The organism is Rathayibacter sp. Leaf296 (assembly GCF_001423045.1).
Lineage (GTDB): Bacteria > Actinomycetota > Actinomycetes > Actinomycetales > Microbacteriaceae > Rathayibacter > Rathayibacter caricis.
Window position 1 is genome coordinate 185,668 of the sequence record NZ_LMNR01000003.1, and the last position, 55,265, is coordinate 240,932.

Here is a 55,265-nt window from a genome sequence, read left to right on the forward strand (position 1 = left end):
CTGGCGGCCCTCGCGCCGGCCGACGGGCGGCTGACGGCCCTGTGGATCGCGTTCGCCGGGGGCTATCTGGGAGCCCGCGCGCTGACGCTCGGACTGCGGGTCCGCGGCGAGGCGTGGCTCCGCTGACCCCTCGAACAGAGTTTCGAACAGGCTGTGGACAACCCTGTGGAGAACTCGGGTTGTGGAGGGGCGGATCTCGACACGCCCGCTGTGCGGGCCACTCGATCAGCAGGACGAAGCCTGCCCGCGCCTGCCGGGCGGTCGAGCAGTCCTCCTCCTCGCTGGTCGAGTAGCCGCGCAGCGGCGTACCGAGACCCACCGACTCCAGAAGCGCCGGATCTCGATCTGCGCGATCAGCGCGGCGCCGCGCTCGTGTTCCCGCGGTGGAACACCGCGTGGAAGCACACCGGAGCCGCCTCCTCGCCCGCGAGCAGCGCCAGCGCCGCCCGCCCCGCCGCGCGCCCCTTGTCGACCGCCGGCTGCACCATCGTCGTCAAGTCGTAGCCCGCCGCGAGCCCCGGTACCTGCACGCCGTCGAAGCCGACCACCGACACGTCCTCGGGCACCCGCAGCCCGAGCTGCTCGGCCGCCAGGATCACGCCCGCGGCCAGTAGATCGCTCTGGGCGAGGACCGCGGTCGGCGGCTCCGGCACGTCGAGCAGCGCCCGCCCGGCCGCGACGCCCTCCTCGACCGTGCTCGCCGTCACCGCGACGGCGTCCAACTCGCCGAACACGTCGCGCGCCCCGTGCAGCCGCTCCACGGCCGTGATGCTCGAGCTCGTGCGCCAGTCCGCGGGCACGGGCCCCCGGCGGCGGTCCTTCGAGAACGGGAGGGCCACCACCGCCACCCGCGAGTGCCCGAGGCCCCGCAGATGCTCGGCCAGCGTCCTGGTCGCCTCGCGGTTGTCGAGGGTGACGATCGCCGATCCGAACTCGGACACGCCCTCGACCACCACGACCGGCACCCGCCGCCTCTGCAGCAGAGCGACCGACTCGTCCACGGTCGGGCTGCAGCCGATCAGGATCATCGCGTCGACCGGCGCCGTCGACATCAGCCCGGAGCCGTCCCCCGTCTCCGTCAGCAGCAGGATCCCCGCGTCGGCGCCGCCCAGCACGTCGGCGATGCCGTCGAGCATCGCGATCCTGATCGGGTCGCGGAAGGCGTGCAGCACCCGCTCGTCGACCACCACGCCGACGATCCCGGAGCGGCCGCGCCGGAGCGACTGCGCGCGCGGGTCGGGGCCGGCGTAGTCCAGTTCGGCGGCGGCCTTCAGCACTCGCTCGCGCGTCGAGGCCGAGACGGGTCCCGATCCGCTGAAGACGAGCGAGGCGGTGGAGGCCGAGACTCCGGCGAGCCGTGCCACGCGGGCCAGGGTCGGTCGCCCGGGGCGCTGCTCGGCGCGGGACTTCTGCGACTCCACGATCCTCCTCGACAAGGCCGGCCGGTGCGGTGCTTCTTGACCGCCCCGGAGGTTCTGGATAGCTTAGTCCGGCCCGCCTCGAATCGATTCGACCGGGTCGATCCCGCCCCGCGGGCCCGGCGACGCCGCTGCGAGCGCCCGGGCGCGCCCGCCCCAGGAAACCCGGTCATGACCAGTACCTCCGCCCTCTCGCGCCGCGAACTCGTCGCGTGGCGCAACGCCGTCTTCACGATCTTCGTGCTGAGCGGCCTCTCGATCGCCACGTGGGTGTCGCGCACTCCGGCCATCCGCGACGAGCTGCAGCTCTCGACCTCCGGGGTCGGCCTGCTGATCCTCGCCATGTCGATCGGCGCCATCGTCGGCCTGATGCTCTCGACCGCGATCATGTCGACGCTCGGGGCCCGTCGTGGCATGGTCGCGGGGCTCTCCGTCTGCGCGTCCGGCGTCGCGATCCTCGGCGTCGCCGCCGACACGCTCGGCGCGCTCCCGGTCGCCTTCGCGGGCATGGCGCTGCTCGGCTTCGGCAACGGCGCGGTCGACGTGATGATGAACGTCGAGGGAGCCGCCAACGAGAAGGCCTTCGGCAAGACGCTGCTCCCCCTCTTCCACGCCTTCTTCAGCCTCGGCACCGTCGCGGGCGCGCTCGTGGGCGCCGCCGCCTCCGCCCTCTCGATCCCCGTGGCGGCGCACCTCGTGGGCGTCGCGGTCGTGGTCGTGGCCACCGTCACCGTGGCGATCCGGTTCGTGCCCGTGCGCGCCGATCTCGACACCCAGGGCGTCGCGACCGCGAAGCCCCCGATCCGGGAGCGGGTCGCCGCCTCGCTCGGCGTCTGGCGCGACCTGCGGCTGGTGGTCATCGGCCTGATCATGCTCGGCATGGCGTTCGCCGAGGGGTCCGCCAACGACTGGATGACCCTCGCGATGGTCGACGGCCACGGAGCCGAGAAGACCACCGCCGCGATCGTGTTCGGCGTCTTCGTCGCGGCGATGACCGTCGGCCGCGTCCTCGGCGGCCCCGTGCTCGACCGCTTCGGCCGCGTCCCCGTGCTGCGCGGATCCGCTCTGCTGGCCGTCGTCGGCATCCTGCTCTTCATCCTCGCCCCGGTCGACGCGCTGGTGATCGCCGGTGCCGTCGCCTGGGGGCTGGGCTGCTCGCTCGGCTTCCCCGTGGGCATGTCGGCGGCGGCGGAGGGACCCCACTCGGCCGCGCGGGTCAGCGCCGTCGCCACGCTGGGCTACGTCGCGTTCCTCGTCGGACCGCCGACGATCGGCTTCCTCGGCGAGCACGTCGGCATCCTCGACGCGCTGTTCCTCGTGCTGGCACTGGTGGTCGTGGCGGGTCTCGCCTCGCCCGCCGCGCGTCCCGCCCGCGCCCGGGTCGACGCATGACGGCCCCCAGCAGCGAGCCCTGCCGGGTGGCGCTGGTGACCGGCGCGAACCACGGCATCGGAGCCGCGATCGCCGAGCGCCTCGCGGCCGACGGCCTCGCCGTGCTGGTCGCGTTCCTCGCCGAGGACCTGCCCGAGTACGAGCCCGAACGGCAGAGGCGCGCCCACGCGAGCGACGGCGAGCAGGTGGCCGAGCGGATCCGCGCCGCGGGCGGGCGCGCGCTGGCCGTCTCGGCCGACCTCCGCGACGCCTCCTCGCCCGCCCTGCTCTTCGACGCCGCGGAGCAGGCGCTCGGCCCGGTCGACGTGCTCGTCCACAACGCGACCGGCTCGGTGATCGACACCTTCCGCGCCCGCGAGAGCGACTGGATGGGCCGACCGCAGCGTCGCGTCGACGCCGCGAGCATCGACGCCGTCCTCTCGGTCGACGCCCGCGCCGGCGCACTGCTGATCGCCGAGCTCGCCGCCCGCCTCGAGGCCCGCGGCGGCCACGGCGGACGCATCGTCACGCTCACCTCGGGAGGCGAGCGCGGCTTCCCGGGCGAGGTCTCCTACGGCGCCGCGAAGGCCGCGCTGGTGAACTACACGATCTCGGCGTCCCTCGAGCTCAGTCCGCTCGGCATCACGGCCAACGCCGTGCACCCGCCCGTCACCGACACGGGCTGGGTCACCGACGACGTCCGCGAGGCGGTCGCCGCGAACGACTCCTTCTTCGACGTCGCCGAGCCGGAGGAGGTGGGCGACCTGGTCTCGTACCTCGTCTCCCCCGCGGGTCGGCGCGTGACCGGGAACGTCGTCCGCCTGGCCTGACGACTCCCACGCCCTAAGATCGCCACCACGGCGGAGGGGGTCGCGCATGACGGAGTTCCGAGCGCGCGACGGCGCCCTGCTGCACGCCGACGAGCACGGCACGGCCGGCAGCCGGCCCCTCGTCGTCCTCCCCGGCGGGCCGGCCCGCCACCCCGACTACCTCGGCACGTTCGAGCCGATCGCCGGGTGCCGGCAGATCCTCGTGCTCCATCCGCGCGGAGTGGGCGGCTCGGCGGCGGCGCCCGTCCGGTCCTTCGCCGAGCAGGCCGACGACGTGGAGGACCTGCGCCGGCACCTCGGAGTGGAGTCCGTCGACGTCCTCGCGCACGCCACCGGCTGCCGCACCGCGCTCGTGCACGCCGCGCAGCACCCCGAGCGCGTCGCGCGGCTCCTCCTGATCTCGCCCGCGACCGGGTGGCTCGACGTCGGGCGGGACGACCGCCACGAGATCGCCGCGCGACGGATCGGGGAGAGCTGGCTCAGCGACGCCCTCGAAGCGGCGATCCTGATGCCCCAGGAGACCGACGCGCGGCGGCGGATCGAGTTCTACCGCCGCGCGGCTCCTCTGGGCTGGTCGACGTGGGACGAGCGGGCGCAGGCGCACGAGCGGGCGGCGACCTGGTTCCCGGACGCCGTCGCGGGGTTCTTCACCTCCGTCGACGCGACGGCGCTGCGGCAGGCGCTGACCCTCCTCCGCTGCCCCGTGATGATCGTCGGCGGCGAGGACGACGCCCTCGTCGGAGTCGAGCCGCTCGCCGAGCTCGGCGCCCTCTTCCCCTCGTGCAGCCTCGCGGTGATCGAGGGATCCGGCCACTACCCCTGGATCGAGGCGCCCGCCGAGTTCGCGCTCGCCCTCCGCGCCTTCGTCTCGGAGGCGCCCTCCGCTCCCCCCACGGGTCGGCGGAGACCGAGCAGCCGCGCCTGACCGCGTCTATCCTCGACGGGTGCGTCTCGTCATCGCGCGCTGCTCCGTCGACTACTCCGGCCGTCTCAGCGCCCACCTCCCCCTCGCCACCCGCCTGCTGCTGGTCAAGGCCGACGGCAGCGTCCTCGTGCACTCCGACGGCGGCTCCTACAAGCCGCTGAACTGGATGAGCCCGCCCTGCACGCTGATCACGGGCGAGCCCGACGAGACGGCGCGGGAATCGGGGGTCGTCGAGCAGTGGACGGTCGCGCACAAGAAGACGGGCGACGCCCTCGTCGTCTCGATCCACGAGGTGCTGCACGACTCCGCGCACGAGCTCGGCGTGGATCCGGGCCTTGTGAAGGACGGGGTGGAGGCGCACCTGCAGCGCCTCCTGGCCGAGCAGATCGACCTTCTCGGCGACGGCCACACTCTCGTGCGCCGCGAATACATGACGGCGATCGGTCCGGTCGACATCCTCGCGCGGGATTCCCACGGGGCCGCAGTGGCGGTCGAGATCAAGCGCCGCGGAGAGATCGACGGAGTCGAGCAGCTGACCCGATATCTCGAACTGATGAATCGCGATCCGCATCTCGCCCCGGTCACAGGGGTGTTCGCCGCGCAGGAGATCAAGCCGCAGGCGCGGACGCTCGCGCAGGACCGCGGGATCCGCTGCGTCGTCCTCGACTACGAGACGATGCGCGGCGTGGACGATTCGCACACCCGCCTGTTCTAGCCCGCCGCTCCGAACGGGAGCGCTCGAATACCGAGTGACGCTCCGGGGCACGGGAAAGGCCCCCGCGGAATCCCGCGAGGGCCTTTTCCGAGCGGATGCGGCGCTCTACTTGTTGGCCGCCGCGTAGGCCGCCTGGACCTCGGCCGGGATGCGGCCGCGGTCGGACACCTGGTGCCCGTTGGCGTTCGCCCACTCGCGGATCGCCTTCAGCTGCTTGGGGTCGCTCTTGGACGCCGAGGCGACCGAGGCGGCCGCGGCCGGACGTGAGCCGACGCGGCGGGCGCTCGAGACGAACTTCTCGAGAGCGGAGTGCAGCGCCTCGATGTTGTCGGGCCCGAGATCGATCTCGTAATTGGCGCCGTCGATGCTGAAGCGGACGGTTCCGCCCTCTCCGGAATCGATGGGCGTTCCGTCGATGTCGTCGACGAGAGTGATCTTCTGAGCCACTTTTCCTCCTGTAGTACTGATGACGCGTGAAGTACTGCGTATGCTTTCCGCGCCGCGTACCGACCGCACTGTAGAACCTATGTCGGTGGAAGACATTACCCCCTTTCTTCTCAGAAGAAGAGCATTCGGCAGTGCGTGGCGCTTCTCGAGTGGTGGATAGGCGATTCCTCTCTGCAGGGATCACCGCGGATAAAGGGATGACAGCGCTGTGCGCATCACCCGTCGGGGCATTCCCTGCGAATTCCCTCAGTGATGCCGATCGATCCCGATTCGAGAGCCGGAGCGATCCCGGATAGCGTGAAGACATGGCACGGAGAGTCGGACCCCCCGCGCGCCCGGCGAAGCCCGGCCCCTACCGCAACACCCCGGCGCGCGAGGCCCTCGAGGCCCTGATCGCCGCTCCGTCCACGGAGGCCGTGGAGCGGCTCCTGACCGCGTGCCTCGACGGCTCGCTCGTCGTCGACGTCACGGGATCGCAGCCCGGAGGCGTGCCGCACGTGCGCACGGTCGCCACGACGACCGGCGACCAGGTCCTGCCGCTGTTCACCTCCACCGACGAGGTGCGCACGGCGATCCCGCGCCAGCAGCACCCCCGCGTGCAGATGCTCGTGCTGCCCGGACGCGAGGCCTTCGCGCTGATCCGCACCGCCGACTTCGTCGCCGTGCAGCTCGACCCCGGGTCGCTCGCCCAGGTCGTCACCCGTTCGTTCATCGAGAACGCCCTCGAGGCCGTCGAGCGCCCGTAGAGTGTTCTCCCCCGACGGGGCAGCGTCGGCGTCCACGAGTCACCCCAGGTCAGGAGCCCCGCCATGTCCGACACGACACTCGCCCCGAGCGGCCTCGACGAACGCGCCGGCACGTGGACCTGCATCCTCTTCGACCTCGACGGCACCATCACCGACTCGGCTCCGGGCATCACCGGCACGCTCGTGGACACCTTCGTCGAGCTGGGCCGCCCCGTCCCCACTCCCGTCGAGCTGCTGGCCTACGTCGGTCCGCCGCTGCTCGACGCCTTCCGCGCGCTGGGCGGCATGAGCGTCGAGGAGGCGCAGGCCGCCCTCGAGGTCTACCGCCGCCGCTACAACGCCGGCGGGCTCTTCGACTCGTCGCTCTACCCGGGCGTGCCCGAGGTCCTCGCCCGCATCGCCGAGGCGGGGGTGCCGCTGTCGCTCGCGACCTCGAAGCCCGAGTCGGCCGCCCGACGGATCCTCGAGCACTACGGCCTCGCGCAGTACTTCACCGTGATCTGCGGCGCCTCCGAGGACGAGGTGCGCAGCGCCAAGGCCGACGTCGTCGAGGAGGCGCTGCGCCGGCTCCGCGAGCTCGACGTCGACCTCTCGACGCCGGTCATGGTCGGCGACCGCGAGCACGACGTGCACGGAGCCGCGGCCCACGGCATCCCGACGATCATGGTCGAGTGGGGCTACGGTTCGCCCGCCGAGGCGGCCGGGACCGTGGCCGTGGTGTCCGGGGCCGAGGAGCTCGCGACCCTCCTGCTCCCCTGAGCCCCGTACGATGAAGGCATGACTGGTCTGGGCGTCATCCTCTCGTTCGCGCTGTTCCTCGGCGGGATCCTCCTCCTGGGGAACGCCTTCCTGTTCCCCGCGCTGGGCGGATTCATCTTCTTCGGCGGCATCCTCGCGATCTCGCTGTCGCTCGGCGTCGCGTTCCACATCCTGCCGAAATCGCAGTAGCCGACCGGCGCTGAGCCGGCGCCGCGTCAGCCCAGGGTGCTCGCGTCGAGGTTGATGACCCGGCCGATGTAGACGGCCTCGCCCGCGCCTGCGACGTCGGTGTTCATCCGGAGCAGCTGCTGCACGGGGATCCCGAACCGCTGCGCGATGTCGAAGAACGTGTCGCCCTCGACGACCGTGTAGCTCACGATCTCGCCGGCGCCGTCCGTGGTCGGCGTGCCCGTGGCTCCGGGAGCCGAGCCGAAGTCGGTCGCGTAGGCGGTCTCGGGGATCACGGGCACCGGATTCGGCGTGATCGTCACGGTGACCTCGGGCTGCGGCACGAAGACGGTCGCGGTCGCCTGCGGCAGCGCGGCGGTGACGGTGGGGTCGGGCGTCGGAGTCGCCTCCGCGAAGACGGTGACCGTGACGGTGGGAGTGGGGCTCGGAGCCGCGCACCCCGTGAGCGCGAGCAGCGCACCCGCCGCCAGTGCTGCTCCGACTCGTCCTGCGCGCACGTCCCCGCCCCTCGTCGAGCCCCCGCCCCGGGCACTCCAGACCACCCTAGGAGACAGGCGGGCGGTGCGGTCGCGACGCGTCGGGATCAGGCGTGCGGCTCCGGCAGCACGCGCAGGCCGCCGCCGCCGTTCGCCGAGTCCATCAGCACCTCGACCCAGGCCGGGTTGATGGTGGGCTGGCGACTGCCCGCGAAGTGGAACTGCAGGGCGATGTTCGGGTTCATCCAGAAGGAGTGGCGGCCGCGCGCCCCCTCGGGCATGGAGTCGAGGGTGAGCGGGAAGCGCTCGTCGCGGCGGAACTTCGCGTAGACGACGATCTGGAGGTGGGCCAGGGTCCGGTCCTCGATCTCGATGACGGCCGGTGGTGTGCCGTAGAGGAATTGACCCATGGCCTCAGCCTATCTCTAGACAGACTTTCTACTAGAGAATCTAGCTAATTCTCGGAATGCGGCTCATCCGCCTCGACCTCGGCGTCGATCTCGTCGACGGCCGAGCTCATCCGACGGAGGAAGTTCACGACGACCTCGGCCTCGCGCGCATCGAGGTCCTCGGCGATCTCGAGCATCCGCCGGTGCATGTGCTCCAGCGTCTCGCGCACCTCGCGGTCGCTGTCGACGGTCGCCTCGACGACGATGCCGCGGCGGTCGGTCGGATGGGGCTTCCGCACGAGGTGCCCGCTGCGGACGAGGCGGTCGATGAGCACCGTCGTGGAGGCGGAGGAGATGGAGAGGTGGCCGGCCAGATCCTTGGCGCTCACGATCTCGCCGCTGCGCTGGCGCCGCAGGAGGTACTGGATGGCGATCAGGTCGGTCTCGCCCATCGCCATCTTCTCGCGGGTGCGGCGGCGCATCGCGACCTCCGAGACGCGGTACGTGCGCATCGCGCTCAGCACCTCGACGGCACGCCTGGTGGAGGACTCGTCCGGGTACCAGTACCCGGCGCCGCTCCTGACCGTCGTCTCGCTCATCCGGCCATCCTAGACGCGCGTGTTACGAGAGGGTCTAGCGTTCGCCGCAGAGCTCCTCCGCGCCGCCGCCTACGCTGGACCGGTGACCGCCACCCTCGTCGCCAAGGGCCTCTCCGGAGGCTATGCGCACCGCACCCTGTTCGACGGACTCGACCTGACGGTCGCCCCCGGGGACGTGGTCGGCGTCGTCGGGGCGAACGGCGCCGGCAAGTCCACGCTCCTGCGCATCCTCGCCGGCGAGACCGCTCCGCTGGACGGCACCGTCGTGCTCGCGCCCGGCGACGCGTTCGTCGGCTGGCTGCCGCAGGAGCACGAGCGGCGCGAGGGCGAGACGGTCTCGGCCTACCTCGCCCGGCGCACCGGCTGCGCGGAGGCCTCGGCCGAGCTGGACGCGGCCGCCTCCGCCCTCGCCGAGCCCGACCCGGACGGCAGCATCGCCGACCGCTACGCCCTCGCGCTCGACCGCTGGCTCGCGAGCGGGGCCGCCGACCTGGACGAGCGCACCCCCGTCGTCCTCGCCGATCTGGGACTAGCGCTCGCGCAGGGCGTGTCGGGCGGAGTCGCCGCCGACTCCCTCATGACGTCGCTGTCGGGCGGACAGGCGGCTCGCGTCGGCCTCGCCGCACTGCTGCTGTCTCGCTTCGACGTCGTGCTGCTCGACGAGCCGACCAACGACCTCGACCTCGACGGCCTCGAACGGCTCGAGGCGTTCGTCCGGGGACTGCGCGGAGGCGTCGTCCTCGTCAGCCACGACCGCGAGTTCCTGCGCCGCAGCGTCACCCGCGTGCTCGAGCTCGACCTCGCCCAGGGCACCACGACGGTCTACGGAGGCGGGTACGAGGCCTACCTGGAGGAGCGCGAGACCGCGCGCCGCCAGCGCCGCGAGAAGTACGAGGACTTCGAGGAGAAGAAGTCCGACCTCGTCTCGCGCGCCCGCGTCCAGCGCGAGTGGTCGAGCCAGGGCGTCCGCAACGCCATGAAGAAGGCGCCCGACAACGACAAGATCCGGCGCAAGGCGTCGGCGGAGTCGAGCGAGAAGCAGGCGCAGAAGGTGCGCCAGATGGAGAGCCGGATCGCGCGCCTCGAGGAGGTCGAGGAGCCGCGCAAGGAGTGGCAGCTGGCGTTCACGATCGGCACCGCCCCGCGCTCGAGCTCGGTCGTCTCGACGCTCAACGGCGCCGTCGCGCGCCGCGGCACGTTCACCCTGGGTCCGGTGTCGCTCCAGGTCGACGCCGGCGACCGCATCGGCATCACCGGTCCCAACGGCGCCGGGAAGTCGACGCTGCTGTCGCTGCTGCTCGGACGCGTGGAGCCGGAGGAGGGCTCGGCGTCGCTCGGCGCCAGCGTCGCGATCGGCGAGATCGACCAGGCCAGGGCGATGCTCGCCTCCGATGTGCCGCTCGCCGACGCGTTCGAGGCGCTGGTGCCGGAGTGGCCCACCGCCGAGGTGCGCACGCTGCTCGCGAAGTTCGGGCTGAAGGCCGACCACGTGGGGCGCCCGGTCGGCGAGCTGTCGCCGGGCGAGCGCACCCGCGCGGCGCTGGCGCTGCTCCAGGCCCGCGGCACGAACCTGCTGGTGCTCGACGAGCCGACCAACCACCTCGACCTGCCGGCGATCGAGCAGCTCGAGCAGGCGCTCGAGGCGTACGAGGGGACGCTGCTGCTGGTGACTCACGACCGGCGGATGCTCGAGACGGTGCAGCTGAATCGGCAGTGGCGGGTCGAGGGGGGTGTGGTCACGGAGGCGTGACTGCGGGCGGGGGTGGATCTCGATACGCCGGCTGCGCCGGCTACTCGATCAGCAGGAATGCGCCCCCTCTGCTGGTCGAGTAGCCCCGCAGGGGCGTATCGAGACCCACCCCCCTCTGCTGGTCGAGTAGCCCCGCAGGGGCGTATCGAGACCCACGGGATCCAGGCTCACAGCGACGCCGCCCGCGCCTCCAGCAGCGCGCGCGTGCGCTCGTTGCCGGCCAGGGCGGCGGCCGTCGCGAACTCGGAGCGCGCCTCCTCCCTCCGGTCGAGCCGCGCGAGCAGCTCGCCCCGCACGCTCGGCAGCAGGTGCGACCCGCGCAGCGCCCCCTCCGACGCCAGCCGGTCGACGACCAGCAGGGCCGACGCCGGTCCGGTCGCCATCGACACGGCCACCGCGCGGTTGAGCTCGACGACCGGGCTCGGGGCGATCCGGCCCAGCACCTCGTAGAGCAGCACGATCCGCTCCCAGTCGGTGGCGGCGACGCTCGGAGCGACCGCGTGGCACTCGGCGATCGCCGCCTGCAGCGCGTAGGAGCCGCGCCCGCGGCCCAGCCGATCCGAGCGGAGCAGCGCCTCGCGGCCCCGGGTGATCTGCGCGCGGTCCCAGCGCGTGCGGTCCTGGTCCTCGAGCAGCACCGGAGTGCCGTCGGCGGCCGTCCGCGCGGCGAAGCGCGACGCCTGCAGCTCCATCAGGGCGAGCAGCCCGAGCACCTCCGGCTCGCGCGGCAGGAGGGAGGCGAGGACGCGGCCCAGCCGCAGCGCCTCCTGCGCCACCTCCGCGCGCACCCAGCGGTCGCCCGACGTCGCCGCGTACCCCTCGGTGAAGATCAGGTAGACCACCCCGAGCACCGCGGCGAGGCGCTCCTTCCACTCCGCCGGCTCCGGCGTCTCGAACGGCACGCCCGCGGCCGTGAGCGATTTCTTCGCCCGCACGATGCGCTGCTGCACCGTCGCGACCGGCACGAGGAACAGCCGCGCGATCTCCTCCGTGCCCAGGCCCCCGACCAGGCGAAGGGTGAGCGCGATGCTCGCCTCCCGCGACAGCATCGGGTGGCAGGCGACGAAGACGAGGCGGAGGACGTCGTCGGCGATCGGCTGCCACTCGTCCTCCGCCCCCTCCTCGAGATCCCTCGCCAGAGTGCGGTAGCGGTCGTCGAGCCTCTCGCGGCGCCGCCAGCCGTCGATCGCCCGGCGCTTCGCGACCGCGGTCAGCCAGGCGCCCGGGTTCCGCGGGACGCCCGACTCCGGCCATTGCTTCAGCGCCTCGACGAGCGCCTCCTGGGCGAGGTCCTCGGCCGCCCCGACGTCACCGGTCGTCCGCACGAGCGTCGCGACGATCCGGGCGCTCTCGATGCGCCAGACCGCGTCGACGGCCGCCCGGGTCGCGTCCATCGTCAGCGGGCCTGACCGAGCTCGTCGCGCCAGCCCTCCTCCTTCTGGATGTACTCGTTGTCGGCGAAGTCCGCGAAGTCGCTCTCGTCGGTCACCCGGCGCACCTCGAGCTTGTTGCCGGGGACGAGCGGGCAGCGCAGCGCCCACTCCTTCGCCTCCTCCTTCGACGAGACCTGGATCATCCAGAAGCCGTTGAACAGCTCGTGGGTCTCGCCGTAGGGGCCGTCGGTCACGGCGGGCGGCTCGGACGAGAAGTCGACGACGAAACCGGTCGTGTCGACGTCGTCGGCGAGGCCGTCGCCCGCGAGCAGGACGCCCGCGGTGATCAGTGCCTCGTTGTACTGGCCCATCCGGGTGATGATCTCGTCGAACGGGATCGACTCGTAGGCCTTCTTGGCCTCGTCGGTCGCGCGCATGATGAGCATGTACTTCACGGTTCTCTCCTTCGTCCGGGACGCCGGTGCGTCCTCCTACTGTGGCGTCGAACGGCGAGGACGGATATCGACATCTCCGCGAGGAATTCCCGTCAGGGGATCGCCGGGGTGCTCCGCAGGTGCTCGTAGACGACCGAGGTGCGGACGTCGGCGACCTCGCGCCGCTGGGTGAGGCGGTCGATGACGAAGGCGTAGAGCGCATCGTTGTCGGGCACGGCGACGTGGATGACGAAGTCGTCGGTGCCGGCGGTGACGAACAGGCCGATGGTCTCGGGCAGCGCCGAGACCCAATCGCGGAACGCCTCGATGGCGACGCGCGACGGCGGGCGGATGCGCACGGCGATGAGCGCCTGCACGGGGCGGCCGATCGCGGCGAGGTCGACGTCGAGCAGGGCGCCGCGGATGACCCCGCGGGCCCGGAGCGCCCTGGTGCGGTCGAGCGCCGTGGTCGGCGAGACCCCGACGGCCGCCGCGACCTCGCGGTTCGACTTCCGTGCATCCGACTGAAGTTCGCGGAGGATCGCCGCATCGAGTCCGTCCATGGAGGCGATTGTAGGGGTCTGGCCGTACGTCGTACGGATCTGGAGCGCTCGGGCAGTTCTTCGTCCTAGCATCGAGCCCGCACACCGCTCAGGAGGAGACCCATGCCACTCGGATTCGCACCCGACGAGATCGACACCGCTGCATCCACCCGCTCGGCCCGGCTCAAGTGGGTGATCGTGGTGGACGCCGCCCTGCCCGCCGGGCGTGCGGTGAACGCGGCGGTCTGTGCGGCGGCGGCCACGTCAGCCGGGGTGACCGGGCTGCTCGGTCCGGAGGCCGTGGACGCCGACGGCTCCGTGCATGTGGGACTGCCGTGGGCGGGGTGCTCGATCCTGGTGGCCGACCGCGAGGCTCTGGCGGTGATCCGCTCGAAGGCGACCGCGCACGCCGAGGTGTTCGTGGCGGACGTGCCGGTCGCGGCGCAGGAGACGCGGGTGTACGACGAGTTCCTGGCGGCGGTCGCGCAGGCGGGGGCCGACGCGGTGGAGTACCTGGCGGTGAGCCTGGTCGGGCCGCGGAACCGCGTCGACAAGATCGTGGGGCGGCTGGCGCTGATGCCGTGAGGCTCTGGAGGACGGGGATCTCGATACGCCCGCTGCGCGGGCTACTCGATCAGCAAGGAGCCCCTGCTGGTCGAGTAGCCCCGCAGGGGCGTATCGAGACCCGCCCCCCTCAGCACGCGAGCAGAGGGCACCTCCCCCCCTGCTGGTCGAGTAGCCCCGCAGGGGCGTATCGAGACCCGCCCCCCTTCAGACGCCGAGCAGACGGCCCTCCGCGCGCACCCACTCGACGCGGTGGGACGCGTCGAGCAGCACCAGGTCGCCGCGGTGGCCCGGCTGCAGCAGGCCGAGGTCGGTGCGGCCGAGCACGCGGGCCGGAGTCGCGGTGAGCGCGCCGACCGCGGTGGGCTCGGGGAGGCCGACCGCGTCGAGGGCGAAGCGCAGCGCGCGGTCCTGGGTCAGGGTCGAGCCCGCCAGCGTGTCTGTCCCGCTCAGCACCGCCCGGCCGGCCTGCACCGAGACGTCCAGTCCGCCCAGCCGGTAGACCCCGTCGGCCGAGCCGGCGGCGGCCATCGCATCGGTGACGAGGGCGATGCGGTCCGGAGCCGCCGCGAAGGCCAGCCGCGCCACGTCCGGATGCACGTGCTCGCCGTCGAGGATCAGCTCCAGCACGACCCGCGGGTCGGCGAGCGCGGCCGGAACCGGCCCGGGAGCGCGGTGGTGGATGCCGGGCATCGCGTTGAACGCGTGGGTGATCAGCCGGACCCCGCGGTCCAGAGCGGCCCGCGCGAGCGCCGCATCCGCCTCCGTGTGCCCGAGGGCGACGACGACGCCTGCCGCCGCGAACCGCGAGATCGCGTCGAGGGCGCCGGGCAGCTCCGGCGCCACGGTGACCTGAACGAGGGTGCCGCGGGCCGACTCGAGGAGGCGCTCGACCACCTCCGGAGTCGGCAGCGCCAGCGCGCCGAGCGCGTGGGCGCCCCGCCGGCCGGGAGCGAGGAACGGGCCCTCGAGGTGCGAGCCGAGGACGAGAGGGTCGGCCGCCGCGAGGTCCGCGATCACGGCGAGCGAGCGCTCCAGCTCCTCGAGCGGAGCGGCGACGAGGCTGAGCACCGAGCGGGTCGTGCCGTGCGCGCGGTGCGCGGCGAGCATCCGGGCGATCGCGTCGGCTCCGTCGTCGACCGCCGCTCCTCCTCCGCCGTGCACGTGGAGGTCGACGAAGCCGGGGACGAGCGTCGCCCCGCCGGCGTCGACGACCTCGGCCGACGCGAGCCCCCGCCAGGAGTCGCCCGTGCCGGTCGCGGTGATCGCGCCGTCGGCGGCGGCCACCCAGCCGTCCTCGACGACCCCCCGCGCGTCGACGAGACGGGCGCGGTGGACGACGAGGGCGGTGGACACGGTCGGGAGCCTAACGGCGGGCCCCCGCGAGCAGCAGGTCGTGGCCGAGGCCGGCGACAGCCGCCCGATCGAGCAGCACGGTGACGCGCGGGTGCTCGCGCACGAACGACGCGGGCATCCGCTCGTCGATCGGGCCCTGCAGGGCGGCCGCGACGGCCTCGGCCTTGCCCGCGCCGGTCGCGACGAGCAGCAGCTCGCGGGCCGAGAGGATCGTCGCGACGCCCTGGCTGATCGCGTGCGTGGGCACGGCGTCGAGGTCGCCGCCGAAGAAGCGGCGGTTGTCGAGCCGGGTGCGCTCCGCCAGCGCCACGACGCGGGTGCGCGAGTCGCGCGCGGATCCCGGCTCGTTGAAGCCGATGTGCCCGTTGCTCCCGATGCCCAGGATCTGCACGGCGGCGCCCCCGACCGCGGCGAGCGCCTCCTCGTGCGCGCGGGCCGCCGCGTGCGGGTCGGCCGCCGCTCCGTCGGGCACGTGCAAGCGCGCGGGGTCCAGGCCGAGCGGAGCGACGACCTCGCGCTCGAGCACCGACCGGTAGCTCTCGGGGTGGCCGGCGGGCACGCCGACGTACTCGTCGAGGGCGAAGGCCGAGGCTCGGGAGAGGTCGAGGCGCAGGCGGGCGAGCGCACGGTAGAGCGGCTGGGGCGTGGATCCGGTCGCGACGCCGAGCACCGCGGACGGGTCCGCCGCGATCACCGAGGCGACGAGGCCGGCGGCGAGCTCGCCGACCTCCTCCGGGTCTGCTCCGACGACGATGTTCATGCGGTCTCCTTGCTGGCGAGTCGAGCGTGGAAGTCGGGGAGCACCACGTCCTCCGGCGAGAGGCCGAGGTGCTCGGTGAGTGCGACGGCGAGCAGCTGCAGCGGCACGATCGCGGGGAGCGGAGTGAGCTCCTCCGGGAGCTCCCGCGCGAGGCGCACGGCGGTGACACCGTGGGGCAGGGGCGCGTCCGTGTCGGTCACGACGAGCAGCCCGGCGACCAGCGGCGCGGCGTACTCGACGAGCGCGAGCGCGCGGGGCAGGAGGGGTCCGTCGAGGGCGAGGACGACCAGCGCGAGGCAGGGGCCGAGGCGCCGGTGCGGACCGTGCAGGAACTCCTCCGTCTCGACGGCCTCGACCGGGATCCGCGCGGTCTCGAGGATCTTCAGTGCCGCCTCCTGCGCCGTGGCGAGGTTCGGGCCGGACCCGGTGATCGACACGGAGACGGAGGGATCGAGCGAGCGGGCCCACGCGCTCACGAGCGCCTCGGAGTCGAGGGCCGCGGCGACCCGCTCGGGGATCCCGGCGAGGTCCTCCGCACCTCCGAGCACCGCGGCGAGGGTCGCGATCGTGGCGGTGAAGCCCTTGGTCTTCGCGCCGACCTCCTCGGGGCCGCAGCGCAGATCGACCACGACGTCGGCGAGGCCCGGGCGCACCGGCTCCCCGGTCACCAGGACCGTGCGGGCTCCCCGGTCGCGGGCGAGGGCGAGGCTGCGGAGGGTCGCGGTGCTGCGCCCGGACTGCGACACGGCGACCACCAGGGTCCGCTCGTCGATCGCGTCGGGCAGGTAGTGCAGCACGTCGGTGGGCAGCGCGACCTCGACCGGGACGCCGAGCAGTCGGGCCGCGCGCCCGCGGACGACTCGGGCGGCGAACGACGAGGTGCCGGAGCCGACGAGCAGCACGCGCTCGGGCGCCAGGGCCTGCAGGGAGTCCAGCACCGCCGGCTCCAGCGGTGCGAGCGCCCGCCGCAGGGCGGCCGGCTGCTCGTGGATGTGCGCGCGGACGGTGCTCACGAGAACCTCATCCGGAGGACGGCGGGGGCGGAGGTGCGTCCCGTCACGAGCAGGCGCAGTCCCTCGATCCGGTCGCGGCCGCCGACGTACTCGACGAGCTCTCCCGGGTCGAAGACCGGCGGGCGGTCGGGGGCGGAGCCGGTGCCCGGGCCGATCTCGAGGGTCTCGGCGCCGACGCGGTAGCGGGCCGTGCCGCCCGAGGGGATGAGGAACGCGCCGTCGGCCGGCTCCTCGACTCCGCTGAGCACGCCTCCGGGCCGCAGCACGATCTCGCCGACCCACGAGGTGTCGGTGCCCGCGAAGTCGAGGGCCAGCTCGACCCCGTCCTCGTCGACGGACACCTCCACGCGCGTCTCGAGCGCGACCGTGGAGGTCGCGCGCGACGGGAAGCTCATCGACCCGAAGAACCGGCCCTCGCTGCCGAGGTCGTAGTCGCCGTCGGGGCGCCGCGCCGACGCGGGCAGCGGCTGGTGGTAGCCGGCCTCGACCCGCGCGGACAGGGCGATCCGCGGCCCCGCGACGATCGACTCCGGTCGGAACGGGCCGAGCCCGAAGAAGTGCGGCGACACCCGGACCGCCTCGACGACCAGGGCGCCGCGCCGGGCGCGCACGAGCACCGCCGAGTTCGCGAGCCCGGAGGCGATGCGGCGGTGCCGCGGCACGTCGCTCCCCCCGAAGACGCTCGCGCTCACGGCACCGGCGCGCACCCGCACCAGGCCCGATTCCGTGAAGACCGCGGTGCCGGAGGAGCGCCACGGCGTCGACGCGGGCAGCGCGCCGGCGAGGTGCGGCCGCGCCAGCGCCTCCGCGAGGTGGATCTCGGGCTCGGTGACGCCCCGGTCGAGGATCGCGCGCACGACCGCCGCGAAGCGCCCGTCGCCGTCGGCCACCGCGAACTCGCGGAACTGCGACAGGAAGCTGCGGCCGTCGAAGCGCTCGGTCTGGTCCTGCCGGCGCGACTGCACCGTCTCGACCTGCAGGTCGTCCTCGAGGAGGTCGAGGGTGACCGCGAGGTTCCGGCGCACGGCGTCGCGGTAGCGCTCCTCCCCCGTCGCCTCGGCGATCGCGAGAAGCGACGGATTCGAGACGTAGGCGGCGTAGTTGGGGCTGCGCTCGGAGTAGAGGCCGTCCGCCTGCAGGTCGATCCCCTCGGCGAGCCACTCGTCGGCACGCTCGCGCAGCCGCGCGTCACCGGTCAGCGCGTGCAGCCGCAGGAGGCCCGCGGTCAGCTCCCAGCGGTGGTTCGGCGTGTGCACGCCGCCCACGAGCAGCGCCTCGACGGTGCGCAGCAGCAGCGCGCGGATCCGCTCGGCGATGCCCTCGAGGAGCGGATCGGGGTGCGCGGCGATCACGTCGAGCACGAGCGCCGCGTCGTTCACCGTGAAGCAGGTGTCCGGGGGCGAGGCGAGGTTCTCGCTGTCGAACAGGCCGTCGGGGCGCTGCATCCGCTCGAGCCGGTCGAGGAGCGGACCCGCGGACGACAGGACGGACGCGTCGCGGTGCCGGGGCGACTCCGGGGCCGCGAACGCCGCGACCAGGGTCTTCACCCCGCGCATCGACGGGCGGTGCGACAGCGTCGCCGGATCGCGCGCCTCGACGCCGGCGACGAGCCCGGCGGTCGCCTCGGCCAGCAGACGCAGGTACTCCATGCTCAGTCCTTCAGGCCGGCGTTGACGTCGGCGCCGATCACGTACTTCTGGAACACGAAGAAGATCAGCACGAGCGGGATCATCGAGATCACCGAGGCGGGCAGCAGCACGGTCCACTCGATGTTCTCGGCGCCGACCAGGCTCCGCAGCGCCACCTGCAGCGTGTACTTCGACGGGTCGTTGAGCACGAGCAGCGGCCAGATGTAGTCGTTCCAGCGCCACTGGAACGAGAAGATCGCGAGAGTCAGCACGATCGGCCGGGCGATCGGCAGCATGATCCGGAAGAAGATCGAGAACTCGTTCGCGCCGTCCATCCGCGCCGCGTCGATCAGCTCGTCGGGCACGGTGAGGAAGAACTGGCGGAACATGAAGATGCCCGTCGCCGTGATCACCGACGGGATGATGATGCCCGGCAGCGAGTTGTAGAGCCCCAGGTCGCGGATCACCGTGAAGGTGGGGTTCAGGATCACCTCGGTCGGCAGCATCGTCGTGGCGAGGATCGCGACGAACAGCAGCGAGAGCCACTTCGCCCGGTACTTCGCGAGGGCGTAGCCGGTCATGGCGCTGAAGAGCACGGTCAGCACGGTCGTCACCACGGCGACGATCAGCGTGTTGCCGAAGTAGCGCGCGAAGTCGACGCGCTCCCAGGCGCGGACGTAGCCGTCGAGCGTCCACTGCTCGGGCAGGAAGGACAGCGGGTAGGTGAAGAGCTCGCCGCCCGGCTTGAAGGACGAGAGCAGCAGCCACAGCACGGGGAAGAGGAAGATCGCGGCGAGCAGCCACAGGATCGACGTGGGGAGGACGCTGCGCGCGAAGCCGCCGGAGCGGCGCCGCTTCCGCACCCCCTTCAGCACGAGCGCGGTGGTCTCGGGAGTCGCCAGGCCGGTGCTCATGAGGCGTCCTTCTTCCGTCGTTCGAAGCCGAGCTGCACGAGGGCGATCGCGAGCAGGAGGACCATCAGCACCATCGAGGCGGCGCTGGCGTAGCCGACCTCGGCCCGCTCGAAGCCGGTCTCGTAGATGTACTGGACGATCAGGCGGTTCTGGGTGCCCGGTCCGCCCTCGTTCAGCGCCTGGATCATCGCGAACTCCTTCATCGAGTTGATGGTGGAGAGCAGGATCACGAGGAAGCTCGTGGGGGCGATGCCCGGCAGGGTGATGTGCACGAAGCGCTGCCACGGGTTGGCCCCGTCGAGCGCGGCGGCCTCGTAGTAGCTGCTCGGCACGTTCTTGATCGCGGCGATGAAGAGCAGCATGTTGAAGGCCGCTCCTCCCCACGCGGAGGCGAAGACGACGACCGCCAGCGAGAGGTCGCCGTTCGAGGACCACGGCACCGCGGAGCCGCCGGCCGCCTCGATGACGAAGTTGATGAATCCAAAGTTCTCGCCGAACATCCAGCGCCAGATCACGCCGGTGACGATCGGAGAGACGAGCCACGGGATGAAGAAGATGATCTTCGCCGGGACGGAGCCGCGGGCGTTCGCGTTGACGAGCAGGCTCGCGAGGCCGAGCGACAGCACGTAGCCCAGCGGCACCGAGAGCAGCGTGTACAGGGTCGTGCGGCCCAGCGACGCCCAGAAGTCGGGATCGGCGAGCAGCTCCTGGTAGTTGCCGATGCCGATGAGATCGGGCGAGCCGACTCCGCGGTAGTCGGTGAAGGAGTAGAAGACCCCCAGCGCCCCGGGCCAGAGGAAGAAGAGCGCGAAGAGCACGACGACGACGGCGGTGAAGAGCACCGGGGCGAGCCGGTAGCTCGCCTGGCTGCGCCGGCGGGTGCGCCGCGGGCGGGGCGGGGTCGCGGCGGCCGACGGCACGGCCGTGGCGACCGCGGGGACCTCGCGGTCGAGGATGGGACTGGTCAACGCTCTCGTCTCCTTCCGGCGGACGATCGGGCGAGCGGGGCCGAAGCCCCGCGCGCCGTCGATCGTCAGTCGCCGATCTGGTCCTCGGTGACCGAGATGATGTTCTCGATCGTGGTGTCGAGGTCCTGCTCGTCGGCGAGATAGCGGACGACCTCGGACTTCAGGGGCTCGTTCACGAGGATCTTGTCGTTGTAGCCGTCCTCGAGCGCGCTCGCGCTCTGCACGGCCGCGATCGGGTCGGACGCCGCGATCTCCTGGTTGTAGACGTCGAACGCCTCGGCGTTCTCGGGGTACGCGACCTCGAGGCCGGTGGTCGCGGGCAGGAAGCCCGAGATCGCCGACAGCTCCGCGTAGTTCTCGGGCTGGTACATCCAGTCGATGAAGTCCTGCGTCTGCTCCTCGACTCCGGTGCCGTCGAAGGCGACGATCCAGTTGGTGCCGAGGTTGGTCGCCTGGACCGGCTGCGCGGGGGTGCGCACCGAGGCCCAGTCGAAGGCGGTGATGTTCTGCGAGAAGTCGGTGATCTGCCAGACGCCCGAGTAGTACGCCACGACCTGGCCGCTCTTGAACAGCGCGCTGGGGTCGTCGCCCGACAGCCAGACCGAGCGCGGCATGAACGAGTCGTCGTTGAGCGACTTGAAGTACTCGAGGCCCGTGCGCGAGGCCTCGTTCATCTCGAACGAGCCGTCCTCCTGGCGCTCGACGCCCTTCGAGCCGAACTCGTAGAGGAAGGAGCGGAGGCGGTGCGCGGACGAGTCCATCACCATGCCGTACTTCGCGCCGGCCTTGGCCTGCACGTCCTTGATGGTCGCGACGTACTGGTCCCAGGTCCAGACCTCGTCGGGGCCGGGCAGCGGGACGCCGGCCTGCTCGAAGAGGCTGGTGTTGAGGTACATGCCGACGGCGGTCAGGTCGCTCGGCAGCGCCTTCACCTTGTCGTCGTCGTTCGCGTCCTGCACGAGCAGCTCGGGCACGATGTCGGTCTTCTCGGCGACGCTCGAGAGGTCGAGCAGCTCGCTGCTCCAGATCGGGTCGAGAGCGGAGGCGCGGGCGAGGGCCGGCAGGTCGCCCGCCTGGGCGCCGTTGCGCAGCTTGGTCACGAGGTCGTCGTAGGGGATGTCGACGATCTCGACCTCGATCCCCGTCTCCTCCTCGTACTTGTCGGCCATGGCCTGGTAGCCGCCGCCCTGGGAGGCGTCGCCCGAGAGGATGAACTGGAGCTTGTCGGGGGTGCTGGAACCGCCGGTTCCGGCACAGCCCACCAGGGCGGTGAGCGTGGCGGCGGCGAGGCCGACTGCGATCGCGGAGCGAGCTTTCACGAAGGTCGCCTTTCGGTGAAGGGGAGGAGAGGGCACGTGCGGAGGGGCGAGCCCAGGTGCGACTCGGTGGGGACTTTCTTATCAGTGCGATAAAGAACGAGTCAACGCGAAAACGTGCGCTGCGCGGTATTGATACGGCCCGGAAACAGGCCGTAACACGCCGGAAACGACCGCGCTGCCTCCTCCGCGCCGGGAGCTTCTGCGGGATTGCCGAGCCGTGCGATGCTGTGGTTATATCTCGCACTGATGGAGAACTCCGAGCCGGAGCTCCGCTGATGCGACGAGAGGAGAGGCGACGATGACGACGCCCCAGCCCCGCATCGCGACCACCCGCGTGGTCACCGAGATCAACCGCACGGCGATCCTCGACGCGCTGCTCGAGCACGGTCCGCTCTCGCGCAAGCAGATCGTGCAGCGCACCGGGCTGAGCTCGGCCACCGTCGAGCGCCTCTCGGCCGCCCTGCTCTCCGAGAACCTCATCGCGGTCGACGGGCTCGAGCGCTCCTCCGGCGGCCGCCCCTCCTACCTCCTGCGCTACGCCGGGTCCTCGCGCGCCGTCGCGGCGATCGAGGTGTCCGAGACGGCGGTCCGCGGCCGGCTCGTCGACTTCGACGGCGCGAGCGTCGCGGAGGAGCGGATCGAGTTCGAGACGGGCCCCGCCTCCTCCGCCGCGACCGTGCGCCTCGAGGGCACCCTCGCGCTGGTCGAGGCGCTCGTGGCGGCCGCGGCGCAGCAGGGCCGCCTCTGCACGGGCATCGGAGTGTCGGTGCCCGGCATCGTGCACGAGGGCCGCGTGATGAACACGGTCGAGCTCGGCTGGCGCGAGATCCCGCTCGGAGCGATCATCGAGACCCGCACGGGCATCCCGACCCTCGTCGAGAACGACGCCAACGCCATCGCCTACGGCGAGTGGTCGCAGGGAGCCGCGGTCGGCACGCAGAGCGCGGCCTCGTACGTGCTGGGCGTCGGAGTCGGCGCCGGAGTCGTGAACGACGGCGCGATCTACCACGGGGCCCGCTCGGGAGCCGGCGAGATCGGCTTCCTCTTCGCCGACTCCTCCGCCCTGCGCCGCTACTTCACCGAGCAGGGCGACCTCGAGACCCGCATCGCCGCGATCGGCGAGCGCAGCGACTCCGGACCCGCCGCCGTGGCGCGGCTGATCGACTCCGCCGCGGCCGGCGACCCGGCCGTCTCGGCGGCCGCCGACGAGCTCTTCGACCTGCTCGCGTTCTCGTGCGGCGCCCTGGCGACGATCCTCGACCCCGAGGTGATCGTGCTCGCCGGGCACCTCACCCGCGCCCCCGAGTTCGCGATCGAGCAGATCTCGAAGCGGCTGGTCGGCCGCATCCCGTTCCCCCCGAGGCTCCTGGCGGGGTCGCTCGGCCCCGACGCCGCCCTCGTCGGCGTGGGCGAGCTGATCGCCCGACACGTGAGAGGTTCCACCTACCTTGCTCGATGAACTCCCCCTGGCCGTCGTCCGCACGGCGACCCCGCTCGCCCTGCGCATCGGGATCGACGTCGGCGGCACCAAGACCCACGTCGCCGCGATCGGCGACGACGGCGCGCGCCTCGACCACGTCCTCCCCTCGTCGAGCTGGCGCACGGGAGCCCTCTTCTCGGACTCCGGCAATCTGGCCCGCCTGGCCGACCTGATCCGCTCGCTCGTGCGCCTCGACGAGCGCACGACCCTCGCCGCGGGGATGCACGGCTGCGACACCCCCGCGCAGGTCGCCCTCGCCGCGCGCACGCTCGAGCGGCTGCTCGCCGTGCCGGTCCGCGTCGTCAACGACGCCGAGCTGCTGGGCCACGCGGCCCGGGTCGGCGAGTGCCTGCAGATGATCGTCGGGACCGGTGCCGTGGTCGTCGGGCGCACCGCGACGGGAGCGACGATCACCGCCGACGGCTACGGCTGGCTGCTCAGCGACTTCGGCAGCGCCCCCGCCCTGCTGCGCGAGAGCGTGCGCGAGGCGCTGGTGCGGGCCGACCGCGACGAGCTCGGCGACGACTCCCTCGTCGGGGCGCTGCAGAACGCCTACGGAGTGCCGGATCTGACCGAGCTCGCCCTCGCCGTGACCGAGCGCGCGGGCCTGACGGAGTGGGGCGGGCACGCTCCGCTCGTCTTCGCGCACGCCGACCGCGGCTCGGCCGTGGCTCTGCACGTGATCACGGAGGCGGCGCGCCGGCTCGCGGGGAACGTCGCGTCGCTCCTGGCCCGAGGCGCTCTCGGCGACTGCGTGGTCGCGGCCGGCGGAGTGATCACCAACCAGCCGCGCCTGCAGCACGAGCTGCGGCTCGCCCTGGCCGAGGTCGCTCCCGGCGTGCGCCTCGAGGTGCTCGACGCGCCTCCCGTCGACGGAGCGCTCGTGCTCGCCGGCGCCGCCCCCGACGAGCGCCACCACCCCGCCCCGTGAGAGGGGCCGGGCTCCTCGAACCCGGCCGCCGCGGAGTCGCCCTGGCCTACGCGTTCAACGGATTCGCGCTCGCGAGCTGGACCGCGCGGCTGCCGGGCATCCGTGCGGCGGTCGACCTCGATGCGGCGGGGCTGGGCGTCCTGCTCACCGCCGGCGCGATCGGCACCCTGCTCACCGTGCCCGTCGCCGGACGCCTCGTGGCCCGCCTCGGCGCGCTGCCCACCTACCGCCTGGCCACGCTCGTCTTCGCCGCCGCGTACCTCCTGCTCGCCGTCGCACTGCTGCTCGGGCAGGTGCCGCTGCTGCTCGTCGGCAACGCGGTGCACGGAGTGGCGTTCGCGCTGACCAACGTGCCGCAGTCGATCCTCGCCGCCGGCAGCGAACGCCGGGTGGGGCGCACGATCCTGCCGCAGTTCCACGCGGGCTACTCGATCGGATCGGCGCTGGGCGCGCTGCTCGGAGGGGCGTCCTCGGCCGCCGGAGTGTCGCCCGCCGCGCAGTTCCTCGCCCTGGCCGTGGCGGCGGTCGTCGTGCGGTGGAGCATCGGCCGCCACGTCGCTCCGCTCGCCGCCTCGCTCGCCCGGGAGCGCCGCTCGGCCCTCGCCGCCCGCGCCGCGGCGCTCGTGCAGAGCGGACCCGTGCCGGTGGTGCCGCGCGGGAGCCGCCGCTTCGGACTCGGCGTGTGGACGCATCCGCAGGTGCTGCTGCTCGGGCTGATCGTGTTCGCGGCAGCGCTGTCGGAGGGGACGGCCACCAACTGGTCGGCGGTCGCCGTGGTCGACGCGTTCGGAGTGACCGAGGCCGACGCGTCCCTCGGCATCACCGTGTTCCTGGTGGCGCAGACCGTGCTGCGGCTGACCGGCGGGCCGCTGATCGACCGGCTCGGACGGGTGCGGGTGCTGACGCTGTCGTGCGCGGCGGCGGTCGCCGGGATCGCGCTGTTCGTGCTCGCTCCGGGGTTCGTTCTGGCGCTGGTGGGGCTCGCGCTCTGGGGAGCCGGGTCGGCTCTGGCGGTGCCGATCGGCATCGCAGCGGCCGCGGCGGATCCGATCGACGGGCCCTCGCGCGTCGCGGCGGTCACGTCGCTGTCGTCGGTCGCGAACATCGCGGGGCCGCCCGCGATCGGTGCTCTGGCGGTGCCGCTGGGCGTGCGCCCGGCGATGCTGGCGGTGTCGGTCGTCGTCGCGGCGGCGGTCGCGGCGGCTCCGCGCGCGCTGCGCCCTCGGCGCTGAGGGTGCACCCGGAGGCGGGGCCGGGGCAACCCCTGGGTCACGCCCGCCGGGCGAGCGCAGACTGGCACCGGCCCCGCCGACCGGTGGGCGCTCTTCGACGGAAGGAACGACCATGGACCTCGGTGGACTCGGCGACAAGGCGAAGGACTTCGCGAACAGCGACAAGGGCGAGAAGCTGACCGATCAGGGCCTCGACAAGGCCGGCGACGCGGCCGGCAAGGCCTCGGGCGGCACGTTCGACGGGCAGATCGACGGCGCCGAGAAGGCGGCCGACCAGCGCATCGGCGACGAGTAGCCGCTCCGACGACTCGGCGCGAACGGGGCCCTGCGCACGGCGCGGGCCCCGTTCCGCGTCGACTGGGCCCCGACGGCGAGCGCGAGTGGGCGCGAATCGGGGCCTGCAGCTCGCGCAGACCCCGGAACGTGCCGTCTAGTGAACGGCGCCCGATCAGCTCGCGCGCAGCGCCCGCAGCAGCGCCAGCACGACGACCGCCGAGCGATCCGCCGCGTCGTCCACGTGCGCCTCGAACTGCCCCGGCGCGCACAGGTCCGAGATCCCGCGCACCGACACGAACGGCACTCCGTGCACGTGCGCCGTCTGCGCGAGCGACACCGACTCCATGTCGGTCGCCAGCGCCGCCGGGAACGCCCCGAGCACCCGCTCGACGTGGTCGCCCGAGACGAACACGTCGCCCGACACGATCAGCCCGCGGCGCACCGGCACCGCGCCGTTCGGCACCTCCGCGACCAGCTCGGCCGTCAGGGCGGGGGCGTGCCCGGAGTAGCGCGCCGGCATGCCGGGCACCTGCCCGAGCGCGTAGCCGAAGGCCCGCGCGTCGGCGTCCGTCTGCACGTACTCGTCGCCGACGACCACGTCGCCGACCCGCACATCCGCCCCGAGACCGCCCGCCGACCCTGCGCTGACGACCAGCGGCGACGGATCCCGGAGGATCGCCGCCGTCAGCCCGCCGGCCGCGTTCACGAGGCCCACGCCGGTGCGCACCAGCAGCACCGATCCGCCGTCGATCTCGAGATCCCACTGCAGGGAGTTGCCGACCGTCCGCGGCTCGGAGGCGCGCTCGGCCTTCGCGAGGAACGGCTCCGCCTCCTCGTCCATCGCCACCAGGACGATCGCGTCGCTCACGCGGTCACCGTCTCCCACTCGTCGCGCTGCGCGAGGAACGTGCGCGCCGCCTCCTGCGCGCCCTCGAGCGAGTGGTTCGCGCCCCAACCGCACTGCGTCTCGTTCGCGGCGGGCACCTCGTCGGCCTCGGTGATGTCGCGGAGGGTGTCCTCGACGAGCGAGAGCACCTCGGGCAGCTCGGGCTCGCCCGCGAGGATCAGGTAGAAGCCGGTCTGGCAGCCCATCGGCGAGAAGTCGACCACGCGGTCGGAGTGGTTCCGCGACTTCTCGGCGAACAGGTGCTCGAGCGAGTGCACGGTCGGCATCTCGAGGTGGGCGCGGTTGGGCTGGGTGAACCGCACGTCGTACTTCACGATGCGGCTGCCGCCCGGCAGGGTCTTGGCGTCGGCGAGCCGCACGTACGGCGCGGCGACGGTGCGGTGGTCGAGGTTGAACGACTCGACGTTCATGCGCGGCTGATCCACGGTGGTCTCCTTCGCTGGGGTCCCTCCATTCTCCTCCGCCCGCACTCGTCGTTCACTGATCGAGCAGCCCGTGCAGAGGGCGAGCCCGCGAACTCCGGGCAGGCCTTGCTGGTCGAGTAGCCCCGCAGGGGCGTATCGAGACCCACTGGTTCCAACAGCCCGGTCGTCCGCCCCCCGTCCCCGGGAGAAGGTGGATCTCGATACGCCCGCTGCGCGGGCTACTCGATCAGCAAGCTCCGGGCCGCAGCCAGGAAGCGACGTCCTCGGAGACCCCGCATTCCCTCACGCCCCCGGCACGAACCGGTAGCCCATCCCCGCCTCCGTCAGCAGGTACCGCGGATGCGACGGGTCGGGCTCGAGCTTCTTGCGCAGCTGCGCCAGGTAGAGACGCAGGTAGCCGGTGTCGGTGACGTGGGTCGGACCCCAGATCTCGTCGAGCAGCGAGCGGCGCGTGACCAGTCTGCCCGCGTTCCGCACCAGGATCTCCAGCACCTGCCACTCCGTCGGCGTGAGCCGCACCGAGGCCCCCGCCCGCGTCGCGCTCTTGGCGACCAGGTCGATCGTCACCTCGCCGATGACCACGAGCGGCTCGCCGTCGGCCGGCTGCACGCGCCGCGAGAGGGCCCGGATGCGCGCGAGCACCTCGTCCATCGAGAACGGCTTCGTGACGTAGTCGTCGGCTCCGGCGTCCAGCGCGTCGACCTTGTCGGCCGCGCCCGTCCGCCCCGACACCACGAGGATCGGCGCGCTCGTCCAGCCGCGCAGCGCGTGGATCACCTCGACGCCGTCGAGCCGCGGCATGCCCAGGTCGAGCATGTAGAGGTCCGGATGCTCGTCCACGGCCCGGTTGACCGCCTCCGTGCCGTCGCCCGCGGTCACGACCTCGTAGCCGCGCGCCGTGAGCGTGATGCGCAGCGCCCGCAGGATCTGCGGGTCGTCGTCGGCGATCAGGATCTTCACTCGTCCCCCTCGGTCGCGGTCGACGCCAGCGGCAGCGTCACCACCATGGTCAGTCCGCCTCCCGGCGTGTCCTCGGTCTCGAGTGTGCCGCCCATGCCCTCGGTGAACCCCTTCGAGAGGGCGAGTCCCAGGCCGAGCCCCGTCAGATTGTCGTCGTCGCCGAGGCGCTGGAACGGCACGAAGATCTGCTCCCGGCGCTCGGGCGCGACGCCCGGTCCGTGGTCGACGATGCGGATCTGCCCGGAGCCGCCGAACGCGCTCGTCGCGATCCGCACCCGGGTTCCGGGAGGCGCATAGCGGGCGGCGTTGGCCAGGAGGTTCACGACGACCCGCTGCAGCAGCCCCGCGTCGGCGAGCATCGCGGGCCCGTCGAGATCGAGGTCGAGGTCGACCTCGCCGGGTCCGAGTCCGAGCTCGTCCAGCGCCGGCAGCACCACGTCGGCCGCGTCCAGCGGAGCGAGCGCCACGGCGAGCGCCCCCGCCTCCAGCCGGGTGACGTCGAGCAGGTCGGTGACGAGCGCGGCCAGCACGGTCAGGCTCTCGTCGGCGGTGGCGAGCAGCTCCTGCCGGTCGCGATCGCTCCACGCGATGTCGGGCGAGCGCAGCCCGCTGACCGCGGCGGTCGCCGCGGCGAGCGGGCGGCGCAGGTCGTGGCTCACCGCTGAGAGCAGGGCGCTGCGCACCCGGTCGGTCTCGGCCAGCGGAGCGAGCTCGCTCGCCGTCTCGGTCAGCGCCGCGTTCTCGAGGACGGAGTCGAGCTGCGCCGCGATCACCTGCAGCAGCCGCCGCTCGCCCGCTTCCAGCTCGCGGCCGTGCAGCTCGAGCACGGCGGCGGGCCCGACCGGCACGGTCACCGGATCCTCCTGCGGCTCTCCGTCGACGGCCACGACGACTCCGTCGCGCACGAGCCGCACGCCGGTGAGCCCGAACGCCTCGCGCGCGCGCTCGAGGATCGCCTGCACGGCCCCCTGCCCACGGATCACCCCGCCCGCGATCGTCGCGAGCAGCTCGGCCTCGGCCCCCGACCGCTCCGCCGCCCGCGAGCGCCGCGCCGCCCGGTCGACCACAGAGCTGACCAGCACCGCGTTCACCACGTAGAGCGCGAGGGCGAGCGCGTGCAGCGGCTCGTCGACCGTGATCGTGTAGAGCGGATCGACGAAGAAGAAATCGAGGGTGAGCCCCGAGAGCACGGCCGCGAACAGCGCCGGCCAGATCCCTCCGATCAGCGCCACGAGCACCACGAGCAGCTGGTACGAGAGCACGTCGCTCGTGATCGACTCGTCGTTCCGGAGCATCGACAGCAGCCAGGTGAGCAGCGGCCCGCCGACGAGGGCGAGGCCCATGCCCGCCAGCCGGCGCCGCAGGGTCAGCGCCCCCGCGCGCCGGGGCAGCAGCGCGCTCCGCCCCGCCGCCGAGTGGCTGACGATGTGGACGTCGATGTTGCCGGACTCGCGGATGACGGTGGCGCCGATGCCCGGGGTCAGGGCCGCGGCGAGCCGGCTGCGGCGGCTGACGCCCAGCACGAGCTGGGTCGCGTTGACCGAGCGGGCGAACTCGACCAGCGCGCGCGGCACGTCCTCGCCGACGACCTGGTGGTAGCTGCCGCCGAGCGACTCGACCAGCGCGCGCTGCGCCTCGAGCAGATCGGGGCGCGGCGACCGCAGCCCGTCGGGCGACACGATGTGCACCGCGAGCAGGTCGCCTCCGGAGGAGCGCGCCGCGATCCGCGCCCCGCGCCGCAGCAGGGTCTCGCCCTCCGGCCCTCCGGTGAGCGTCACGACGACGCGCTCGCGCGCCTCCCACGTGCTGTCGATGCCCTGCTCGACGCGGTAGTCGCGGAGCGCGCTGTCGACCTCGTCGGCCAGCCAGAGCAGGGCGAGCTCGCGCAGCGCGGTGAGATTGCCGAGGCGGAAGTAGTTCGAGAGCGCCGCGTCGATGCGCTCGGGAGGGTAGACGCGGCCGTCCGCGAGGCGGTCGCGCAGGGCCTGCGGGGCGAGGTCGACGACCTCGATCTGGTCGGCGGCGCGCAGCACCGCATCCGGGATCGTCTCGCGCTGCGGCGCCCCGGTGATCGCGTGCACCACGTCGTTGAGCGACTCGATGTGCTGGATGTTGACCGTCGAGAAGACGGTGATGCCGGCGTCGAGCAGCGTCCGCACGTCCGCCCAGCGCTTGTCGTGGCGCGAACCGGGGGCGTTCGTGTGCGCGAGCTCGTCGACCAGGGCGATGTCGGGGCGGCGGGCGAGCACCGCGTCCAGGTCCATCTCCTCGAGCGCGACTCCGCGGTGCTCGACCCGGCGGCGCGGCACGACCTCGAGGCCCTCGAGAACCGCGGCGGTGGCCGAGCGGCCGTGCGTCTCGACCACGGCGACCACGACGTCGCGGCCCTCGTCGGCGAGTCGGCGGCCCTCCTCGAGCATCGTGTAGGTCTTGCCCACTCCGGGCGCCGCACCCAGCAGCACGCGCAGGCGGCCCTTCGTCATGCTCCTGGCCTCACCCTCGGCTCGCAGGACCGGCGCGCGGGAGGCGGGCCGCTCGCGATTCTACGAGCCGGGGGTCGGAGCCGGGCGTGGAGCCGGGCCGTCACAGCCCGGCCAGCGCGAGGTTCAGCTCGAGCACGTCCACGGTCTCCTCGCCGAGGTACCCGAGCCCGCGCGGCTGCACCGAGCTCTCGACGAGCGCGCGGACGTCCTCCACAGCGAGTCCGCGGGCCCGGGCGACGCGGTCCGCCTGCAGCAGGGCGTACTCCGGGCTGATGTCGGGGTCCAGGCCCGAGGCGGAGGCGGTCAGCGCGTCGGCCGGCACCTCGGCCGGGTCGACGCCCTCGACCGCGGCGATCGCGGCGCGCCGCTCCTGGATCGAGGCGACGAGCTCGGCGTTCTCGGGGCCGAGGTTGCTGCCGCTGGAGGCACCCGCGTCGTAGCCGGCCGCGGACGGCCGCGACTGGAACCACTCCGGCAGCGGGGCGCCGTCGGCGTCGGTGAAGGACTGGCCGAGCAGCGACGAGCCGACGACCCGCCCGTCGGCGGACACGAGCGAGCCGTTCGCCTGGGCGGGCAGGGCGAGCTGCCCGACGCCGAGGACGACGAGCGGATAGGCGAGCCCGAGGACCGCGGTCATCGCGATCATCGCGCGCAGGGCGACGGAGTAGGTGCGGAGCGTCATGGTCTCTCTTCTTCCGGGAGCAGTGGTGGGTTCCCGCGGGACGTCATTCCAGGACATGCCCGAAGAGGCATGCACCGGTGGCGTCCCGCGGACGGGTCGGTCAGAACCCGGCGATCGTCCCGACCACGAGGTCGACGAGCTTGATGCCGACGAACGGAGCGACGACTCCGCCGAGCCCGTAGACGAGCAGGTTGCGGCTGAGCACCTTCGACGCCGAGAGCGGCCGGTAGGCCACCCCGCGCAGCGCCAGCGGGATGAGCGCCACGATCACCAGGGCGTTGAACACGATCGCCGAGAGGATCGCTGAGGCCGGCGAGTGCAGCTGCATCACGTTGAGCACCGCGAGCCCCGGGAAGACGCCGGCGAACATCGCCGGGATGATCGCGAAGTACTTCGCGACGTCGTTCGCGATCGAGAACGTGGTCAGCGCCCCGCGGGTGATCAGCAGCTGCTTCCCGATCCGCACGATGTCGATGAGCTTCGTCGGGTCGGAGTCGAGGTCGACCATGTTGCCGGCCTCCTTCGCCGCCGACGTGCCGGTGTTCATCGCCACGCCCACGTCGGCCTGCGCGAGGGCCGGCGCGTCGTTCGTGCCGTCCCCGGTCATCGCGACGAGGTGGCCGCCCTCCTGCTCGCGCCGGATGAGCGCGAGCTTGTCCTCGGGAGTCGCCTCGGCGAGGAAGTCGTCGACCCCCGCCTCCGCCGCGATCGCGCGCGCCGTCAGCGGGTTGTCACCCGTGATCATCACGGTGCGGATGCCCATCTCGCGGAGCTCCGCGAAGCGCTCGGCGAGGCCGTCCTTCACGACGTCCTTCAGGTGCACGACACCCAGCACGCGGGCACAGGAGCCGTCCTTCACCGCGACGACGAGCGGAGTGCCTCCGCTACCCGAGACCGCGTCGACCGTCTGCGCGAGCTGCGCGGCCAGGGGCGCGGCGAGCGGACCCTCCTGCTCGACCCAGGCGCGGACCGCCGAGGCGGCGCCCTTGCGGATCTCCGTGCCGTCGGGCAGGTCGAGTCCGCTCATCCGCGTCTGCGCCGTGAACGGCACGACCACCGCCGGCCCGGGATCCGCGACCGTGCACCCGGAGGCGATCGCCAGGTCCACGATCGACCGCCCCTCGGGAGTCGGGTCGCTGAGCGAGGACGACGCCGCGGCGTCCGCGAGTACGGCCTGCGCCACTCCCGCCACCGGCAGGAACTCGGTGGCGCGCCGGTTGCCGTAGGTGATCGTGCCGGTCTTGTCGAGCAGCAGCGTCGTCACGTCGCCCGCCGCCTCGACCGCGCGGCCCGACATCGCGAGCACGTTGCGCTGCACGAGCCGGTCCATGCCGGCGATGCCGATCGCCGAGAGCAGCGCTCCGATGGTGGTCGGGATGAGGCAGACCAGCAGCGCCACGAGCACCGGCACGCTGACCGGGGCCGCCGCGTACGACGCGATCGGGTTCAGGGTCAGCACGACGACCACGAACACGATCGACAGGCTCGCGAGCAGGATGTCGAGCGCGATCTCGTTCGGCGTCTTCTGCCGCGAGGCGCCCTCGACCAACCCGATCATGCGGTCGACGAAGGTCTCGCCGGGCTTCGAGGTGATGCGCACGACGATGCGGTCCGAGAGCACCCGAGTGCCGCCGGTGACCGCGCTGCGGTCTCCCCCGCTCTCGCGGACGACCGGAGCCGACTCCCCCGTGATCGCGGATTCGTCCAGGGAGGCGATGCCCCAGACGATGTCGCCGTCGCCGGGGACGAGGTCGCCGGCCTCCGCCACGACCACGTCGCCGAGCTGCAGCTCCGCCGACGGCACCTCGCGCAGCTCGGCCGCCGCGGCCGACGGATCCGCCGGGTCGTAGTCGACGACGCGGCGGGCCGGAGTGCTGGTGCGGGTCCTGCGCAGGCTCTCGGCCTGCGCCTTGCCGCGGCCCTCGGCCACCGACTCCGCGAGGTTCGCGAAGACCACGGTCAGCCAGAGCCACAGCGCGATGCCCGCGGTGAACGTGACCGGCACGACCGAGCCGCCCGACGGCTCCGGCCCGCCGAGGAACGGCTCGGCGATCGCCAGCACCGTGAGCAGCACCGCGCCGATCTCGACGAGGAACATCACCGGGTTGTGCCGCATCAAGCGCGGATCGAGCTTCCGGACGGCGCCCGGCAGGGCGGCGACCAGCTGGCGCGGCCCGAAGGCTGCGCGCCCCGAGCGGGGAGCCGGAGTCGGCTCGACAGGGGGTGCGGTGAGAGTGGACGACATGATCAGAGCCCTTCCGCCAGGGGTCCCAGCGCGAGTACGGGGAAGTAGGTGAGGGCGGTGACGACGAGCGTCACTCCCACGAGGAGGCCGACGAACTGCGGCCGCGCCGTGGGCAGCGTGCCCGCGCTCGCGGGCACCGCCTTCTGCGCGGCGAGCGATCCGGCGAGCGCGAGGACGAGGACGATCGGCAGGAACCGGCCGAGCAGCATCGCGACTCCGAGAGCCGTGTTGAGCCACGGAGTGTTCGCGGTGAGCCCCGCGAACGCCGAGCCGTTGTTGTTCGCAGCCGAGGTGAAGGCGTAGAGCACCTCCGACAGACCGTGCAGCCCGGGGTTCCAGATCGACGTGCTCTCGACGTCCTCGCGCACCGCGGGGATCGCGAAGCTCAGCGCGGTGCCGGCCAGCACGAGGGTCGGGGTGACCAGGATGTACAGGCTCGCGAGCGTGATCTCGCGCTGCCCGAGCTTCTTGCCCAGGTACTCCGGGGTGCGCCCGACCAGCAGCCCGCCGACGAACACGGCGAGGATCGCGAGCACGAGCATCCCGTAGAGCCCCGAGCCGACACCGCCCGGCGCGACCTCGCCGAGCATCATGTTCAGCATCGGCATCATGCCGCCGAGCGGAGTCGCGGAGTCGTGCATCGAGTTCACCGCACCGGTCGAGGTGAGCGTGCTGGCGCTGCCGAAGAGCGTCGAGCCGGCGATGCCGAAGCGCGTCTCCTTGCCCTCCATGGCGGCTCCCGCGGCCTGCGCCGCCGATCCTCCGCCGGCCAGCTCGAGCGCGGTGAACGCGCCCAGCGACGCGGTGAAGACGACGGCCATCGCGGCGAGGATCGCGCGGCCCTGCCGCACGTCGCCGACCATCCGCCCGAAGGTGCGCGGCAGGCTGAACGGGATCGCCAGCATGAGCACGATCTGAAGCAGATTCGTCCAGGCCGAGGGGTTCTCGAACGGATGCGCGGAGTTGACGTTGAAGTACCCGCCGCCGTTCGTCCCCAGCATCTTGATCGCCTCCTGCGACGCGACCATGCCGCCCGGGATGCTCTGCGCGCCGCCCGTCAGCGTCTGCACCTCGAGCGGAGCCGCGAGGTTCTGCACCACGCCTCCCGCGACCAGCACGATCGCGGCCACGACCGAGAGCGGCAGCAGCAGGCGCAGCACGCCGCGGGTCAGATCGACCCAGAAGTTGCCGAGCGTGCCGGAGGAGCGCCGCGCGAACCCGCGGATCAGCGCCACCGCGACGGCCAGGCCCACCGCGGCCGAGACGAAGTTCTGCACGGCGAGCCCGCCGAGCTGCACGGCGTAGCCGAGGGTGAGCTCCGGCGAGTACGACTGCCAGTTCGTGTTGGTGACGAACGAGATCGCGGTGTTGAAGGCGAGTCCCTCGGGCACGGCGGGCAGCCCGAGCGAGCCGGGCAGCACGACCTGCAGCCGCTGCATCCCGTAGAGCAGCAGCACGCCGACCAGCGAGAACGCGAGCACGGCGCGCAGGTACGCGCGCCAGCTCTGCTCGGACGAGGAGTCGACTCCGATCACCCGGTAGAGACCGCGCTCGAGGGCGAGGTCGCGGCTCGAGGAGTAGAGGCGCGCCATGCCGTCGCCCAGCGGGCGGTGCACGAGCGCGAGAGCGAGGCCGACGGTGGCGACCTGGAGGACGGCGAGGACCGTGTCCATCAGAACCGCTCCGGCCGGACGAGCGCCACGAGGAGGAACACCACGGCGCCGATCGCGAGGACCGCGGCGAGCGCGTCGAAGACGATCACCGCGACTCCTCCGACTCGCGGGCCGCACGGGGGTCGGCGGCGCGGACCGGCGGCCCGAGCTTCTCCACCCCCCGAGCGGCGAGGCCGATGACGAGGAACAGGGCGAGCACGCCGAGGAGGTAGGCGAGGTCGAGCACGGAGGACTCCATCCGGAGGCGGACGGCGCTCGATCGAGCGCACGGATCCCGATGCAACACCCGCGAGCGGCCCCCGGATCCGCTCCTCACGGTTTCCCTACGGCCCGCCCCGGATTGCTCACGGTTCCCCTACGGCCGACGTCGTGAGAGCGGTCTCCCCTTGCAACAGCGGGGGTCCCGCCACGAAGGTCACGGTTCGGCAACGGTCGTCAGCGCGCTTTACAGCGGCCGGGTCGCGCAATATGTTGTCTCCGTGGACAAAGCCCCTCGGGGCTCCCCGCCCTTCCCGGGCGACGACACGACGGCGTGCATCCATCCGTGCACGCTCTCGCGCCGTCCTTCTCACTCGGACACTGCTTTCAGAGAGGAATGCACTCCATGACGTTCTCGCGTGGACTCACGACGCTGGCCACCGCCGGCCTCATCACCCTCGGCCTCGCCGCCTGCTCGGCCAGCCCCGCCAACTCCGGCGGTGCCGCGAGCGGCGAGGGCGCCGAAGGCGACTGCACCGTCGGCATCTCGATGCCCACCCGCAGCCTCGAGCGCTGGATCAACGACGGCGAGGGACTCCAGTCCCAGCTCGAGGACGAGGGCTGCACCGTCGACCTCCAGTACGCCGACAACAAGACCGACCAGCAGATCTCGCAGATCCAGAACCAGATCGCCGGCGGCTCCAAGATCCTCGTGATCGCGGCCATCGACGGAGAGGCGCTCGCGCCGGTCCTGTCCGAGGCGAAGAAGCAGAACGCGACCGTCATCGCCTACGACCGCTTGATCAACGGCACCGCCGACGTCGACTACTACGCGACGTTCGACAACTACAAGGTCGGCCAGCTCCAGGGCCAGTACATCGAGGAGACCCTCGACCTCGCGAACGCCGCGGGTCCCTTCACCCTCGAGCCCTTCGCCGGCAGCCCCGACGACAACAACGCCAAGTTCTTCTTCTCGGGTGCGTGGGACGTCCTGCAGCCCTACGTCGAGAGCGGCAAGCTCGTCGTCCCCTCCGGCAAGTCGCCCGCCTCGAACGACGACTGGGCCTCGATCGGCATCCAGGGCTGGGCCTCCGACAAGGCGCAGTCCGAGATGGACAACCGCCTCTCCTCCTTCTACACGGGCGACCAGAAGGTCGACGTGGTGCTCTCCCCCAACGACAGCCTCGCGATCGGCATCGAGGCCTCGCTGAAGTCGGCCGGCTACGCGCCGGGCGCCGACTACCCGGTGATCACCGGTCAGGACGCCGACAAGGCGAACGTCAAGGCGATCCTCGCCGACGAGCAGTCCATGACCGTGTGGAAGGACACCCGCACCCTCGGCGACCGCGTCTTCCAGATGGTGCAGTCGATCGTCGCGGGCGAGGAGCCCGAGGTGAACGACACCGAGACATACGACAACGGCGAGAAGGTCGTCCCCTCCTACCTCCTCGAGCCGCAGGTCGTGGTGAAGGACGACGTGCAGTCGACCCTCGTCGACTCCGGCTTCCTGAAGGCCGGTGACGTCGGGCTCTGATCCCGAGGCGGGGGCGGGGAGGAGTGATCCTCCCCGTCCCTGCTCACCCCGTCCTCACCCACCACGACCACGAAGCGAGGCCCCGTTGGCCAGTCCCATCCTCATCATGCGCGACATCGTCAAGGAGTTCGGCGGCGGCGTCCGCGCTCTCGACGGCGTCTCGCTCTCGGTGCAGCCCGGCGAAGTGCACGCGATCTGCGGCGAGAACGGCGCCGGCAAGTCGACGCTGATGAAAGTCCTCTCGGGCGTGTACCCCACCGGCAGCTTCGAGGGCGCGATCGAATTCGAGGGCCGGGCGGCCCAGTACCGCTCGATCAACGACAGCGAGGCCGACGGCATCGTGATCATCCACCAGGAGCTCGCCCTCAGCCCCTACCTCTCCATCGCCGAGAACATCTTCCTCGGCAACGAGAAGTCCAAGCGCGGAGTCATCGACTGGAACGCGACGAACGCCGAGGCCGCGACGCTGCTCGCGCGGGTCGGCCTCGCCGAGAACCCCGCGACCAAGATCCTCGAGCTCGGAGTCGGCAAGCAGCAGCTCGTCGAGATCGCCAAGGCCCTGGCCAAGCGCGTGAAGCTCCTCATCCTCGACGAGCCCACCGCGGCGCTGAACGACGAGGACAGCGATCACCTGCTCGGCCTGATCGACCAGCTGCGCCGCCAGGGCATCACCTGCATCATCATCAGCCACAAGCTGAAGGAGATCCGCGCGATCGCGGACACCGTCACGATCATCCGCGACGGCCGCACGATCGAGAGCTTCGCCATGACGGCGGAGCAGGCGAGCGAGAGCCGCATCATCCGCGCGATGGTCGGCCGCGACCTCAACAGCATGTTCCCGCCGCGCGATCCGCAGATCGGCGACGAGAAGCTGCGCGTCGAGAACTGGACCGTGCACCACCCCGTCGACGTCGACCGCGTGGTCGTCGAGAACGCCTCCTTCACCGTGCGCGCCGGCGAGATCGTCGGATTCGCGGGGCTGATGGGCGCGGGCCGCACCGAGCTCGCGATGAGCATCTTCGGCCGCAGCTACGGCACCGGCATCTCCGGCCGCGTCTTCAAGGACGGGAAGGAGATCCAGACCCGCACCGTCGACGAGGCGATCCGCAACGGCCTCGCCTACGCGACCGAGGACCGCAAGCGCTACGGCCTCAACCTCATCGGCGACATCACCGTCAACGTCTCGGCCGCAGCGCTCTCGCGCCTCGCCCGTCTCGGAGTGATCGACAAGCACCGCGAGTACAAGGTCGCGGATTCGTACCGCTCGAAGATGAACATCAAGGCCCCGAGCGTCTCGGCCGTCACCGGCAAGCTCTCCGGAGGCAACCAGCAGAAGGTCGTCCTCTCGAAGTGGATCTTCTCGGGTCCCGACGTGCTGATCCTCGACGAGCCCACCCGCGGAATCGACGTGGGGGCCAAGTACGAGATCTACGGCATCATCAACGAGCTCGCGGCCCAGGGCAAGGCCGTCGTCGTGATCTCGTCCGAGCTGCCCGAGCTGATCGGGCTCTCCGACCGCATCTACACCATCTCCGAAGGCCGCATCTCGGGCGAGGTCGCCCGCGCCGATGCGACCCAGGAGCACCTCATGCACTTCATGACCGCAGGGAAGGACCAGGCCCGATGAGCGCCACGACCACCACAGCGCCGAGCGGCACGCCCGCGAACACGCCGTCCACGCCGCCGCGGCGCGGGCTCCGGATGAACGTCAACCTGCGTCAGTACGGCATCCTCGCCGCGCTCGGCGTCATCATCCTGCTCTTCCAGCTCCTGACCGGCGGGCGCCTGCTCCTGCCCGGCAACGTGAACAACCTGATCCAGCAGAACGCCTACGTGCTGATCCTCGCGATCGGCATGGTGATGGTGATCATCGCCGGCCACATCGACCTCTCGGTCGGCTCGGTCGTGGCGATGGTCGGAGCGATCTCGGCGATCGCGATGAACAACTGGGGCCTGCCCTGGGGCGTCGCCGTCGTCGTGGCGCTCCTCACCGGAGCGTTGGTCGGCGCCTGGCAGGGCTTCTGGGTGGCGTTCGTGGGCATCCCCGCGTTCATCGTGACCCTCGCGGGCATGCTGATCTTCCGCGGATTCACGCTGGTGCTGCTCACGGGCGGCACGATCAACGGCCTCCCGACCGCCTTCACCGCCATCGGGGCCGGCTGGCTCCCGGGCGTCCTCGGCGGCATCCTCGGTCGCGACGCGCTCACCCTCCTGCTCGGAGTCGTCGTCTCGGCGGTCCTCGTCGTGCAGCAGCTGCGCACCCGCGCCACGCTCCGCCGCCTCGAGCTCCCGCGCGAGCCGGTCGCGTCGTTCTGGATCAAGGCCGGCATCGCGGTCGTCGCGATCATGGCTCTCGCCTGGCTGCTCGCCGGCTACAGCGGCACCCCGATCATCCTGATCGTGCTCGCCGTGCTGATCCTCGCCTACAGCTTCGTCCTCGGCCGCACCGTGTTCGGCCGCCACATCTACGCGATGGGCGGCAACCTCTTCGCCGCGATGATGTCGGGCGTGAAGACGAAGTGGGTCAACTTCTTCATCTTCGTGAACATGGGCGTGCTGGCCGGAGTCGCGGGCGTCGTGAGCACGGCCCGCGCGGGCGGCGCCGTCGCCTCCGCCGGGCAGAACTACGAGCTCGACGCGATCGCGGCCGTCTTCATCGGAGGAGCGGCCGTGCAGGGCGGAGTCGGCACCGTCGTCGGCGCCGTCATCGGCGGCCTCGTGATGGGCGTGCTCAACATGGGCCTGTCGATCCTGTCGGTCGACGCCGCGTGGCAGATGGCCATCAAGGGCTTCGTGCTGCTGCTCGCCGTCGCGTTCGACATCTTCAACAAGCGGCGGGCGGGCGGCCGCTAGCCGCTCCCGGATCGCCTCGGGCGGGCCCTCTACTATGACGGGGCCCGCCCGAGTCGTCCGACCGCGCTGCGGGCCACCGACGAGAGACGGATCACCATGGCTGGAGCAGTCGGAGCGTCGAGCAACGCCCTGCTCCGCCGCCACAATCTCGCCGCGATCGCCACGCTCGTCCACCGCTCCGGACCCCTCAGCCGAGCCGAGCTCGGTCAGCGCACCGGCCTGAACCGCTCCGCCGTCGCGAATCTGGTCGGCGAGCTGTCCGGCCTGGGCTGGGTGGAGGAGGAGACGACGGCTCCCACGGGCCGCATCGGCCGCCCGAGCGCCACCGTCGTCCCCGGTCGCGCCTTCGCCGTGGTCGGGGTGCACCTCGACACCGACGCGATCATCGTCGGCCTCGTCGGGATGAACGGCGACCTCCTGCGCCGCGTCCGCTTCGACACCCCCACTCCCGCCACCCCCGACACCGTCGTGCGCGTCGTCTCCGGCATCGTCGAGGGCTTCCGCTCCGAGAAGGAGGGGCACCGCATCCTGGTCGGCGCGGGGGTCGCGGTCCCCGGTCTCGTGCACGGCGACTCCGGCTTCGTGCACATCGCGCCGCATCTGGGCTGGCGCGACGTCGACCTCGCGAAGCGCCTCGGTCGCGCTCTCGCCCTGCCGGTCTCGGTCGGCAACGACGCGAGCCTCGGCGCGATCGGCGAGTCGCTCTTCGGAGCCGCGCGCGGCGTGGCCGACGTCGTCTACGTCACCGGCGGCGCGAGCGGCATCGGCGGCGGAGTGATCATCGACGGCCTCCCCCTGCGCGGCTCCTCCGGATTCGCCGCCGAGCTCGGCCACACCCTCGTCGCGGCCGGCGGGACCCGCTGCGGCTGCGGCCGCCACGGCTGCCTCGAGGCCGAGGTGCGGATGCGCTCCCTCCTCGACGTCCTCGGCGCGCGGGTCCTCGACCAGGACGAGCTCGACATCGCGCTCGGCACCTCCCGCGACCCCGCCGTCCTCGCCGAGGTCGCCCGCCAGGTCGACCTCCTGGCCGAGGGCCTCTCCACCTTCATCAACCTGTTCAACCCCACCTCCGTCGTCCTGGGCGGCTTCCTCGGCTCCCTCCTCACCGTCGACCGCGAGCGCCTCGCCGCACGGGTGTCGGCGCGCGCCCTCAGCGACCTCGCCCGCGGCGTCCGGATCGAGCGCGCGGCGCTCCGATCGCGTCTGGAGCTGGTGGGCGCCGCGGAGCTACCCTGGCGGCGGGCGCTCGCGGATCCCGCAGCCGTCGGCGGCGGCTCCCCCGAGTCGGACCCGGTCGCCGCGACCGAGGCCGTCGACGCCCGCTGGTGATCGCGGCGCCCGAGACCGGTGAGCGCCGCTCGCCGCAGAAGAAGGAGAACGTCGTGGCCGACTTCAACGAGACGATCATCGAGGAGTTCCGCGCGAACGGCGGAACGGTGACGACCGCCGGCTTCGGCCGCTCGCTCGTGCTGCTGCACCACGTCGGCGCCCGCTCCGGCGAGGAGCGCATCGCGCCCCTGATGGCGCTGCACCCCTCGGAGGACGTCTGGCTGCTCGCCGCCTCCGCCGCGGGCGCCCCGAAGCACCCCGCCTGGTTCCACAACCTCGTCGCCGAGCCGGACACCGTGATCGAGACTCCCGACGACGGAACGGTCCCCGTCCGGGTCCGCGTCCTCGAGGGCGCCGAGCGCGACGCCGGCTGGACCCTCTTCACCGACGCCTCCGACGGCTTCGCCGGCTACGAGAAGAAGACGACCCGCGTCATCCCCGTCGTCGAGCTCACCCGCCGCTGACCCCTCCCCCGAGACCGGAGTCGCGTCCTCAGCGGAACGGCACCGGCACGATGTCCGGCGTGCTCCAGCGCAGCGCGACCCGCTCGCCGAATCCGTCGCGCCGCAGCTCCGCCTCGAGCGCGTCGATCACGAGCGGCAGCAGCCGTCGGTGCTCCGTCATCACGTCGAGCACGAGCACCGGCCCCACCGTGACCAGGGTCGAGCCCACCCCCGGGACGATCGCGAGGAACCGCTGCGCGTCCACCTGGACGTGCCGGTGCCCACGCAGCCGGCGCAGCAGCACGGGCAGGGCGAGGGCGTCGAGCGGAGTCACATCGGCACGCAGCGGGATCACCCGCCGAGCATCGCGCCCGCCGGCGTCCGCCCGGTGAACGCCCGCCCGTCCCCCGGTGTCCGCTGTCCCTCCGCGAGGTGCCGGTCCCGTGCACGACGCGCCACGCGGGCGTCCTCGCCGTGGAGAGTCGCGGAAGGATGACCGCCATGACCACCTTCACCGACGGCTTCGACGAGGGCCGCCTCGACCACGAGCGCTGGATCGACCACTACCTCCCGCAGTGGACCGAGCCGGACCGCTCGCGCGCCCGCTGGTCCCTCGACGACGGCGGCCTCCTCCTCCGCATCGACGCCGACCAGCCGCCGTGGCGCGACGACGACGGAGCGATGCGCGTCTCGAACCTGCAGACCGCGTCGTTCGCGGGTCCGCTCGGCAGCGACCGCGGCACACATCGCCACCGCCCCGACCTGCGCGTGCGCACCGAGGTGCCGACCCGCCGCCTCTGGACCCCCACCGGCGGGCACGTCGAGGCGCTCCTCTCGGCGAACCCCGATCCCTCCTGCATGCTCGCGGTCTGGCTGGTCGGCACCGAGGAGTCGAGCCCCGACGACTCCGGCGAGATCACCGTCGCCGAGCTCTTCGGTTCCCTCCGCGGCGAGCGCCGCTCGACCGTCCGCACCGGAGTGAAGGCCGTGAACGACCCCCGGCTGCGCACCGACGTCGTCGACGTCACCCTGCCGATCGACACCGCCGAGCCGCACCTCTACTCCGCCGACTGGTCCGAGGACGGAGTCGTCCTCTCGGTCGACGGCGCCGTCGTGCACCGCGTCGCCCAGTCGCTCCCCTACCCCCTGCAGCTCATGATCGACCTCTTCGAGTTCCCGGAGGAGGGCCCGCGCGACCCCGCCGCGTACCCCCGCACCGCCCGCGTCCACCGCGTCCGCGGCCACTCCTGACCGCGCGGGCTCCGCGAACGACGAAGCCCCCGACCGGACATCCGATCGGGGGCTTCGTCTTCTGCTGGTGCGCGAGGGGGGAGTTGAACCCCCACGCCCTTTCGGGCACACGGACCTGAACCGTGCGCGTCTGCCTATTCCGCCACTCGCGCTCACCACGATGCCTGAGCACCGACGAGAAAGACTACCACCCTCCGCGCCCACCCGTGAACTCGTCCCCACCGACCGCCCCGCGCGTAGCAGGCAGCACTCCGCCGATCCGGCGGGAACGGCCGCCCACGGGCGTTCCCAGCGGCCGTTCGCGCCGGATGAGCACCGGCGACCGTTCGTCCGCGACGGATCGAGCCGCGCCCACCGACGCGACCCCGTCCATCACCCCCGCGCACCCCGCGAAAACACCCCGAGGAGCCCGTATCCAGAGCATCCCAGTAACATGCCCGTAGCCGTGCGCGGCAAGCAGACGACAACGGAAGCCACGTGAGCGCGCAGACACCTCGATCCGTGCGCGACCGCCGAGAAGGCGACGGAACGGAAGATCGGAAGACTGTGGGCATACTGGACAACTTCGAGAAGGGACTCGAGCGCGTCGTCAACGGCGCGTTCGCGAGGACCTTCAAGTCGGGGCTGCAGCCGGTCGAGCTCGCGTCCGCGCTCCGGAGGGAGCTCGACACCACCGCTGCGGTCGTCACGCGCGACCGCATCCTCGTGCCCAACAGCCTGACCCTGCGCATGTCCGCCGCCGACCTCTCCCGCATGGAGCGGATGGGCGCCACCCTGATCGACGAGCTCACCACCGTCGCCACCGAGCACGCGAAGAAGCAGGGCTACCGCTTCCCCGGCCCGATCGACATCCGGCTCGAGGCCGACGGGTCGCTGAGCGACGGCATGGTCGAGGTCGACTCCCGCAGCGTCAAGGGCACCGTCGCCTACACGCCGGTCGTCGACATCGCCGGCCGTCGCCACCCGATCACCAAGTCCCGCACCGTCATCGGCCGCGGTGCCGACGCCGACATCACCGTCGACGACTCCGGCACCTCGCGCAAGCACGTCGAGATCCTCTGGGACGGCTCGCGGGCCCAGGTGCACGACCTCGGCTCCACCAACGGCTCGAAGCTCGACGGCAAGCCGGTCACGCAGGCCGTCCTCTCTCCCGAGCAGACCATCACGATCGGGCGCACGGCGATCGTGTTCCGCCTCGTGCAGGGCGCCGCACCCGCGCGCGCCGACCGCTCGCCGTCCGGTCGCTCCGGACGCGCCTCCGATGGATTCTGGGACGACCGGCTATGAGCGAGCTCACCCTCTTCCTCCTGCGCATCGCGTTCCTCGCGCTGCTGTGGTTCTTCGTGTTCGGCATCGTCTACGCGCTGCGCTCCGACCTGTTCGGGCAGCGCGTGCGCAAGATGCCGCCGACCGCGCAGCAGGACGACGCGCCGTTCGTCACGGCCGCCCAGCCCGTCGTGCAGTCCGCGCCGCAGCAGGCGGCCCCGCAGCCCTCCTCCCCGCAGCAGCAGCCGGCTCCCGTGCAGCAGCAGGCCCCGTCGGCCCGCCGCGCCCGCGAGGCCGCGGCCGAGCGCACCGATTCCGGAGGCGTCGCCACGGTCCACACGGCGCAGCGCCTCGTCATCACCTCGGGTCCCAAGCGCGGCACCGAGCTCGAGCTCTCCGGCGAGCCGCTCACGATCGGCCGCTCCTCCGAGTCGACGCTGGTGATCCGAGACGACTACACCTCCACCCACCACGCGCGCCTGCTGATCTGGAACGACGAGTGGATGATCCAGGACCTCGACTCCACGAACGGCACGTTCCTCGACGGCCGCCGGGTCGGCGCACCGACGAAGGTGCCGCTGAACACCCCGGTCAAGGTCGGCACGACCACCTTCGAACTGCGACGGTCGTAGGCAGCCCGTGACCTCCACTCCTGACAGCGCCGTCGGCGCGGCGCGCGAGAGCGCGGCCGTGTCGCACGTCGGCCGCATCCGCTCCAACAACCAGGACTCCGGGTACGCGGGCCGGCAGCTCTTCGTCGTCGCCGACGGGATGGGCGGGCACGCGGGCGGCGACGTCGCGTCCTCCATCGCGATCAAGCGCATCGCGGAGGCGGACCGCACCTACGCGTCGACGTACGAGGCCGAGGACGAGCTCAAGCGCACCCTCCTCGCCGCCAACGCCCTGCTCGCCGAGGCGGTCATCGACCACCCCGAGCTGACCGGCATGGGCACCACGGTCAGCGCCATCGCCCGGGTGGGCGAGTCGGTCGCGATCGCGCACATCGGCGACTCCCGCATCTACGTCCTCCGCGACGGGAAGCTCGAGCAGGTCACCACCGACCACACCTTCGTGCAGCGCCTCGTCGACTCCGGCCGCATCACCGAGGAGGAGGCGATGACGCACCCGCGCCGTTCCGTCCTCATGCGCGTGCTCGGCGACGTGCACACCAATCCCGAGATCGACACGCTGACCCTCGAGACCGAGCCGGGCGACCGCTGGCTCATCTGCTCCGACGGCCTCTCGGGCGTCGTCCCGCACGACGAGATCCTGAAGGAGCTGTCGCGCAGCGAGTCGGCGCAGCAGGTCGCCGACCGTCTCATCCGCGACAGCCTCGCGCACGGTGCCCCCGACAACGTCACCGTCGTGATCCTCGACGTGCCGGGCGAGAACGACACCGCCCAGGTCCTCGTGCCGATCCCGGAGCCGGTGATCGTCGGCTCGGCCGCCGCCCCCACTCCGATCAGCACCGACGACTCGCAGAACCGCCTGCGGATCCCGGGCCTGCGCCTGCACACCCGCGCACCCGCCGCGCAGGGACCCACCCACTTCGAGCCCGCCTCCGAGGACTACCTCGACGAGCTCATCGAGGAGGACCGCCGCCGGCACCTCCGCCGCCGCATCACCTGGCTCGTCGGCCTCTCGCTCGTGCTCATCGCCGGGTTCCTCGGCGTGCTGCTCGCCTACGACTGGACCCAGTCCCGCTTCTACGTCGGCACCGACGGCGACACCGTGATCATCTACCAGGGCATCCAGCAGTCCGTGGGCCCGCTCTCGCTCTCGAGCGTGAAGGAGGACACGGGCATCCCGCTCGACTCCCTCCGCGAGTACGACGTGGAGCAGCTCGAGCAGACCATCAACGCCGAGTCCTACGCCGGAGCAGTCGACATCGTCGAGCGCCTCACCGACGCGAACGGAGCCCCGTGACCGCGACCACCGCCCCCGCGGCCGCCGAGCGCCGGCGCCCCCGCCTCCTGAAGCAGAAGCTGCGCAACCTCGAGCTCCTGCTGCTGATCGGCGCCTGCCTGATCGACACCTCCGCGATCCTGCTCGTGCAGCTCGGCGCGCTGGGCGCCGTCGACACCACGCTCGTCTCCCTGGGCGCCGGTCTCTCGGCCCTCGTCCTCGTCGTCCACGTCGTGCTGCGCTTCGCGGCCCCGGAGGCGGATCCGTTCCTCCTGCCGATCGCCACGGTCCTGAACGGGCTCGGAATCGCCGAGATCTACCGCATCGACATCGCCGACGGCGCCACGGGCTGGGAGTCGGTCGCCGTCCGTCAGATCATCTGGAGCGGCCTGGCGATCGTCGCGGCGATCGTGGTCCTCGTCGTCATCCGCAACCACCGCATCCTGTTCCGCTACACCTACGTCGCCGGCTTCGTCGCCATCGTGCTGCTCCTGCTGCCCCTGCTGCCCTTCATCGGGCGCGAGGTGAGCGGCGCGCGCGTCTGGATCGGCATCGGCGACTTCTTCAGCTTCCAGCCCGGCGAGATCGCGAAGATCGCCCTCGCCGTGTTCTTCGCCGGCTACCTGGTGCGCAACCGCGACTCCCTCTCGATGGTCGGCAAGACCTTCCTCCGGATGCGCTTCCCGCGGCTGCGGGACCTCGGCCCGATCCTCGTCGTCTGGGCCGTGTCGATGTCGGTCATCGTCTTCCAGCGCGATCTCGGCACGGCGCTGCTCTACTTCGGCCTGTTCCTCGTGATGCTCTACGTCGCCACCGGGCGCACCAGCTGGGTCCTGATCGGCGTCGGGCTGTTCCTCGGCGGCGCGCTCTTCGCCAGCCAGACGCTCGACTACGTGGGCAACCGCTTCTCGAACTGGCTCGACCCCTTCAGCGCCGACCGCTACGGCGCCGATCCCGGCGGCAGCTTCCAGCTCGTGCAGGGCCTCTTCGGTCTCGCGCACGGCGGTCTGCTCGGCACGGGGCTGGGCCAGGGCATGCCCGACATCACGCCGGTCCCGCAGTCGGACTACATCATCGCGAGCCTCGGCGAGGAGCTGGGCCTGGCCGGGATCTTCGCGATCTTCGGCCTCTACCTGCTGCTCGTCTCGCGCGGCTTCCGCATCGGCTTCGCCGGCCAGGACGACTTCGGCCGCCTCCTGGGCGTCGGCCTCTCGTTCGTCATCGCCCTGCAGTGCTTCATCGTGATCGGAGGCGTCACCCGCGTCATCCCGCTCACGGGCCTCACCACTCCGTTCCTCGCGGCCGGCGGCTCGTCGCTCGTGGCCAACTGGATGATCGTCGCCGTGCTCCTCCGCCTGTCGGACACAGTCCGCAGCCAGCCTCGTCTGGTGGTGTGATCCGTCGATGAACCGTGAACTCAAGCGCGTGAGCATCGTCGTCCTGACGATGTTCGTCGCCCTCTTCCTCTCCACCACCACGATCCAGGTGATCCAGGCGGATGCGCTGTCCGAGGACTCGCGCAACACCCGCACGCTCTACGAGAGCTTCTCGACCGAGCGCGGCGCGATCCTGGTCGGCGGCCAGCCGATCGCCTCGTCCGTGCCGAGCGACGACCTGTACAAGTTCCAGCGTCAGTACGCGAACGGGCCGCTCTACTCGGGAGTCACCGGCTACTTCACCCTGAACCAGGGCACGACCGGCATCGAGCGCTCGCTCAACGACTACCTGTCGGGCACCTCGAACTCGCAGTTCTTCGACGAGATCGACAACCTGGTCTCGGGTCAGGATCCCGAGGGCGCGTCGGTCGAGCTCTCGATCGACCCGGTCGCCCAGCAGGCGGCGTTCGACGCGCTGGGCGACTACACCGGAGCCGTCGTCGTGACGGAGCCGGCCACGGGCCGCATCCTCGCGATGGTCTCGAAGCCCACCTTCGACCCCACCGCGCTCACCTCGCACGACACGAACGAGGTGCTCGCGGCCTACCAGGCGCTGAACGACGATCCGGAGAACCCGCTGATCAACCGCGCCATCGGCGGCTCCCTGAACCCTCCCGGCTCCGTCTTCAAGCTCGTGGTCGCCTCCGCGGCGATCGAATCGGGCCGCTTCACTCCCGAGTCGAGCTTCCCGAACCAGCAGGCGTACACGCTGCCCGGCACCAGCACGCAGGTCACGAACTCCGGAGGCGGCCTCTGCGGCCCCGGCGACACCGTCACGCTCGCGACGGCCGTGAAGCTCTCGTGCAACGTGCCGATGGCCGAGATGGGCGTCGAGCTCGGGTCCGACGCGATCCGCGAGACCGCCGAGAAGTTCGGCTTCGACACCGAGCTCGAGATCCCGATGTCGGTCGAGGCGAGCACCTACCCCGAGACCGAGAACGACGCGCAGACCGCGCTGACCGCCTTCGGCCAGTACGAGGTGCGCGCCACTCCGCTGCAGATCGCGATGGTCTCGGCGGCGATCGCGAACGGCGGCGAGGTCATGCGCCCGAGCCTGGTCGACGTCATCCGCTCGCAGGATCTCAGCGTGCTCCAGCAGTTCCAGGAGGACCCGCTGGGCCGCGCCGTGAGCGAGGAGACGGCGGACGCTGTCAAGGCGATGATGGTCGCCAGCGTCGAGGACGGCGCGGCGACGAATGCAACAATAGGAGGCGTCACCGTGGCCGGTAAGACCGGCACCGCCGAGAACGGCAGGGACGACCCTTACACCCTCTGGTTCACCGGATTCGCTCCTGCGGACGATCCGCAGTACGCCATCACCGTCCTCGTCGAGGACGGCGGGGGACTCGGCCAGACCGGGTACGGCAACCTGATCGCCGCACCCATCGCACAACAGGTACTAGAGGCGGTGCTGAACAAATGAGACCCACATCAGGCCTCACCTTCGGGGGACGCTACGAGCTGCAGTCCAGGATCGCCATCGGCGGCATGGGCGAAGTGTGGCAGGCGACCGATCTGGTCATCGGCCGGACCATCGCGATCAAGATCCTGAAGGACGAGTACCTCGGCGATCCCGGGTTCCTCGAGCGCTTCCGCGCCGAGGCCCGCCACGCGGCGCTCGTCAACCACGAGGGCATCGCCAACGTCTACGACTACGGCGAGGAGGACGGCTCCGCGTACCTCGTCATGGAGCTCGTCCCCGGCGAGGCCCTGTCGACCGTGCTCGAGCGCGAGCGCGTGCTCTCGACCGACAAGGTCCTCGACATCGTCGCGCAGACCGCACTGGCCCTGCACGCGGCCCACGCGGCCGGCCTGGTGCACCGCGACGTGAAGCCGGGCAACCTGCTGATCACGCCCGACGGACGCGTCAAGATCACCGACTTCGGCATCGCCCGCATCGCCGACCAGGTCCCGCTCACCGCGACCGGCCAGGTCATGGGCACGGTCCAGTACCTGTCCCCGGAGCAGGCCAGCGGCCAGCCCGCCTCGCCCGCGACCGACATCTACTCGCTGGGCATCGTCGCGTACGAGTGCCTGGCCGGGCGCCGTCCGTTCACGGGCGAGTCGCAGGTCGCCATCGCGATGGCGCAGATCAACGACACTCCGCCGGAGCTGCCCGTCACGGTCGCCGAGCCCGTCCGCAACCTCGTCTACTCCTGCATCGCCAAGAAGCCCGCCGACCGCCCGGCCACCGCCGCGCACCTCGCCCGCGCGGCGCAGGCGCTGCGCACCGGCGACGTCCGCGGCGCCGCCCTCGCGGTCCCGGCGGTCGCCGGCGACCTCCCGACCACGCAGGCGACCACGGTCCTGCCGTCGGCGGCGGGAGCCACGCAGGCCACGACCGTCCTGCCCTCCAACACGACCACCGCCTTCGCCGCGGGCTCCCTCGTGGGCGCTCAGGACGAGCCGGACGAGATCCAGGAGCCGCGCAAGCGCAGCCCGTGGACCTGGCCGCTCCTCGCCCTCATCGTGATCCTCGCCGTCGTGATCGGCGGCACGATCTTCGCGCTGACCACGGGCGACGGAGGCGACCCGGAGCCGACCGCCGCTCCCACGCAGAGCCAGACCCCGACGCAGGCTCCCAGTCCGACACCCACGCCGACCCCCACGCAGACCTCGAACCTCGTGCCCATCAACGAGGACGACTTCATCGACCGCCCGTTCGAGGACGTCGAAGCGGAGCTCGGTGCACTCGGAATGGGTGTCGAGCGCGTCGACGGCCCGAACGCCGCGACGGGCGAGCAGGTCGGCACCGTCTCGGCCCTCACCCCCACGGCCAACGTCGCGCGGGGCACCACGATCCGTGTCTCGGTGTACCTCGACGTCGCGACCCCCGACGCCCCCACCGCGGTCCCCACCGTCACCCCCGCGGCCTCCAGCGTCGACGCCGGTGCGACCTTCAACGTCACCTGGACCAACTACAACCAGTGCCCGAGCGGCACCTCCGTCACCGGCTACCGGGTCACCGCGACCGGCGAGGGCGCGTCCGTCACGAGCACCAACCCGTCGAACTCCACCACCGCCACGATCCAGGCCGGCCCGGCGGAGGGCTCCCTCGACATCACCTACACGGTGATCTGCGGAGAGACGGAGTCGGCGGCCTCGCCGACCCTCACGGTCGCTGTCGACGCACCCGCTCCGACGCCGACTCCGACTCCGACCAGGTCGAACTCGGCCACCTCGTCGCCCTCCGGCCCGCCCGAGGAGTAGACCGCACGAGCGAGTAGGCGGCGGGCCTTGAGGATCGATCCTCCGGGCCCGTCGTCGTCCGCCCCGCCGCGCCCCGCGGGATCGCTGCGGGGCCGCGGGTACACTTGCCGTGGCTCCTGCGGGGGCTGTTGCCAGACGGAATCAGGGCGGGAGCGTACGCGTGACGGAAGAGGGTCGCCTGATCGCGGGACGGTATCAGGTCGGGCCCCGGCTCGGTCGCGGCGGGATGTCCGAGGTCTACCTCGGCACCGACACCCGCCTCGGGCGCACGGTCGCGGTCAAGGAGCTCAAGCTCTCGCTGTCCTCCGACTCCGCCTTCCGACTGCGGTTCCGCCAGGAGGCGCAGTCGGCGTCGCGCATGTCGCACCCCACCATCGTCCGCGTCTTCGACGCCGGCGAGGAGGTCACCGTCGACGAGCAGGGCACCGAGTCGCGGCGTCCGTTCATCATCATGGAGCACATCGAGGGGCGCCTGCTGAAGGACGTCATCGCCGAGGGCCCGGTCGACGTCGACGAGGCCGTGCGCATCACCGAGGGCATCCTCACCGCCCTCGAGTACTCGCATCGAGCGGGAGTGGTGCACCGCGACATCAAGCCCGGCAACATCATGCTGACCCCGTCGGGTCAGGTGAAGGTCATGGACTTCGGCATCGCCCGCGCCGTCTCCGACTCCGCGGCCACCGTCGCCCAGACCACCGCGATCCTCGGCACCGCGGCCTACTTCTCCCCGGAGCAGGCGAAGGGCGAGCAGGTCGACGCCCGCAGCGACCTCTACTCCGCCGGCATCGTGCTGTTCGAGCTCCTCACCGGTCGTGCGCCCTTCCGCGGCGACACCCCGGTCGCCGTCGCCTACCAGCACGTGAGCGAGACGCCCCCGGCGCCGAGCTCGATCAACCCCGCCGTCAGCCCGGCGCTCGACTCGATCGTCGCCCGGGCGCTCTCGAAGGACCGATACGAGCGCTTCCAGGGCGCGGCCGAGTTCCGCGACGACCTGCGTGACGCCGCCTCCGGCCGGCTGGCCGATCACCGCCCGATCGACGAGCTGACCACCTCCCTCTTCGCCGCCCGCAGCCAGGGCGGCATGAACGACTCCGAGCTGGCCCTGCGCCAGCTCGCCGAGGACAACTCGATCGTCCGCACGCAGCGCCGACCGCCGGTGCTGTGGATCTGGTCGTCGATCGTCGTCCTCGCCGTGATCGTGGCCGCGCTCGTCATCTGGGTGCTGACCCTGCAGCCGTCCACGACCCTCCCGTCGCAGTCGCGGGAGGTCCCGACTCTCACGAGCACGAGCTACGACAGCGCCCAGTCGACGCTGACGGCCCTCGATCTCGTGCCGAGTCAGGTCACCGAGTTCAGCGACTCCGTCCCCGAGGGCGAGGTGATCCGCACGGATCCCGGCTCCGGCACGATCGTCGCCCCCGACACGGTGATCCGCGTCTACGTCTCGCAGGGCGCCGAACCGGTCGCGGTCCCGGCGACCGCGGGCAGCGCCCTCCCGGACGCGATCGCCGCCCTCACCGCAGCGGGGTTCGAGGAGGGGTCGCAGACCCGTACGAACTCGCCCACCGTCCCGGCCGACATCGTGATCTCCAGCGCTCCGTCGGGAGGAGACCTGGCCGCACCGGGGACCCCCGTCGACGTCGTGGTCTCCTCCGGCACCGTCGTGCTGCCCGACCTCGTCGGCCTGTCGCTGAGCGCCGCTCTCGCAGCCCTCGAGGCCGAGGATCTGCAGCTCGTCGGCGAGGAAGCGCCCGACGAGACGTGCGAGTCGGTGCGCCGCACCAACCCGCCGGTCACCACCCAGTCGTCCGCTCCCGGTGAGGTCCCGCAGGGCTCCACCGTCGAGCTCGGCTACTGCGCGGGCTGACGCCCGCAGCACGGCGAGCACGCGTGCCGCCGAGGCTCCGTGCCGCGGCTCAGTGCCTCCGCGGCTCCGTGCCGCCGGAGTTCTACGCCCGGCGCGCGTCCGCCAGCGGCTGCTCGAGTCGCACCACGCGGTCGGCCGACGACGGAAGGCCACCCCGGATGTCGCTCGGAGTGAGCCCCTCCCGGCGCTTCAGCGCTCGACGGAGGTGGTCGGCGGACGAGAACCCGGACGCGGCGGCGATCGTCTCGAGCGGCACCTGGCGCGGTCGACGGCGCAGCAGCTCGACGGCGCTGGCGACCCGCGCGAGCTCGATCTCGCTGGCGACGGTGGTGCCGGCGTCCTCGAAGAGCCGCTGCAGCGAGCGAGTCGACACGTTGACCGCGTCCGCCACGGCCTCCGGAGTGCAGCGGGGCGTCCGGTGGGTGCGGTCGATCACGGTCCTGGCGCGACCCAGCGTCGCCGCACGGATGCTCGTGGCGCCGGCCTGTGCCCCCTGCGTGGCGAGGAACGCGCTGACCAGGAGCTGCTTGACGACGTGGAGGAAGTTCGCGAGCTCGGCCTCCCCGGGGATCCCGGGGCCCGATTCGGCCGCGAGGACGAACGCCGTGGTGAACGCCGAGGCGGCACGCGTCGTCCGGGCGTCGGGATCGAGCGCGTAGACGCCCGCGTTCGTGTCGAAGCCGTAGCGGCGCATCTCGTCGGCGCGGATCGAGACCTGCAGCAGCGAGACCGGGGTCGTCGACTCCGTCGTGAACGTGGTCGTCCCCGGCTGGTACGAGATCGAACCCGGACGCAGGAGCGTCGTCCGCTCCGGTCCGACCATGCGGACGAAGCCCTCGAGCAGGAACGTGAAGGTGAGGACGGACGTGTCGTCGGCGCTCCAGGTCCCCCGCAGAACGCGCATCGGCGACGAAGTGATCAGGACCACCTGCACGCCGTTCGCCGAGAAGCCGGATCCCGTCAGGCGCGGAACCGTCCCCGGCTTCACCACGACCCGCGGACCGAGCGTCTCGATCTCGCGTATCCCGGAGTACTCCCACGAGACCTGTTCCACCATCGTCGCCCCCGGATGATTCGTTCCAGCCGTCGATCCCCTTGCCGGATGTCCTCCGATTATGCCGGGAAGGGGTACCGCATCTTCCGCCGCGCACCCGTCAAAACACGCCACCAAGGCGGGGTCCATAGCCATGCGATCGCAGTTCCCGCACCCGTCTTTCTGCGGATCCAGCAACTCTAACCGACAGTCATAGCGCATCAGCGGCGGCTCCCGCAGGAGGAGTGGCGCGTTCTGATGGCCCCCGTCCAAGGGTCACTTCGACAGCGAGTCGCTCGAGGCGCGGTCGCGAAGAGACGGGACCGTGTCGACCTCGTCGAGCCAGTTGCCGAGCAGCACGCGCCCGGACGGCGTGAGGATCGACTCCGGATGGAACTGCACGCCGACGACCGGGGCCGAGACGTGCCGCAGCGCCATCACGACACCCTCCGCGGTGGTCGCCGTCACCGCGAGCTCGGGTGGCAGCGAGCCGCGCTCGACCGCGAGCGAGTGGTACCGCATGGCCTCGAAGCCCGAGGGGATGCCCGCGAACAGCCCGTCGCCCTCGTGCTCGACGATCGAGGTGCGGCCGTGCAGGAGCTCCGGCGCCTCGCTCACGCGGGCACCGAGGGCGTGGGCGATCACCTGGTGCCCGAGGCAGACGCCGAGCAGCGGATGTGCGCTCGCCACGGAGTGCCGCACCAGCGCCGTCGACGTGGGGACGTCCTCGGGTCGGCCCGGGCCCGGCGACACGAGGACCCCGTCGGCCGCCTCGGCGCGCCGCACCGCCTCGGCCGGCGACAGCTCAGCGCCCTCGACCACTTCGACGTCCGCTCCGAGCTCGCGGAGGTAGGCGACCAGCGTGAAGACGAAGCTGTCGTAGTTGTCGACGACGAGAATCCTCGTCGACCGGCGGCCGCTCACTCCTCGACGGTGACGTTCTGATCGAGCACGATCGACTGCACCCACGGGAACACCCACTCGGCGAGAGCGGCCAGCACGGCCGCCACGAGGACGAGGACGAGGAGGAGCCGGACCCACAAGGGTCCGGGCAGGACCCGCCACAGCGCTGCGTACATCTCAGCCCTCCTGATCGAGCGTCGCGGCGAGCTCGGCCGGGGCACCCGCGGACCGCGGCTGCCAGGACTCGAGGACGCCGTAGGCGATGATCCGCTCGGCGGTCGAGTACAGCGGGTTGCAGCTCGTCAGCGTGATCAGCCGGTCGGTCGGCGCCACGTCGGTCGACCACGGCACCGGATCGATGACCTGCACGTCCGACGGCTGCACGTACTCGAGATTGCGGTAGCGGTAGGTGTACCAGCCGTCCGCCGTCTCGATGTAGATGGCGTCGCCGAGCTGGAGCTGGTCGATGAGGTGCATGCCGCCGCCGTACGCGCTGCGGTGCGCCGCCAGGGCGAAGTTGCCGACCTCTCCGGGCATCTGGGTGCCCGGGTAGTGCCCGATGCTGCCCTCGTCGAGGACGTTCGCCGCGTCGACACCCTCGGCGATCGTCCGGACCCAGCCCTCGCCGTAGCGGGGGATGTAGAGATTGCCGAAGGACGTGTCGATCGCGGCGACCGTCGACACGACGGGAGCCCCGAAGTCGGCCGGGGCGAGGGACTCCGCCGGGGACGGAGCGGGCGCGGGCGCCGGATCCCCCCAGCTCTCCCGCAGCTCCGCGGCCTCGTTCGTCTGCTGACCGGCGATCACCGCGTCGTTCCACCACAGCTGCCAGCCGAGGAAGAGGAGGACGAGGACGCCCGCGGTCATCAGCAGCTCGCCGAGCACCCCGAAGACGGACAGCCGGCGGCGCGGGCGCGGAGCACGGCGCCGGGATCGCGGCCGCAGGGGGGCTTCGGCGGGCTGCTCGGCTGACATGCGACGAGTCTAATCGGCGGCCCCGCGCGGATCCTCGGCTCTCCGCACCCCTGGGGAGAGCTCTGCAGAGCCTGTGGAGAACGCCGGAAAGCCGTCTCGACCGGGAGCCGGCGGGCGGCCTGCTCCCGGTCGGAGTGCTCCGCCCGGTACAGTGGTCGGCATGGCACGAGCGACGAAGAGCCCGAAGCCGGAGCGCGACGAGGCCCGGACCGGAGAGAACTCCCCCAACCCGGTCTGGTTCAAGCCGGTGATGTTCGGCTTCATGCTGATCGGCCTCGCCTGG

At 72.1% G+C, this 55,265-nt stretch carries 56 protein-coding genes and 1 tRNA gene (1 of these 57 running past the window's edge); 27 read left to right on the plus strand and 30 right to left on the minus strand.

Features of this window, described 5'->3' with window-relative positions; genetic code table 11:
* Nucleotides 1-353 precede the first annotated feature (353 nt).
* Nucleotides 354-1,421: a LacI family DNA-binding transcriptional regulator gene (locus ASF46_RS17330; RefSeq protein WP_056868795.1), complete on the minus strand. Its 1,068-nt coding sequence runs from the start codon at nucleotides 1,419-1,421 to the stop codon at nucleotides 354-356.
* A gap of 168 nt (nucleotides 1,422-1,589) precedes the next feature.
* On the opposite strand from ASF46_RS17330, the gene ASF46_RS17335 reads away from it, so the two are divergent.
* Genes ASF46_RS17335 through nucS form a run of 4 tightly spaced genes read left to right on the plus strand, consistent with a single transcriptional unit; the run spans nucleotide 1,590 to nucleotide 5,259 of the window.
* Nucleotides 1,590-2,810 (plus strand): MFS transporter, encoded by a 1,221-nt coding sequence (locus tag ASF46_RS17335; RefSeq protein ID WP_056868796.1) that lies wholly within the window; start codon nucleotides 1,590-1,592, stop codon nucleotides 2,808-2,810.
* On the plus strand, nucleotides 2,807-3,619 hold the full coding sequence (locus ASF46_RS17340; RefSeq protein ID WP_056868797.1) for an SDR family NAD(P)-dependent oxidoreductase: 813 nt from the start codon (nucleotides 2,807-2,809) through the stop codon (nucleotides 3,617-3,619). Before ASF46_RS17335 ends, ASF46_RS17340 begins: the two co-directional genes overlap by 4 nt.
* A 46-nt stretch (nucleotides 3,620-3,665) precedes the next feature.
* Nucleotides 3,666-4,544, plus strand: a complete 879-nt coding sequence (locus ASF46_RS17345) for an alpha/beta fold hydrolase (RefSeq protein ID WP_056868798.1) — start codon at nucleotides 3,666-3,668, stop codon at nucleotides 4,542-4,544.
* Between the two features lie 19 nt (nucleotides 4,545-4,563).
* Nucleotides 4,564-5,259, plus strand: coding sequence for an endonuclease NucS (nucS, locus tag ASF46_RS17350; protein WP_056868799.1), 696 nt, complete (start codon nucleotides 4,564-4,566; stop codon nucleotides 5,257-5,259).
* A gap of 105 nt (nucleotides 5,260-5,364) precedes the next feature.
* Here the strand turns inward: nucS and ASF46_RS17355 are convergent, their stop codons facing one another.
* The gene (locus tag ASF46_RS17355) at nucleotides 5,365-5,706 is read right to left on the minus strand and encodes a histone-like nucleoid-structuring protein Lsr2 (RefSeq protein WP_055794027.1); all 342 of its coding nucleotides are present in this window, start codon (nucleotides 5,704-5,706) and stop codon (nucleotides 5,365-5,367) included.
* Between the two features lie 305 nt (nucleotides 5,707-6,011).
* Between ASF46_RS17355 and ASF46_RS17360 the strand changes: the two genes are divergently transcribed.
* The 3 genes from ASF46_RS17360 (at nucleotide 6,012) to ASF46_RS19260 (ending at nucleotide 7,400) form a co-directional block, all read left to right on the plus strand.
* A complete protein-coding gene (locus ASF46_RS17360; RefSeq protein WP_056868800.1) occupies nucleotides 6,012-6,452 on the plus strand; it encodes an SseB family protein in 441 nt (146 codons plus the stop codon).
* A 63-nt stretch (nucleotides 6,453-6,515) separates the two neighbouring features.
* A complete protein-coding gene (locus ASF46_RS17365; protein ID WP_056868801.1) occupies nucleotides 6,516-7,211 on the plus strand; it encodes an HAD hydrolase-like protein in 696 nt (231 codons plus the stop codon).
* A gap of 18 nt (nucleotides 7,212-7,229) precedes the next feature.
* Complete coding sequence (locus ASF46_RS19260; RefSeq protein WP_157602737.1) at nucleotides 7,230-7,400, plus strand: hypothetical protein; 171 nt, start codon at nucleotides 7,230-7,232, stop codon at nucleotides 7,398-7,400.
* A 26-nt stretch (nucleotides 7,401-7,426) separates the two neighbouring features.
* Here the strand turns inward: ASF46_RS19260 and ASF46_RS17370 are convergent, their stop codons facing one another.
* The 3 genes from ASF46_RS17370 to ASF46_RS17380 form a co-directional block, all read right to left on the minus strand.
* The gene (locus ASF46_RS17370) at nucleotides 7,427-7,897 is read right to left on the minus strand and encodes a LysM peptidoglycan-binding domain-containing protein (RefSeq protein ID WP_056868802.1); all 471 of its coding nucleotides are present in this window, start codon (nucleotides 7,895-7,897) and stop codon (nucleotides 7,427-7,429) included.
* 86 nt (nucleotides 7,898-7,983) lie between these two features.
* Nucleotides 7,984-8,286, minus strand: a complete 303-nt coding sequence (locus ASF46_RS17375) for a hypothetical protein (RefSeq protein WP_055794023.1) — start codon at nucleotides 8,284-8,286, stop codon at nucleotides 7,984-7,986.
* Between the two features lie 44 nt (nucleotides 8,287-8,330).
* Nucleotides 8,331-8,864, minus strand: a complete 534-nt coding sequence (locus ASF46_RS17380) for a MarR family winged helix-turn-helix transcriptional regulator (RefSeq protein ID WP_055794022.1) — start codon at nucleotides 8,862-8,864, stop codon at nucleotides 8,331-8,333.
* An 82-nt stretch (nucleotides 8,865-8,946) separates the two neighbouring features.
* Here ASF46_RS17380 and ASF46_RS17385 point away from each other — a divergent pair, with 82 nt between their 5' ends.
* A complete protein-coding gene (locus ASF46_RS17385; protein ID WP_055794021.1) occupies nucleotides 8,947-10,614 on the plus strand; it encodes an ABC-F family ATP-binding cassette domain-containing protein in 1,668 nt (555 codons plus the stop codon).
* Nucleotides 10,615-10,781: 167 nt separating this feature from the next.
* On the opposite strand, the gene ASF46_RS17390 is transcribed toward ASF46_RS17385, so the two are convergent.
* The 3 genes from ASF46_RS17390 to ASF46_RS17400 all read right to left on the minus strand — a co-directional run bounded on the left by ASF46_RS17390 (nucleotide 10,782) and on the right by ASF46_RS17400 (nucleotide 12,984).
* Complete coding sequence (locus ASF46_RS17390; protein ID WP_056868803.1) at nucleotides 10,782-12,008, minus strand: RNA polymerase sigma factor; 1,227 nt, start codon at nucleotides 12,006-12,008, stop codon at nucleotides 10,782-10,784.
* 2 nt (nucleotides 12,009-12,010) lie between these two features.
* Nucleotides 12,011-12,442 (minus strand): YciI family protein, encoded by a 432-nt coding sequence (locus ASF46_RS17395; protein WP_055794019.1) that lies wholly within the window; start codon nucleotides 12,440-12,442, stop codon nucleotides 12,011-12,013.
* Nucleotides 12,443-12,534: 92 nt separating this feature from the next.
* The gene (locus tag ASF46_RS17400) at nucleotides 12,535-12,984 is read right to left on the minus strand and encodes an Lrp/AsnC family transcriptional regulator (protein ID WP_056868804.1); all 450 of its coding nucleotides are present in this window, start codon (nucleotides 12,982-12,984) and stop codon (nucleotides 12,535-12,537) included.
* Between the two features lie 102 nt (nucleotides 12,985-13,086).
* On the opposite strand from ASF46_RS17400, the gene ASF46_RS17405 reads away from it, so the two are divergent.
* Nucleotides 13,087-13,548 carry a DUF2000 domain-containing protein gene (locus tag ASF46_RS17405; RefSeq protein ID WP_056868805.1) on the plus strand — a complete coding sequence of 154 codons (462 nt, stop codon included), beginning with the start codon at nucleotides 13,087-13,089 and terminating at the stop codon, nucleotides 13,546-13,548.
* A gap of 186 nt (nucleotides 13,549-13,734) precedes the next feature.
* Here ASF46_RS17405 and nagA read toward each other — a convergent pair whose 3' ends face one another.
* The 7 genes from nagA to ASF46_RS17440 form a co-directional block, all read right to left on the minus strand.
* On the minus strand, nucleotides 13,735-14,883 hold the full coding sequence (nagA, locus tag ASF46_RS17410) for an N-acetylglucosamine-6-phosphate deacetylase (RefSeq protein ID WP_056868806.1): 1,149 nt from the start codon (nucleotides 14,881-14,883) through the stop codon (nucleotides 13,735-13,737).
* Nucleotides 14,884-14,893: 10 nt separating this feature from the next.
* Nucleotides 14,894-15,643, minus strand: coding sequence for a glucosamine-6-phosphate deaminase (locus ASF46_RS17415; protein ID WP_056868807.1), 750 nt, complete (start codon nucleotides 15,641-15,643; stop codon nucleotides 14,894-14,896).
* Nucleotides 15,640-16,656, minus strand: a complete 1,017-nt coding sequence (locus ASF46_RS19265; RefSeq protein ID WP_056868808.1) for an SIS domain-containing protein — start codon at nucleotides 16,654-16,656, stop codon at nucleotides 15,640-15,642. Before ASF46_RS19265 ends, ASF46_RS17415 begins: the two co-directional genes overlap by 4 nt.
* A complete protein-coding gene (locus ASF46_RS19270) occupies nucleotides 16,653-18,305 on the minus strand; it encodes a hypothetical protein (protein WP_056868809.1) in 1,653 nt (550 codons plus the stop codon). The genes ASF46_RS19265 and ASF46_RS19270 overlap by 4 nt, the downstream gene beginning before the upstream one ends.
* Nucleotides 18,306-18,307: 2 nt before the next feature.
* Nucleotides 18,308-19,198 (minus strand): carbohydrate ABC transporter permease, encoded by an 891-nt coding sequence (locus ASF46_RS17430; RefSeq protein WP_056868810.1) that lies wholly within the window; start codon nucleotides 19,196-19,198, stop codon nucleotides 18,308-18,310.
* Entirely contained in the window at nucleotides 19,195-20,166 is a 972-nt protein-coding gene (locus tag ASF46_RS17435) for a carbohydrate ABC transporter permease (protein WP_235577009.1), read from the minus strand. The genes ASF46_RS17430 and ASF46_RS17435 overlap by 4 nt, the downstream gene beginning before the upstream one ends.
* Before the next feature lie 65 nt (nucleotides 20,167-20,231).
* Nucleotides 20,232-21,485, minus strand: coding sequence for an ABC transporter substrate-binding protein (locus ASF46_RS17440; RefSeq protein WP_055794011.1), 1,254 nt, complete (start codon nucleotides 21,483-21,485; stop codon nucleotides 20,232-20,234).
* A gap of 298 nt (nucleotides 21,486-21,783) precedes the next feature.
* On the opposite strand from ASF46_RS17440, the gene ASF46_RS17445 reads away from it, so the two are divergent.
* The 4 genes from ASF46_RS17445 to ASF46_RS17460 all read left to right on the plus strand — a co-directional run bounded on the left by ASF46_RS17445 (nucleotide 21,784) and on the right by ASF46_RS17460 (nucleotide 25,423).
* The gene (locus ASF46_RS17445) at nucleotides 21,784-22,944 is read left to right on the plus strand and encodes an ROK family transcriptional regulator (protein WP_056868811.1); all 1,161 of its coding nucleotides are present in this window, start codon (nucleotides 21,784-21,786) and stop codon (nucleotides 22,942-22,944) included.
* Nucleotides 22,934-23,896 carry a hypothetical protein gene (locus tag ASF46_RS17450; RefSeq protein WP_056868812.1) on the plus strand — a complete coding sequence of 321 codons (963 nt, stop codon included), beginning with the start codon at nucleotides 22,934-22,936 and terminating at the stop codon, nucleotides 23,894-23,896. The genes ASF46_RS17445 and ASF46_RS17450 overlap by 11 nt, the downstream gene beginning before the upstream one ends.
* Nucleotides 23,893-25,128, plus strand: a complete 1,236-nt coding sequence (locus ASF46_RS17455; RefSeq protein WP_056868813.1) for an MFS transporter — start codon at nucleotides 23,893-23,895, stop codon at nucleotides 25,126-25,128. Before ASF46_RS17450 ends, ASF46_RS17455 begins: the two co-directional genes overlap by 4 nt.
* 112 nt (nucleotides 25,129-25,240) lie before the next feature.
* Nucleotides 25,241-25,423 carry an antitoxin gene (locus ASF46_RS17460; RefSeq protein WP_056868814.1) on the plus strand — a complete coding sequence of 61 codons (183 nt, stop codon included), beginning with the start codon at nucleotides 25,241-25,243 and terminating at the stop codon, nucleotides 25,421-25,423.
* A gap of 153 nt (nucleotides 25,424-25,576) precedes the next feature.
* On the opposite strand, the gene mtnN is transcribed toward ASF46_RS17460, so the two are convergent.
* The 9 genes from mtnN to ASF46_RS19490 all read right to left on the minus strand — a co-directional run bounded on the left by mtnN (nucleotide 25,577) and on the right by ASF46_RS19490 (nucleotide 35,005).
* Nucleotides 25,577-26,272, minus strand: a complete 696-nt coding sequence (gene mtnN / locus ASF46_RS17465; protein WP_235577010.1) for a 5'-methylthioadenosine/S-adenosylhomocysteine nucleosidase — start codon at nucleotides 26,270-26,272, stop codon at nucleotides 25,577-25,579.
* A complete protein-coding gene (locus ASF46_RS17470) occupies nucleotides 26,269-26,721 on the minus strand; it encodes an S-ribosylhomocysteine lyase (protein WP_056869014.1) in 453 nt (150 codons plus the stop codon). Before ASF46_RS17470 ends, mtnN begins: the two co-directional genes overlap by 4 nt.
* Before the next feature lie 297 nt (nucleotides 26,722-27,018).
* The gene (locus tag ASF46_RS17475) at nucleotides 27,019-27,696 is read right to left on the minus strand and encodes a response regulator (protein ID WP_055794006.1); all 678 of its coding nucleotides are present in this window, start codon (nucleotides 27,694-27,696) and stop codon (nucleotides 27,019-27,021) included.
* Nucleotides 27,693-30,179: a DUF4118 domain-containing protein gene (locus ASF46_RS17480; protein ID WP_056868815.1), complete on the minus strand. Its 2,487-nt coding sequence runs from the start codon at nucleotides 30,177-30,179 to the stop codon at nucleotides 27,693-27,695. Before ASF46_RS17480 ends, ASF46_RS17475 begins: the two co-directional genes overlap by 4 nt.
* Before the next feature lie 100 nt (nucleotides 30,180-30,279).
* Nucleotides 30,280-30,861: a potassium-transporting ATPase subunit KdpC gene (kdpC, locus tag ASF46_RS17485; RefSeq protein WP_056868816.1), complete on the minus strand. Its 582-nt coding sequence runs from the start codon at nucleotides 30,859-30,861 to the stop codon at nucleotides 30,280-30,282.
* A gap of 100 nt (nucleotides 30,862-30,961) precedes the next feature.
* Nucleotides 30,962-33,106 carry a potassium-transporting ATPase subunit KdpB gene (kdpB, locus tag ASF46_RS17490; protein WP_056868817.1) on the minus strand — a complete coding sequence of 715 codons (2,145 nt, stop codon included), beginning with the start codon at nucleotides 33,104-33,106 and terminating at the stop codon, nucleotides 30,962-30,964.
* A 2-nt stretch (nucleotides 33,107-33,108) separates the two neighbouring features.
* Nucleotides 33,109-34,779 (minus strand): potassium-transporting ATPase subunit KdpA, encoded by a 1,671-nt coding sequence (gene kdpA / locus ASF46_RS17495; protein WP_056868818.1) that lies wholly within the window; start codon nucleotides 34,777-34,779, stop codon nucleotides 33,109-33,111.
* Complete coding sequence (locus tag ASF46_RS17500) at nucleotides 34,779-34,868, minus strand: potassium-transporting ATPase subunit F (RefSeq protein ID WP_055794001.1); 90 nt, start codon at nucleotides 34,866-34,868, stop codon at nucleotides 34,779-34,781. The genes kdpA and ASF46_RS17500 overlap by 1 nt, the downstream gene beginning before the upstream one ends.
* Entirely contained in the window at nucleotides 34,865-35,005 is a 141-nt protein-coding gene (locus tag ASF46_RS19490; protein WP_162240194.1) for a hypothetical protein, read from the minus strand. The genes ASF46_RS17500 and ASF46_RS19490 overlap by 4 nt, the downstream gene beginning before the upstream one ends.
* A gap of 378 nt (nucleotides 35,006-35,383) precedes the next feature.
* On the opposite strand from ASF46_RS19490, the gene chvE reads away from it, so the two are divergent.
* From chvE to ASF46_RS17525, 5 genes are all read left to right on the plus strand, one after another.
* Nucleotides 35,384-36,511, plus strand: a complete 1,128-nt coding sequence (gene chvE, locus ASF46_RS17505) for a multiple monosaccharide ABC transporter substrate-binding protein (protein ID WP_372488181.1) — start codon at nucleotides 35,384-35,386, stop codon at nucleotides 36,509-36,511.
* 106 nt (nucleotides 36,512-36,617) lie between these two features.
* A complete protein-coding gene (gene mmsA, locus ASF46_RS17510) occupies nucleotides 36,618-38,138 on the plus strand; it encodes a multiple monosaccharide ABC transporter ATP-binding protein (protein WP_056868819.1) in 1,521 nt (506 codons plus the stop codon).
* The gene (mmsB, locus tag ASF46_RS17515; RefSeq protein WP_056868820.1) at nucleotides 38,135-39,364 is read left to right on the plus strand and encodes a multiple monosaccharide ABC transporter permease; all 1,230 of its coding nucleotides are present in this window, start codon (nucleotides 38,135-38,137) and stop codon (nucleotides 39,362-39,364) included. Before mmsA ends, mmsB begins: the two co-directional genes overlap by 4 nt.
* A gap of 96 nt (nucleotides 39,365-39,460) precedes the next feature.
* Nucleotides 39,461-40,693 (plus strand): ROK family transcriptional regulator, encoded by a 1,233-nt coding sequence (locus tag ASF46_RS17520; protein ID WP_056868821.1) that lies wholly within the window; start codon nucleotides 39,461-39,463, stop codon nucleotides 40,691-40,693.
* Nucleotides 40,690-41,157, plus strand: a complete 468-nt coding sequence (locus ASF46_RS17525) for a nitroreductase/quinone reductase family protein (protein ID WP_200919760.1) — start codon at nucleotides 40,690-40,692, stop codon at nucleotides 41,155-41,157. Before ASF46_RS17520 ends, ASF46_RS17525 begins: the two co-directional genes overlap by 4 nt.
* 28 nt (nucleotides 41,158-41,185) lie before the next feature.
* Here ASF46_RS17525 and ASF46_RS17530 read toward each other — a convergent pair whose 3' ends face one another.
* On the minus strand, nucleotides 41,186-41,491 hold the full coding sequence (locus ASF46_RS17530; RefSeq protein WP_055793987.1) for a hypothetical protein: 306 nt from the start codon (nucleotides 41,489-41,491) through the stop codon (nucleotides 41,186-41,188).
* Nucleotides 41,492-41,637: 146 nt separating this feature from the next.
* Between ASF46_RS17530 and ASF46_RS17535 the strand changes: the two genes are divergently transcribed.
* Nucleotides 41,638-42,387 carry a glycoside hydrolase family 16 protein gene (locus ASF46_RS17535; RefSeq protein ID WP_056868822.1) on the plus strand — a complete coding sequence of 250 codons (750 nt, stop codon included), beginning with the start codon at nucleotides 41,638-41,640 and terminating at the stop codon, nucleotides 42,385-42,387.
* Nucleotides 42,388-42,452: 65 nt separating this feature from the next.
* On the opposite strand, the gene ASF46_RS17540 is transcribed toward ASF46_RS17535, so the two are convergent.
* Nucleotides 42,453-42,539: transfer RNA gene (locus tag ASF46_RS17540), tRNA-Leu, on the minus strand.
* A gap of 394 nt (nucleotides 42,540-42,933) precedes the next feature.
* Between ASF46_RS17540 and ASF46_RS17545 the strand changes: the two genes are divergently transcribed.
* From ASF46_RS17545 to pknB, 7 genes are all read left to right on the plus strand, one after another.
* Nucleotides 42,934-43,674, plus strand: coding sequence for an FhaA domain-containing protein (locus tag ASF46_RS17545; RefSeq protein WP_056868823.1), 741 nt, complete (start codon nucleotides 42,934-42,936; stop codon nucleotides 43,672-43,674).
* Nucleotides 43,671-44,285, plus strand: coding sequence for an FHA domain-containing protein (locus ASF46_RS17550; protein WP_056868824.1), 615 nt, complete (start codon nucleotides 43,671-43,673; stop codon nucleotides 44,283-44,285). The genes ASF46_RS17545 and ASF46_RS17550 overlap by 4 nt, the downstream gene beginning before the upstream one ends.
* Before the next feature lie 7 nt (nucleotides 44,286-44,292).
* Nucleotides 44,293-45,579 carry a Stp1/IreP family PP2C-type Ser/Thr phosphatase gene (locus ASF46_RS17555; protein WP_056868825.1) on the plus strand — a complete coding sequence of 429 codons (1,287 nt, stop codon included), beginning with the start codon at nucleotides 44,293-44,295 and terminating at the stop codon, nucleotides 45,577-45,579.
* A complete protein-coding gene (locus tag ASF46_RS17560) occupies nucleotides 45,576-46,955 on the plus strand; it encodes an FtsW/RodA/SpoVE family cell cycle protein (RefSeq protein WP_056868826.1) in 1,380 nt (459 codons plus the stop codon). The genes ASF46_RS17555 and ASF46_RS17560 overlap by 4 nt, the downstream gene beginning before the upstream one ends.
* A 7-nt stretch (nucleotides 46,956-46,962) precedes the next feature.
* Nucleotides 46,963-48,417 (plus strand): peptidoglycan D,D-transpeptidase FtsI family protein, encoded by a 1,455-nt coding sequence (locus tag ASF46_RS17565; RefSeq protein ID WP_056868827.1) that lies wholly within the window; start codon nucleotides 46,963-46,965, stop codon nucleotides 48,415-48,417.
* Nucleotides 48,414-50,204 carry a protein kinase domain-containing protein gene (locus ASF46_RS17570; RefSeq protein ID WP_056868828.1) on the plus strand — a complete coding sequence of 597 codons (1,791 nt, stop codon included), beginning with the start codon at nucleotides 48,414-48,416 and terminating at the stop codon, nucleotides 50,202-50,204. The genes ASF46_RS17565 and ASF46_RS17570 overlap by 4 nt, the downstream gene beginning before the upstream one ends.
* Nucleotides 50,205-50,430: 226 nt before the next feature.
* A complete protein-coding gene (gene pknB, locus ASF46_RS17575) occupies nucleotides 50,431-52,071 on the plus strand; it encodes a Stk1 family PASTA domain-containing Ser/Thr kinase (protein WP_235577011.1) in 1,641 nt (546 codons plus the stop codon).
* Nucleotides 52,072-52,153: 82 nt separating this feature from the next.
* Here pknB and ASF46_RS17580 read toward each other — a convergent pair whose 3' ends face one another.
* The 4 genes from ASF46_RS17580 to ASF46_RS17590 all read right to left on the minus strand — a co-directional run bounded on the left by ASF46_RS17580 (nucleotide 52,154) and on the right by ASF46_RS17590 (nucleotide 54,982).
* Complete coding sequence (locus ASF46_RS17580) at nucleotides 52,154-53,128, minus strand: helix-turn-helix domain-containing protein (protein WP_056868830.1); 975 nt, start codon at nucleotides 53,126-53,128, stop codon at nucleotides 52,154-52,156.
* Nucleotides 53,129-53,380: 252 nt separating this feature from the next.
* Nucleotides 53,381-54,028 (minus strand): anthranilate synthase component II, encoded by a 648-nt coding sequence (locus tag ASF46_RS17585; RefSeq protein WP_056868831.1) that lies wholly within the window; start codon nucleotides 54,026-54,028, stop codon nucleotides 53,381-53,383.
* Complete coding sequence (locus ASF46_RS19615) at nucleotides 54,025-54,183, minus strand: hypothetical protein (RefSeq protein ID WP_200919761.1); 159 nt, start codon at nucleotides 54,181-54,183, stop codon at nucleotides 54,025-54,027. Before ASF46_RS19615 ends, ASF46_RS17585 begins: the two co-directional genes overlap by 4 nt.
* Nucleotide 54,184: 1 nt before the next feature.
* Complete coding sequence (locus tag ASF46_RS17590; RefSeq protein ID WP_056868832.1) at nucleotides 54,185-54,982, minus strand: class E sortase; 798 nt, start codon at nucleotides 54,980-54,982, stop codon at nucleotides 54,185-54,187.
* A gap of 160 nt (nucleotides 54,983-55,142) precedes the next feature.
* On the opposite strand from ASF46_RS17590, the gene ASF46_RS17595 reads away from it, so the two are divergent.
* Nucleotides 55,143-55,265: the 5' portion of a cell division protein CrgA gene (locus tag ASF46_RS17595; RefSeq protein WP_055794313.1), read on the plus strand. The gene runs 120 nt beyond the window's last position; the window shows 123 of its 243 coding nt (coding positions 1-123); the start codon lies at nucleotides 55,143-55,145; the stop codon falls past the right edge of the window.

Bases quoted from the DNA above. Each gene is read 5' to 3' on its own strand.
- ASF46_RS17335 (WP_056868796.1), top strand. From the start codon at position 1,590: ATGACCAGTACCTCCGCCCTCTCGCGCCGCGAACTCGTCGCGTGGCGC.
- ASF46_RS17340 (WP_056868797.1), top strand. From the start codon at position 2,807: ATGACGGCCCCCAGCAGCGAGCCCTGCCGGGTGGCGCTGGTGACCGGC.
- ASF46_RS17345 (WP_056868798.1), top strand. From the start codon at position 3,666: ATGACGGAGTTCCGAGCGCGCGACGGCGCCCTGCTGCACGCCGACGAG.
- ASF46_RS17360 (WP_056868800.1), top strand. From the start codon at position 6,012: ATGGCACGGAGAGTCGGACCCCCCGCGCGCCCGGCGAAGCCCGGCCCC.
- ASF46_RS17365 (WP_056868801.1), top strand. From the start codon at position 6,516: ATGTCCGACACGACACTCGCCCCGAGCGGCCTCGACGAACGCGCCGGC.
- ASF46_RS19260 (WP_157602737.1), top strand. From the start codon at position 7,230: ATGACTGGTCTGGGCGTCATCCTCTCGTTCGCGCTGTTCCTCGGCGGG.
- ASF46_RS17375 (WP_055794023.1), bottom strand. From the start codon at position 8,286: ATGGGTCAATTCCTCTACGGCACACCACCGGCCGTCATCGAGATCGAG.
- ASF46_RS17380 (WP_055794022.1), bottom strand. From the start codon at position 8,864: ATGAGCGAGACGACGGTCAGGAGCGGCGCCGGGTACTGGTACCCGGAC.
- ASF46_RS17390 (WP_056868803.1), bottom strand. From the start codon at position 12,008: ATGGACGCGACCCGGGCGGCCGTCGACGCGGTCTGGCGCATCGAGAGC.
- ASF46_RS17400 (WP_056868804.1), bottom strand. From the start codon at position 12,984: ATGGACGGACTCGATGCGGCGATCCTCCGCGAACTTCAGTCGGATGCA.
- ASF46_RS17405 (WP_056868805.1), top strand. From the start codon at position 13,087: ATGCCACTCGGATTCGCACCCGACGAGATCGACACCGCTGCATCCACC.
- ASF46_RS17415 (WP_056868807.1), bottom strand. From the start codon at position 15,643: ATGAACATCGTCGTCGGAGCAGACCCGGAGGAGGTCGGCGAGCTCGCC.
- ASF46_RS19270 (WP_056868809.1), bottom strand. From the start codon at position 18,305: ATGGAGTACCTGCGTCTGCTGGCCGAGGCGACCGCCGGGCTCGTCGCC.
- ASF46_RS17430 (WP_056868810.1), bottom strand. From the start codon at position 19,198: ATGAGCACCGGCCTGGCGACTCCCGAGACCACCGCGCTCGTGCTGAAG.
- ASF46_RS17445 (WP_056868811.1), top strand. From the start codon at position 21,784: ATGACGACGCCCCAGCCCCGCATCGCGACCACCCGCGTGGTCACCGAG.
- ASF46_RS17460 (WP_056868814.1), top strand. From the start codon at position 25,241: ATGGACCTCGGTGGACTCGGCGACAAGGCGAAGGACTTCGCGAACAGC.
- ASF46_RS17470 (WP_056869014.1), bottom strand. From the start codon at position 26,721: ATGAACGTCGAGTCGTTCAACCTCGACCACCGCACCGTCGCCGCGCCG.
- ASF46_RS17480 (WP_056868815.1), bottom strand. From the start codon at position 30,179: ATGACGAAGGGCCGCCTGCGCGTGCTGCTGGGTGCGGCGCCCGGAGTG.
- kdpC (WP_056868816.1), bottom strand. From the start codon at position 30,861: ATGACGCTCCGCACCTACTCCGTCGCCCTGCGCGCGATGATCGCGATG.
- kdpB (WP_056868817.1), bottom strand. From the start codon at position 33,106: ATGTCGTCCACTCTCACCGCACCCCCTGTCGAGCCGACTCCGGCTCCC.
- kdpA (WP_056868818.1), bottom strand. From the start codon at position 34,779: ATGGACACGGTCCTCGCCGTCCTCCAGGTCGCCACCGTCGGCCTCGCT.
- chvE (WP_372488181.1), top strand. From the start codon at position 35,384: ATGACGTTCTCGCGTGGACTCACGACGCTGGCCACCGCCGGCCTCATC.
- mmsA (WP_056868819.1), top strand. From the start codon at position 36,618: ATGCGCGACATCGTCAAGGAGTTCGGCGGCGGCGTCCGCGCTCTCGAC.
- mmsB (WP_056868820.1), top strand. From the start codon at position 38,135: ATGAGCGCCACGACCACCACAGCGCCGAGCGGCACGCCCGCGAACACG.
- ASF46_RS17520 (WP_056868821.1), top strand. From the start codon at position 39,461: ATGGCTGGAGCAGTCGGAGCGTCGAGCAACGCCCTGCTCCGCCGCCAC.
- ASF46_RS17535 (WP_056868822.1), top strand. From the start codon at position 41,638: ATGACCACCTTCACCGACGGCTTCGACGAGGGCCGCCTCGACCACGAG.
- ASF46_RS17550 (WP_056868824.1), top strand. From the start codon at position 43,671: ATGAGCGAGCTCACCCTCTTCCTCCTGCGCATCGCGTTCCTCGCGCTG.
- ASF46_RS17565 (WP_056868827.1), top strand. From the start codon at position 46,963: ATGAACCGTGAACTCAAGCGCGTGAGCATCGTCGTCCTGACGATGTTC.
- ASF46_RS17570 (WP_056868828.1), top strand. From the start codon at position 48,414: ATGAGACCCACATCAGGCCTCACCTTCGGGGGACGCTACGAGCTGCAG.
- pknB (WP_235577011.1), top strand. From the start codon at position 50,431: ATGTCCGAGGTCTACCTCGGCACCGACACCCGCCTCGGGCGCACGGTC.
- ASF46_RS17580 (WP_056868830.1), bottom strand. From the start codon at position 53,128: ATGGTGGAACAGGTCTCGTGGGAGTACTCCGGGATACGCGAGATCGAG.
- ASF46_RS19615 (WP_200919761.1), bottom strand. From the start codon at position 54,183: ATGTACGCAGCGCTGTGGCGGGTCCTGCCCGGACCCTTGTGGGTCCGG.
- ASF46_RS17590 (WP_056868832.1), bottom strand. From the start codon at position 54,982: ATGTCAGCCGAGCAGCCCGCCGAAGCCCCCCTGCGGCCGCGATCCCGG.